This is a genomic window from Streptomyces mutomycini (assembly GCF_001700505.1).
GTDB classification, from domain to species: domain Bacteria; phylum Actinomycetota; class Actinomycetes; order Streptomycetales; family Streptomycetaceae; genus Streptomyces; species Streptomyces mutomycini.
In genome coordinates this window covers 1-57,671 of the sequence record NZ_MAPV01000013.1, presented here as the reverse complement: position 1 = coordinate 57,671, position 57,671 = coordinate 1, and the positions used below count along the sequence as shown (strand labels likewise).

Annotated in this window: 47 protein-coding genes and 1 pseudogene (1 of these 48 running past the window's edge); 16 read left to right on the top strand and 32 right to left on the bottom strand. The window is 71.5% G+C overall.

All coding sequences use genetic code 11. The features are described from left to right. The 10 genes from BFF76_RS01780 to BFF76_RS01735 all read right to left on the bottom strand — a co-directional run. Positions 1–4,507, bottom strand: the beginning of a protein-coding gene (locus BFF76_RS01780) for a non-ribosomal peptide synthetase (protein WP_065846849.1). Its footprint begins 9,980 nt before the window's first position; only the first 4,507 of its 14,487 coding nucleotides appear in the window; it begins with the start codon at positions 4,505–4,507; its stop codon lies beyond the left edge, outside the window. A gap of 393 nt (positions 4,508–4,900) precedes the next feature. After that, positions 4,901–5,119, bottom strand: coding sequence for an MbtH family protein (locus tag BFF76_RS01775; protein WP_031098030.1), 219 nt, complete (start codon positions 5,117–5,119; stop codon positions 4,901–4,903). Between the two features lie 703 nt (positions 5,120–5,822). Next, positions 5,823–8,618 carry a DUF5682 family protein gene (locus tag BFF76_RS01770; RefSeq protein ID WP_065846845.1) on the bottom strand — a complete coding sequence of 932 codons (2,796 nt, stop codon included), beginning with the start codon at positions 8,616–8,618 and terminating at the stop codon, positions 5,823–5,825. After that, entirely contained in the window at positions 8,615–9,727 is a 1,113-nt protein-coding gene (locus BFF76_RS01765; RefSeq protein ID WP_033302095.1) for an ATP-binding protein, read from the bottom strand. The genes BFF76_RS01770 and BFF76_RS01765 overlap by 4 nt, the downstream gene beginning before the upstream one ends. A gap of 55 nt (positions 9,728–9,782) precedes the next feature. Next, complete coding sequence (locus BFF76_RS01760) at positions 9,783–11,207, bottom strand: vWA domain-containing protein (RefSeq protein WP_031098032.1); 1,425 nt, start codon at positions 11,205–11,207, stop codon at positions 9,783–9,785. Beyond that, on the bottom strand, positions 11,204–12,595 hold the full coding sequence (locus tag BFF76_RS01755) for a hypothetical protein (RefSeq protein WP_065846843.1): 1,392 nt from the start codon (positions 12,593–12,595) through the stop codon (positions 11,204–11,206). The genes BFF76_RS01760 and BFF76_RS01755 overlap by 4 nt, the downstream gene beginning before the upstream one ends. Continuing rightward, entirely contained in the window at positions 12,595–13,113 is a 519-nt protein-coding gene (locus BFF76_RS01750) for a hypothetical protein (RefSeq protein ID WP_079122287.1), read from the bottom strand. The genes BFF76_RS01755 and BFF76_RS01750 overlap by 1 nt, the downstream gene beginning before the upstream one ends. Positions 13,114–13,261: 148 nt before the next feature. Continuing rightward, positions 13,262–13,918, bottom strand: a complete 657-nt coding sequence (locus BFF76_RS01745) for an alpha-ketoglutarate-dependent dioxygenase AlkB family protein (RefSeq protein WP_031098040.1) — start codon at positions 13,916–13,918, stop codon at positions 13,262–13,264. Between the two features lie 94 nt (positions 13,919–14,012). Beyond that, on the bottom strand, positions 14,013–14,525 hold the full coding sequence (locus BFF76_RS01740; protein ID WP_107418382.1) for a methylated-DNA--[protein]-cysteine S-methyltransferase: 513 nt from the start codon (positions 14,523–14,525) through the stop codon (positions 14,013–14,015). 23 nt (positions 14,526–14,548) lie between these two features. Beyond that, on the bottom strand, positions 14,549–16,075 hold the full coding sequence (locus BFF76_RS01735; protein WP_065846836.1) for a DNA-3-methyladenine glycosylase 2 family protein: 1,527 nt from the start codon (positions 16,073–16,075) through the stop codon (positions 14,549–14,551). 161 nt (positions 16,076–16,236) lie between these two features. Between BFF76_RS01735 and BFF76_RS01730 the strand changes: the two genes are divergently transcribed. After that, on the top strand, positions 16,237–16,683 hold the full coding sequence (locus BFF76_RS01730) for a Fur family transcriptional regulator (RefSeq protein WP_031098047.1): 447 nt from the start codon (positions 16,237–16,239) through the stop codon (positions 16,681–16,683). A gap of 25 nt (positions 16,684–16,708) precedes the next feature. Next, complete coding sequence (locus tag BFF76_RS01725) at positions 16,709–18,181, top strand: catalase (RefSeq protein ID WP_031098049.1); 1,473 nt, start codon at positions 16,709–16,711, stop codon at positions 18,179–18,181. 77 nt (positions 18,182–18,258) lie between these two features. Here the strand turns inward: BFF76_RS01725 and BFF76_RS01720 are convergent, their stop codons facing one another. Beyond that, the gene (locus tag BFF76_RS01720; RefSeq protein ID WP_031098051.1) at positions 18,259–18,636 is read right to left on the bottom strand and encodes an ankyrin repeat domain-containing protein; all 378 of its coding nucleotides are present in this window, start codon (positions 18,634–18,636) and stop codon (positions 18,259–18,261) included. A 23-nt stretch (positions 18,637–18,659) separates the two neighbouring features. Between BFF76_RS01720 and BFF76_RS32045 the strand changes: the two are divergent. Beyond that, a pseudogene (locus tag BFF76_RS32045) lies at positions 18,660–19,007 on the top strand (integrase core domain-containing protein); the annotation flags it as partial. A 42-nt stretch (positions 19,008–19,049) separates the two neighbouring features. On the opposite strand, the gene BFF76_RS01715 reads toward BFF76_RS32045, so the two are convergent. The 4 genes from BFF76_RS01715 to BFF76_RS01695 all read right to left on the bottom strand — a co-directional run bounded on the left by BFF76_RS01715 (position 19,050) and on the right by BFF76_RS01695 (position 22,536). Next, positions 19,050–19,487: a MarR family winged helix-turn-helix transcriptional regulator gene (locus tag BFF76_RS01715; RefSeq protein WP_031098053.1), complete on the bottom strand. Its 438-nt coding sequence runs from the start codon at positions 19,485–19,487 to the stop codon at positions 19,050–19,052. A gap of 472 nt (positions 19,488–19,959) precedes the next feature. Next, a complete protein-coding gene (locus BFF76_RS01705) occupies positions 19,960–20,664 on the bottom strand; it encodes a DsbA family protein (protein ID WP_053931151.1) in 705 nt (234 codons plus the stop codon). A 106-nt stretch (positions 20,665–20,770) separates the two neighbouring features. Then, a complete protein-coding gene (locus tag BFF76_RS01700) occupies positions 20,771–21,544 on the bottom strand; it encodes an ABC transporter permease (protein ID WP_065846832.1) in 774 nt (257 codons plus the stop codon). A 2-nt stretch (positions 21,545–21,546) separates the two neighbouring features. Then, positions 21,547–22,536, bottom strand: a complete 990-nt coding sequence (locus tag BFF76_RS01695) for an ATP-binding cassette domain-containing protein (RefSeq protein WP_065846830.1) — start codon at positions 22,534–22,536, stop codon at positions 21,547–21,549. Between the two features lie 780 nt (positions 22,537–23,316). Between BFF76_RS01695 and BFF76_RS01690 the strand changes: the two genes are divergently transcribed. Beyond that, complete coding sequence (locus tag BFF76_RS01690; protein WP_051834732.1) at positions 23,317–24,867, top strand: exopolysaccharide biosynthesis polyprenyl glycosylphosphotransferase; 1,551 nt, start codon at positions 23,317–23,319, stop codon at positions 24,865–24,867. Positions 24,868–24,939: 72 nt separating this feature from the next. Here BFF76_RS01690 and BFF76_RS01685 read toward each other — a convergent pair whose 3' ends face one another. Next, positions 24,940–25,923, bottom strand: a complete 984-nt coding sequence (locus tag BFF76_RS01685) for a GDP-L-fucose synthase family protein (protein ID WP_065846828.1) — start codon at positions 25,921–25,923, stop codon at positions 24,940–24,942. A gap of 114 nt (positions 25,924–26,037) precedes the next feature. Here BFF76_RS01685 and gmd point away from each other — a divergent pair, with 114 nt between their 5' ends. Genes gmd through BFF76_RS01660 form a run of 5 tightly spaced genes read left to right on the top strand, consistent with a single transcriptional unit; the run spans position 26,038 to position 31,559 of the window. After that, a complete protein-coding gene (gene gmd / locus BFF76_RS01680) occupies positions 26,038–27,051 on the top strand; it encodes a GDP-mannose 4,6-dehydratase (protein ID WP_031098066.1) in 1,014 nt (337 codons plus the stop codon). 35 nt (positions 27,052–27,086) lie between these two features. Further along, the gene (locus BFF76_RS32615; RefSeq protein WP_065846826.1) at positions 27,087–27,785 is read left to right on the top strand and encodes a DNRLRE domain-containing protein; all 699 of its coding nucleotides are present in this window, start codon (positions 27,087–27,089) and stop codon (positions 27,783–27,785) included. Continuing rightward, positions 27,782–30,037, top strand: coding sequence for a LamG domain-containing protein (locus BFF76_RS01670; RefSeq protein WP_065846824.1), 2,256 nt, complete (start codon positions 27,782–27,784; stop codon positions 30,035–30,037). Before BFF76_RS32615 ends, BFF76_RS01670 begins: the two co-directional genes overlap by 4 nt. Next, entirely contained in the window at positions 30,034–30,735 is a 702-nt protein-coding gene (locus BFF76_RS01665; protein ID WP_053931147.1) for a hypothetical protein, read from the top strand. Before BFF76_RS01670 ends, BFF76_RS01665 begins: the two co-directional genes overlap by 4 nt. Beyond that, a complete protein-coding gene (locus BFF76_RS01660) occupies positions 30,732–31,559 on the top strand; it encodes a glycosyltransferase family 2 protein (protein ID WP_053931146.1) in 828 nt (275 codons plus the stop codon). Before BFF76_RS01665 ends, BFF76_RS01660 begins: the two co-directional genes overlap by 4 nt. A gap of 12 nt (positions 31,560–31,571) precedes the next feature. On the opposite strand, the gene BFF76_RS01655 is transcribed toward BFF76_RS01660, so the two are convergent. Further along, entirely contained in the window at positions 31,572–32,735 is a 1,164-nt protein-coding gene (locus BFF76_RS01655; RefSeq protein WP_031098076.1) for a glycosyltransferase, read from the bottom strand. Positions 32,736–32,843: 108 nt separating this feature from the next. Here BFF76_RS01655 and BFF76_RS01650 point away from each other — a divergent pair, with 108 nt between their 5' ends. Then, positions 32,844–34,385 carry a hypothetical protein gene (locus BFF76_RS01650; protein WP_031098077.1) on the top strand — a complete coding sequence of 514 codons (1,542 nt, stop codon included), beginning with the start codon at positions 32,844–32,846 and terminating at the stop codon, positions 34,383–34,385. Here BFF76_RS01650 and BFF76_RS01645 read toward each other — a convergent pair. From BFF76_RS01645 to BFF76_RS01635, 3 genes are read right to left on the bottom strand one after another with little or no spacing between them, the layout of a single operon-like run. Next, entirely contained in the window at positions 34,354–35,598 is a 1,245-nt protein-coding gene (locus tag BFF76_RS01645; RefSeq protein ID WP_065846822.1) for an MATE family efflux transporter, read from the bottom strand. The two genes, BFF76_RS01650 and BFF76_RS01645, sit on opposite strands and share 32 nt — an antisense overlap. Continuing rightward, positions 35,595–37,283: a hypothetical protein gene (locus BFF76_RS01640; protein WP_031098080.1), complete on the bottom strand. Its 1,689-nt coding sequence runs from the start codon at positions 37,281–37,283 to the stop codon at positions 35,595–35,597. Before BFF76_RS01640 ends, BFF76_RS01645 begins: the two co-directional genes overlap by 4 nt. Continuing rightward, the gene (locus BFF76_RS01635; protein WP_065846820.1) at positions 37,280–38,524 is read right to left on the bottom strand and encodes a glycosyltransferase; all 1,245 of its coding nucleotides are present in this window, start codon (positions 38,522–38,524) and stop codon (positions 37,280–37,282) included. Before BFF76_RS01635 ends, BFF76_RS01640 begins: the two co-directional genes overlap by 4 nt. A 163-nt stretch (positions 38,525–38,687) precedes the next feature. On the opposite strand from BFF76_RS01635, the gene BFF76_RS01630 reads away from it, so the two are divergent. Further along, positions 38,688–39,137, top strand: a complete 450-nt coding sequence (locus tag BFF76_RS01630) for an FAD synthase family protein (protein WP_031098087.1) — start codon at positions 38,688–38,690, stop codon at positions 39,135–39,137. Here the strand turns inward: BFF76_RS01630 and BFF76_RS01625 are convergent. Continuing rightward, on the bottom strand, positions 39,106–39,837 hold the full coding sequence (locus tag BFF76_RS01625) for a CDP-alcohol phosphatidyltransferase family protein (RefSeq protein WP_065846819.1): 732 nt from the start codon (positions 39,835–39,837) through the stop codon (positions 39,106–39,108). The two genes, BFF76_RS01630 and BFF76_RS01625, sit on opposite strands and share 32 nt — an antisense overlap. A gap of 58 nt (positions 39,838–39,895) precedes the next feature. On the opposite strand from BFF76_RS01625, the gene BFF76_RS01620 reads away from it, so the two are divergent. Beyond that, the gene (locus BFF76_RS01620; RefSeq protein WP_338058029.1) at positions 39,896–40,630 is read left to right on the top strand and encodes a tyrosine-protein phosphatase; all 735 of its coding nucleotides are present in this window, start codon (positions 39,896–39,898) and stop codon (positions 40,628–40,630) included. Positions 40,631–40,636: 6 nt separating this feature from the next. On the opposite strand, the gene mnhG is transcribed toward BFF76_RS01620, so the two are convergent. From mnhG to BFF76_RS01575, 8 genes are all read right to left on the bottom strand, one after another. Beyond that, positions 40,637–41,038: a monovalent cation/H(+) antiporter subunit G gene (mnhG, locus tag BFF76_RS01615; protein ID WP_031098093.1), complete on the bottom strand. Its 402-nt coding sequence runs from the start codon at positions 41,036–41,038 to the stop codon at positions 40,637–40,639. Beyond that, positions 41,035–41,358: an MrpF/PhaF family protein gene (locus BFF76_RS01610; RefSeq protein ID WP_031098094.1), complete on the bottom strand. Its 324-nt coding sequence runs from the start codon at positions 41,356–41,358 to the stop codon at positions 41,035–41,037. Before BFF76_RS01610 ends, mnhG begins: the two co-directional genes overlap by 4 nt. Continuing rightward, positions 41,355–41,987, bottom strand: a complete 633-nt coding sequence (locus BFF76_RS01605) for a Na+/H+ antiporter subunit E (RefSeq protein WP_031098096.1) — start codon at positions 41,985–41,987, stop codon at positions 41,355–41,357. Before BFF76_RS01605 ends, BFF76_RS01610 begins: the two co-directional genes overlap by 4 nt. Further along, on the bottom strand, positions 41,984–43,633 hold the full coding sequence (locus BFF76_RS01600; RefSeq protein WP_053931142.1) for a Na+/H+ antiporter subunit D: 1,650 nt from the start codon (positions 43,631–43,633) through the stop codon (positions 41,984–41,986). The genes BFF76_RS01605 and BFF76_RS01600 overlap by 4 nt, the downstream gene beginning before the upstream one ends. Continuing rightward, complete coding sequence (locus tag BFF76_RS01595) at positions 43,630–44,223, bottom strand: Na(+)/H(+) antiporter subunit C (RefSeq protein WP_031098100.1); 594 nt, start codon at positions 44,221–44,223, stop codon at positions 43,630–43,632. The genes BFF76_RS01600 and BFF76_RS01595 overlap by 4 nt, the downstream gene beginning before the upstream one ends. Beyond that, positions 44,220–47,123 (bottom strand): Na+/H+ antiporter subunit A, encoded by a 2,904-nt coding sequence (locus BFF76_RS01590; RefSeq protein WP_065846817.1) that lies wholly within the window; start codon positions 47,121–47,123, stop codon positions 44,220–44,222. Before BFF76_RS01590 ends, BFF76_RS01595 begins: the two co-directional genes overlap by 4 nt. Before the next feature lie 603 nt (positions 47,124–47,726). Then, positions 47,727–48,128 (bottom strand): RidA family protein, encoded by a 402-nt coding sequence (locus tag BFF76_RS01580; protein ID WP_065846815.1) that lies wholly within the window; start codon positions 48,126–48,128, stop codon positions 47,727–47,729. After that, a complete protein-coding gene (locus tag BFF76_RS01575) occupies positions 48,125–49,258 on the bottom strand; it encodes an acyl-CoA dehydrogenase family protein (protein WP_065846813.1) in 1,134 nt (377 codons plus the stop codon). Before BFF76_RS01575 ends, BFF76_RS01580 begins: the two co-directional genes overlap by 4 nt. A gap of 91 nt (positions 49,259–49,349) precedes the next feature. Here BFF76_RS01575 and BFF76_RS01570 point away from each other — a divergent pair, with 91 nt between their 5' ends. From BFF76_RS01570 to BFF76_RS01560, 3 genes are all read left to right on the top strand, one after another. Then, a complete protein-coding gene (locus BFF76_RS01570; RefSeq protein ID WP_065846810.1) occupies positions 49,350–50,969 on the top strand; it encodes an AMP-binding protein in 1,620 nt (539 codons plus the stop codon). 4 nt (positions 50,970–50,973) lie between these two features. After that, a complete protein-coding gene (locus tag BFF76_RS01565; RefSeq protein ID WP_031098108.1) occupies positions 50,974–51,795 on the top strand; it encodes a PaaX family transcriptional regulator in 822 nt (273 codons plus the stop codon). Positions 51,796–51,897: 102 nt separating this feature from the next. Next, positions 51,898–52,356, top strand: coding sequence for a hypothetical protein (locus BFF76_RS01560; RefSeq protein WP_051834736.1), 459 nt, complete (start codon positions 51,898–51,900; stop codon positions 52,354–52,356). On the opposite strand, the gene BFF76_RS01555 is transcribed toward BFF76_RS01560, so the two are convergent. Then, the gene (locus BFF76_RS01555; protein ID WP_065846808.1) at positions 52,343–54,628 is read right to left on the bottom strand and encodes a bifunctional salicylyl-CoA 5-hydroxylase/oxidoreductase; all 2,286 of its coding nucleotides are present in this window, start codon (positions 54,626–54,628) and stop codon (positions 52,343–52,345) included. The two genes, BFF76_RS01560 and BFF76_RS01555, sit on opposite strands and share 14 nt — an antisense overlap. Before the next feature lie 4 nt (positions 54,629–54,632). Then, positions 54,633–55,460 carry an enoyl-CoA hydratase family protein gene (locus tag BFF76_RS01550; RefSeq protein ID WP_031098116.1) on the bottom strand — a complete coding sequence of 276 codons (828 nt, stop codon included), beginning with the start codon at positions 55,458–55,460 and terminating at the stop codon, positions 54,633–54,635. 288 nt (positions 55,461–55,748) lie between these two features. Between BFF76_RS01550 and BFF76_RS01545 the strand changes: the two genes are divergently transcribed. Then, complete coding sequence (locus tag BFF76_RS01545) at positions 55,749–56,198, top strand: ATP-binding protein (RefSeq protein ID WP_031098118.1); 450 nt, start codon at positions 55,749–55,751, stop codon at positions 56,196–56,198. Here BFF76_RS01545 and BFF76_RS01540 read toward each other — a convergent pair. Then, on the bottom strand, positions 56,155–57,624 hold the full coding sequence (locus tag BFF76_RS01540; RefSeq protein WP_065846806.1) for an amino acid permease: 1,470 nt from the start codon (positions 57,622–57,624) through the stop codon (positions 56,155–56,157). The genes BFF76_RS01545 and BFF76_RS01540 overlap by 44 nt on opposite strands. Between the last annotated feature and the right edge of the window lie 47 nt (positions 57,625–57,671).

Genomic DNA, 57,671 nt, shown 5'->3' with positions numbered 1-57,671 from the left:
CGGCTCTCTCGGTGGTCTCGGTTCTCTCGGTGGTCTCCGTCAGCGAGAACGTCAGGTCGAACTTGCTGACCCCGGTGTGCCGGGACCGGTCGTGTGCGATGACGCCGGGGAGATCGAGCCCCGCCCGCTCCTGGTTCTGGAGGACCAGCATGGTCTGGAAGAGCGGGTGGTGGTCGCCGGAACGCTCGGGGTTGACCGCCTCCACGATCCGTTCGAAGGGGACGTCGCCGTGGCTGAATGCGGCGATGTCGAACTCCGCCACCCTCCGCAGCAGTTCGCGGAAGGTCGGGTCGCCGGAGACGTCCGTGCGCAGGACGACGGTGTTGACGAAGAACCCGACCAGGTCGTCGAGTGCCTCGTCGGTGCGTCCGGCCACCGCGGCGCCCATCGTGATGTCGGTGCCGGCGCCGTGGGCGTGCAGCGTCACGGCGAGGGCCGCCTGGAGCACCATGAAGGGGGTGCAGCCGGTGGCGCGGGCGAGCCGGGTGAGCCCGGCGTGCGCGGGCGCGGGCAGCTCGAAGGGGACCGCGTCGCCCCGGTGGCCGGCCACGGCCGGGCGGGGACGGTCGAGCGGCAGGTCGAGCAGGTCGGGGGCGCCGCGCAGCGCCTCCTGCCAGAAGGCGAGCTGGCGTGCGGCCAGGCTGTCCGGGTCGTCGGCGTCGCCGAGCAGTTGGCGCTGCCAGAGGGTGTAGTCGGCGTACTGCACGCTCAGTGCGGGCCAGTCGGGCGTGTCCGTTCCGGAGACACGTGCGCGGTAGGCGGCGCCGAGGTCACGGCTGAGCGGAGCGAGCGACCAGCCGTCGGCGACGACATGGTGGAGGACGAGCACCAGGACGTGGCGGTCGGGGCCCAGGCGGAGCAGATGGGCGCGGACACCGAGATCGCCCGCGAGGTCGAAGGGCGCCGCGGACAGGCGGTGCACGGTTGCCTCGGCCCAGACCTCGGCACTCTCCCCGGCAGGCGGGAGCTCCACGGCGAGGGGGACGAGCGCAGCGGCGGCGGATGCGTCGAGTACGTCCTGGCGGGCCACTCCGTCGTGCTCGGCGAAGACCGTGCGCAGGCTCTCGTGCCGGACGACGACGTCCGCCAGGGCGCCGCGCAGGGCGTCCGGGTCCAGGATGCCTTCGAGTTCGAGGACGAGCGGGATCGTGTAGGTGTCGCCGGGCCCCTCGGCGCGGTTGAGGAACCAGAGGCGCTGCTGCGCGTAGGAGAGCGGTACCGTTCCGGGCCGCCGCTGCGGGACGAGGGCCGGCCGGGTCGTCGCGGTGGTGTCGAGGGTGGCGGCGAGAGCGGCCACCGTGGGGTGGTCGAAGAGGGTACGCATACCCACTTCCGCGCCCAGCGCGGCCCGCGCTCTTCCCGTGAGGCGGGTGGCGAGCAGGGAGTGGCCGCCCAGGGAGAAGAAGTTGTCGTCGATGCCGACGGCCGCGACTCCCAGGACATCGGCGAACAGACCGGCCAGGACTTCCTCGTAGGCCGTGCGCGGTGCCCGGCCCGTGGCGGTGACGGCGCGAGGGGCGGGCAGGGCACGGCGGTCGACCTTGCCGTTGGGGTTCAGTGGCAGTGCGTCGAGCAGGACGAACACGGAGGGCACCATGTAGGCGGGCAGGGCGCGCCCCACGCGCCGGGCCAGGGCGGCGTCGCCCGGCCGGGCGCCGGGTGTCCCCACGACATAGGCGACCAGTCGCCGGTCGCCGGGTATGTCCTCACGGACCAGGACGCAGGCGGCCCGCACGTCCGGGTCGGTGAGCAGGGTGTTCTCGATCTCTGCGGGCTCGATGCGGAAACCGCGGAGTTTGACCTGCCCGTCCGCGCGTCCGACGTACTCGAGGTCACCGCGCGCGGTCCAGCGCACGAGGTCACCGGTGCGGTACATGCGGGCGCCGCGCGTGTCGTACGGATCGGCGACGAACCGGGTGGCGGTCAGCGCCGGCCGGCCCTGGTAACCGCGGGCGACACCGTGCCCGCTCAGGTACAGCTCGCCCACGACGCCGGGCGGCACCATTGCGAGTTCGGCGTCGAGCACGTGGAGACGCATCCCGTCGAGGGCCCGGCCGATGGGCGGCACGCCGGGCCTGCCGGCGGTGACCTGGTGGCGGGTGGCGAAGGTCGTGGTCTCCGTCGGACCGTACACGTGCAGGACGCGCGTGTCGCACGCGGCCTCGGCCACCCGCTGCATCAGGTCCGGGGTCGCGGACTCGCCGCCCGCGGCGACCAGGCGTAAGCCGGCGAACGCCGCGGGGTCGGCCTCGGCCACCACGTTGAACAGAGCCGTCGTCAGGAACAGCGCGGTCACCCCGTGCCGGTCCACCACGTCCCTGAGGGCAGGCGCCTCCAGCACGCCACCGGGCGCGACGACCACACGGCCGCCGTTCAGGAGCGGCACCCAGATCTCGAACGTGGAGGCGTCGAACACGTAGGCCGAGTGGAGCAGCACCGCCTCGCACGCCCCGTCGGACCAGGCGGTGTCAGCGGTCAGTGCGAGGACGTCGGCGTGGGTGACGCCCACGCCCTTGGGCAGACCGGTGGAGCCGGAGGTGAACATCACGTAGGCGAGCCGGTCGGCGCGGGTCACATCAGCCGGCCGTCCGCGCTGCTGCGGAGCGCCCCGTACGACGACGCCGAGACCGTCCAGGACGAGCACCGGCAGTGAAGCGGCCGCTGCCTCCACCCAGGCCTGACCGGCGCCGGCCTCGTCCACCACCAGAGCGCGGAAGCGTGCCACTTCGGCGACGCGGTCCAGCCGCTCCACCGGCCAGGCCGCGTCCATGGGTACGTACGCGGCACCCGCTTCGACCGTGCCGAGCGTGGCGGACACCACGGCCGCCGAGCGGCCCATGAGGACACCGACGCCGTCCTCCGCGCCGATCCCCCAGCCGGCCAGGGCACCGGCGAGGTCGCCCGCCGTCCGCGCCAGCTCCCGGTAGGAGAGTGTGACAGCGCCCTCCACCACCGCCGGGGCGTCGGGGGTCAGCCGGGCCCGCGCGGCGAATGCCTCCGGCAGGCCCGGACCGGTGGTGCGCACCGGCAGGACGGCGCCACGCCCCTGGGCGAGCAGCGCCTGCGCGGCGGTGTCGTCGAGGAAGGGCAGGTCACGGAGGGGGGTATCGGCGTCCGCGCCTGCAAGAGCCGTCAGGAAGGGGACGAGGGTCTGCTGGAGCAGCCGTACGTCCTCGGGGTGGTAGAGCTCCGGGTTGGCGTCGAATCCGATCAACGGCCCCTTCTCCTCGGCCCGTTCGGATACGAAGAGGGAGACGTCGTCGACCGGGCCGATGGACAGCACGCGGGAGGAGGCGGGGCTGCCCGCGAAGTCCAGGTCGTAGTCGTAGCCCATGATGTTGACGACGACGTCGGTCAGATGTGCCGCGTCCTCGGTCATGTTCAGCTCGCGGGCGAGTTGTTCGCGGGAGAACCGGCGGTGGCGCAGTGCGCCGCCCATCTCGGCGGTGACGGCACGCACGAGGGCGCCCACCGTCATGTCGGCGGTGACGCCGATGCGCAGCGGCAGGATGTTGGCGGTCATACCGACGATGTGCCGCAGCCCGCCGTGACGGCCGTTGGAGGCGAGGCCCACCGTGACGTCCTGGGCGCCGGTGACCCGGCCGACATAGGCGGCGACCGCGCTCACGAGGACGGCGGTCCATCTGCTGCGGTTCTCGGCGGCGAGCCGGCGCAGGTCGTCGAGGACGGCGACGGGCAGGGTCTCCCCGGTGTGCATCCGGACGTCCGCTCCGGCGGTCACCGCCGGTGTCGCCGCGTCGGTGCGCCGGCGCACGAGCGCGGCGCCGGCGCGCGTGTACGTGTCCTCCCCGGCTTCGGCGGTGGCCCCCGCACCGCCGCCCGCCCGGTCGGCGAACCTGCCCGTCCAGTAGGCGCGGTCGGCCTCGAAGCGGTCCGAGCCGCGGTAGGCCGCCTCGTCGGCCATGAGGTCGCGCAGGGGTGCGGCGGGCAGCACGGCCTCGGCGAGGTCCTCGCCGCGGGCCGCCCGCCCGTAGAGGTCGGCCACGAGACGGCCGAACACCGAGCCGCCGAGTCCGTCGACGGCGATGTGGTGGAAGCGGACGTACCAGTAGTGCAGCCGCGGGCCGAGACGCAGCAGGGCGAAGTGGTGGCGCGGGGCGTCGAGCCGGTCGACGGTGGACATGTCGTCGGCCATGTAGCGCTCGGCTGCGGCTGCGGGATCGTCCGCGCCGGACAGATCGGCCAGGCTGAGCCGGCCGGTGCCCTCCGCGGGGCGGTGAGCGACGTACTGGCACACCGTCTCGCCCCGGGTGACGAACTCGAGGTTGAGGCTGTCACACAGCGCCACGGCCCGGTGCAGGGCTGCGGCGAACAATTCCTCGTCGAGGTCACCACGGATCTCGAAGCATTCCCCGATGTTGTATTTGGGACTGTCCGGGTCGACGAGTTGCCCGTACCAGACGCCCTGCTGGGCCGTACTCAGTTCGAGGAACTCCTCCTCGGCTGCGGGCGCCGGAAGGGTCGGAAGAGAACGGTTTTCCTGCATGCCGGTCCACACCTTTGGGGAGAGATTTGGGGACGGTGAAGAAGGGCCGGGTGAATCCGGCCACGCCAGTGCACCGATCGTCGACGCCGGGACGAGACGTAAGCCGAGCGGGGAACTTCACGGCACCCGTGGGATCCGGTTCGATCGGGCACCGTAAAGGGACATGTCGTCTCGACAGGAGGCCGCAATGTCCTCGCGCATCAAGGGCGGCCAGGAGTCGGCCCGTCGACGCTTCATGAATGCCACATGAAGAAAATGGGCAGGGGTGATCAAATGGCGAAAGTTATCCGTCACACCTGATCGAATCTGCTCAGATTGGAGCGAAGTCGATCAGGCGGGAGCGCCGACCCGGCACTCGACCTGGGAAGGCGCCTTCGATGCCCCGCCGCCCGCCTATCCGGCGTCAGCCCTCATCGCACGCACCAGGCCGGCGGGCCGCATATCGGTCCAGGCGCCCTCGATCGCGTCGAGACACTCCTGACGCGACCCTTCGGGGCCGGCGGTGCGCCAGCCACCCGGAACGTCGATGTGCGAGGGCCACAAGGAATACTGGCCCTCGTCGTTCACCAACGCCACGAACCGTCCCGACTCGTCATCGAAAGGATTGGTCACGGCTGTCCCCCCACTTGTTCTCACTCCATTTACGACACTGTCATCAGCCATGTCCGGGGTGCACCGCTTCGGTCCTTTCCGCGGCACACCTTCCGAGCCCCGGCCCCTCAATGCGGTTCCGGTCACGCGGAACGGAGATACGTTACGCCTCCATACCGCCGACATACCTGTGTCCGATCCGGGGTCAACCCGACGTAACCCGTTCACGCCAATCACATTAGAGGACCCACGGCTGCGAACGGCACGTGTTCGCCCGATTACCGACAAGTATTCAGACGGGCGCCAGGAAGCGCACCGGCCCGCGGAATATGCCGACCCGCACTGTTCGAAGAAATTCAGCCACCCCATGTCCTTATGGTGCTGGTAGAACTTGATATGAACCGGCCATTTTCGGATAGTCGCCGGTGTGCGCCCGCGCACTCCCCCGCATCGGTGAAAATCGCGCCAAGCTCCCATGCGCCGGGTACGCGCCCCCGTCCCCCGGCCATCTGAGACCCCGGCGGTCGGTGGCACGGTGGGCGAGGCGCGCAGTTCGGCCGCGACCCCGCACAGGCGGCGTGAGAACGCGGGCCGTTGCCAGCAGGCGCCCCCGACCCGCGCGAAGGCCCGTCGCCGTCATCTCCCGATGACGGCGACGGGCCTTCGCTTTCAACGCGTCTGCTTCCTCAGCCAAGGAAGTACCGGCATCCCTGCCTCCGGTCCGTCATGCTCCCGTCAGCAGCGCATCCAGTGCCACCGCTGTCTCCGGGTACCGGCCGACCAGTACCGCCCCCGAAGGTTCCGCCGCCTCCGCCTCCCAGGCGCCCTCCCAGCCCAGCAGTTCCGCAAGGCTGTCGCACGTCTCCGGGTGGGCGGTGAGCAGGACCGCGCGGCCTGCCGTGGCGCCCCCGGGAGCCGGCTCGGCAGGCGCTTGCGGGACGGCCTGCCACGGTGGGACCCAGGTGTCCAGCGTCGCGAGCCGGCCCGGAAAGACCCGGCCGGCCTCACGGATGAGCAACGGGGCCAGATCGGCGCCCTCGGACCGCAGGGTGGTGATCAGCTTCGGCAGCCAGGGCAGCAGCACCGGATCCGGGAGCCGTGCGAAGGCATTCGAGACCGCCTCCACGACGAAGTCGGCCAGCTGTGGCACCGGCTCCAGCGCGTGCAGGAATCCGCTGAGATAGCGCGGGTATGCGGGCACCACCAGCGGGTCGGCCAGCAGACCGTCGCACCGCTGCCGCAGCTCGGCCCGGGACAGCTGTCCGAGCTGCACCTGGGCCGCCCACAGCAGTGCCACCCTGGAGGGCTCCCGCGGATGCGACTGTGCGAAGGCCAGATCCAGCTGGGTCCGGTCGCAGCCGAGCGACAGGGCCAGGCTCTCCATGCTGAAGAGGAATCCCAGCATCGCGGCGACCTGCCGCACGGTCGCGTCCTCGTCGGTGAACGCCGTCGGCAGGAGCGTGCAGTAGTGCGCGTAACCCGTCTTGGCGAACGACTCGATCCACGACGGCAGCACCGGTCGGCTGATCCGGTAGTACGCCAGGAGCCGGCGCACCCTCCGCAGGACCTCCGGCGCCCCGTCGACGCTGCGCTCGGTGGCCAGCACCTCCAGGGCTCGGGTGCCGAGCTCGTCGGCGAGGCGGCCGCTGCGCAGATGCAGCACGGCGTCCTCGACGGCTCCGAGTACCTGCGCCGTGGTGGCGTTCGGGGCGTAGGCGGCGCGGCGCAGGCGCTGCTCCAGGACCTGCTCGATGCTGACGCCCTCGTAACCGAGCTCGATGAGCGCCCTCTGGTGTGTGCCCAGCGCAAGGTCCCAGGACTCCTGCGCCGACTGCTTGCCGAGCTCCCGCTCACCCATGATCGGCCTCGCGGCACCGTGCGGCATCAGGTGGCGCAGCATCCACAGCACATCGGAGCACTGCCGCAGTTCAGGCTGGGTGGTCATGTCCAGCAGAGCCCGCCGGACGCCGCGCTGCTGGAGCTTGAGGCCGAGTGGGGCGAGGCGGTCGTGCACGTCCCGGGCGAGGGGCGGCAGCGCGTCGTAGCCGACCTGGCCGATCCGGTCGCCGCCCATCAGGATCTCCACGAGGCGGCGCACATCGCGCCTGCCCGGCACGGTCTCCTTCTCGATGCAGGTGACCGCCGCGTCCTGGAAGTCGTACGGGGTGGGCCTGGCCCGGTCCCGCATGCCGGCCAGCAGGATCGACGTCTCGAACACGGCGATGGCGTCGGCGGTGGAGGCGAGATAGCCGTTGCGGCGGGCGGAGCGCACGATCTCCACCGACCAGCCGAGGAGTTCGGCCTCGTCCAGCCGGTCGAGGGCCGGCGGGCTCTGCAGGAAGCCGGAGAGCTTGTCGGAGGGTGCTTCCGGTGCCACGGGGACGGCCGCCGCTGCGGCCCTCCCCGGTTTCGCCGCCTTCTTCGCGCCCGCCTGACCCGCGAGCCGGAAGGGCTGCACCCTGGTGCGCCTGAGGTTCTTCGCCCACTGGGTGGCGGCGATGGAGACGGACCCGGCGGCGAGGCCGAACTGTGCCTCGATCGCCGCGTGGCTGGACGGGATCAGGCCGTGCTGCCAGGTGCTCTCGCTCGGCGGAGTGATCTCGAAGGTGTCGCTGCCGTGGACACCGAACTCCTCGACGCGGCTGGACGCGTGGAAGGCACCGCAGACGTAGAGGCAGTCCCCGGGATCGGTGCCGGTCGCGGCGAGGTGCTCGCGCATCCGCGTCCACATGTAGCGCTCGCGGTCCTCGTCCACCCGGACCCGGCCGGTGTCCCCGGGGGCCAGACGGCGGAAGAGGCTGCCGATCAGGAGCATGACCTGGCGGTAGGTGTCGTGGTCGCTGTCGCCGAGCGGCAGCTCGACGTACTGGTGCCACCACTCCGACCAGTGCCGCACGCGACCGTGGTGCAGGAGGTGCTCCTCGAGTTCGGCGAAGCGGGGCCTCAGGTCACCGATCTCCACCCCGACGGCGTCGCCGTGCAGCGCCGCCTCCTCCTCCGCGGGCCGGTCGTCCGGACCGGTGGGCTCCTTGTCGCCCGCCTGCCACTGGAACACGTGGTCCGAGGAACGGTCGACGAGGACCAGCTCGACACCCGGGGTGTCCAGTGCGTAGGCGATGGCCTGGTATTCGGCCGACGCCTCGGTGATCGGGGCGACGACCGACAGGGGTGCCCATTCCGCGGGGAAGCCCTTGACGTCGCTCGCGAACGCCTGGACGGCCACCGGCAGACGGCAGTTGCGGAGCTCGGGCAGGAGGGGCGCCATGTCCTCGCACAGCTCCAGGTACACCACCTTCGGCTGCTTCTCGCGCAGCCGCCGTGCCATGGCGACCGCTGACGCGGGTGAGTGGTGGCAGACGGGGAAGATCTCCAGCGGCTCGCGCACCGCGCGGTCGACGTCGTCGACGATGCCGAGGAGGATGCCCTGCAATGCGTCCGGGCCGTCGGCGAACTCCGTCGCCGCGTCCTGCAGTTGGCCTCGCAGCGCCTCGAAGGGCGTGCCCTCGTCCGGGGCGCTCATGACAGGGTGGCGATCGCGTCGCGGCCGCCCTCCAGGAACTCCGGCCAGGAGCCGCCCTCTTCCTTGCTGCGGGGCTCGACGACGCCGTGCAGGTACTTGTTGAGGATGGCCAGGTCCTCGGGCTCGCGCCGTGCCAGCGATCCGACGAGGGAGGAGGCCAGCGTGCGGGCGGTCAGAGCGCGTTCGCCGAAGAAGTTGCTGTGCAGGATCGCGTCCTCCAGCACACCGATCTGCTCGGCGCTCGACAGGGCGGACTCCAGCTTCTCGTCGTCGCTGCCGGCGGCCGCGGCGGAGGCCCGCAGGTCGGCGAAACTCTGCAGCAGTACGTCGAGCAGGGTCGGCGGCACGTCCAGCTCGATCTGGTGGCGGCGCAGCAGTTCCTCGGTGCGGAAGCGGACGATCTCCGCCTCGCTCTTCTTGTTCGTCACCACCGGGATGCGGACGAAGTTGAAGCGGCGCTTCAGCGCGGACGACAGGTCGTTGACTCCCCGGTCGCGGCTGTTGGCCGTGGCGATGACGGAGAAGCCCGGCTTGGCGAAGACGATGTTGTCGCTGTCCATCTCCGGGACCGAGATGTACTTCTCCGACAGGATCGAGATCAGTGCGTCCTGGACGTCGCTGGTGGAACGGGTGAGTTCCTCGAAACGGCCGATCGCCCCGGTCTCCATCGCGGTCATGATCGGTGAGGGGATCATCGACTCCCGCGACTGGCCCTTGGAGATCACCATGGACACGTTCCAGGAGTACTTGATGTGGTCCTCGGTGGTGCCGGCCGTGCCCTGCACCACGAGGGTGGAGTTACGGGATATGGCGGCGGACAGCAGCTCCGCCAGCCAGCTCTTGCCCGTGCCCGGGTCACCGATGAGCAGCAGGCCCCGGTCGGAGGCCAGCGTGACGATGGAGCGCTCGACGAAGCTGCGGTCGCCGTACCACTTCTGGGAGATCTCCCGGTCGAGGCCGTCGGAGCGCTCGGATCCCAGGATGAACAGGCGGACCATCTTCGGCGACAGCCGCCAGGAGAAGGGCTTGGGGCCGTCGTCGACCGACTCGAGCCAGTCGAGCTCCTCGGCGTACTTGATCTCGGCGGGGGCGCGCAACAGGTCGGACATGTGTGTGGAGCCTTTCTGAGAATTTTGGGTTCGACTGCACCGGAGCCGAGGGGCTTCAGGTGAGGAAGGTCTTGAGCTCGTGGACGAGCTTGCGGATGTGTCCGGAGAGCACCGGAGTCCCCTGGTCCTTGAAACGCTCCCGGAACCACGGGTTGACACTGGCGCGGCCGGAGCTGGTCACGGAGCCGACGGGGATGAACTTGGCGCCGGAGCGGTGGATGGCGGCCATGCTCTCGAACAGGGGCTCGGTCTGCCATTCGTAGAAGTCCGAGATCCACACCACGACCGTGTTGCGCGGCTCGGCGATCTTCGGCTGGGCCAGTGCCATGGCGACCGTGCCGTCGGTGCCGCCCCCGAGGTTGGTGCGCAGCAGGGTCTCGAACGGGTCGTGCACCCACGGGGTGAGGTCGAGTGCCTGGGTGTCGTACGCGATGAGGTGGACGTCCACCTTGGGCAGGCCCGCGAAGATCGAGGCGAGGATGGTGCAGTTGACCATCGAGTCCACCATCGAGCCCGACTGGTCGACGACCACGATCAGCCGCTGCGGCGTCGTCTTGCGGGCGGTGTGGCGGTAGAAGAGGCGGTCCACGTAGAGCCGTTCCTCTTCGGGGCTCCAGTTGGTGAGGTTCTTCCAGATGGTGCGGTCGAGGTCCAGGTTGCGGAACACCCGCTTCGGCGGGACCGAGCGGTCCAGGGCACCGACTGTCGACTTCTCCACCTGCGTACGCAGCACCTCGGCGACCTCGTCGACGAAGCGGCGGATCAGCGCCTTGGCGTTGGCCAGGGCCACACCGGACAGGTTGTCCTTGTCGCGCAGCAGCTGTTCGATCAGCGACATGCTCGGCGTCAGCTGCCCGGCCAGCTGTGGATCGGCGAGCACTTCGCGCAGCCGCATGCGCTTGACGAGCCCGGCCTCGATGGAGCCGAGCTCCGGGCCGATCTCCGGGATGAGCCGGCTCAGGTCGGGCGTACGGCCGCCGCCTCCCGTACCTGTCGGGCTGACGCCCGTTCCTCCGGCGCGTCCGCCGCGCAGCTCCCCTGGCCTGCAGCCGAGCGAGCGCTCCAGCCAGCCGGCGTCGGACTGCCACCGGGACAGCTGTCCCGCGGTGACGGTGCCGGGCGGGGAGTGGAAGACGTTCAGCAGGACCTTCGACACGAGCGCGGCGCGCCGCACCTCGGCGGCCCGGTCGCGGGTGTCGCCGTCCGCTGCTTCACCATCGGTCTCGTCCTCCGGCACCATCAGACCGTCGAACTCGGCGGCCAGTTCGGGATGGCGCTGCACCACGGAGTCGACCGACGCCTGCGGATCGAGCAGCTTGGCCGGCAGGCCGATGTCCTCGACCACGGCGAGGCTCGCTGATTCCAGGGCCGCCTGCTCCTCGTGGTCGAAGAGCCGGGCGAGGAGGCGCCAGTACATGACCTGGCGGCGGTTGTCGTGCGAGGTCTCCGCGGTCACCTCGGAACTCTGTTGTCCGGTCATTTCCGCAGCAGCCTTCCCGCGCGCTCGCTCAGCACCTTCGCGGCGTCGGTGGCGGCCTTCTCCGCCCTGGCTCCGGCCTTGTCCGTCGTCCCTCCGGCCCACGCCCCGGCGTGCACCGCGGTCACCTTCTTCCGCACCGTGGTCTCGACGGCGAGGGGCTGCACGCCGAACGAACCGGCGTCCCAGCGGATCAGCCCGATGCACGCGCCGGACTTGGCGACGGCCTCGGGTGTGAGGGGACCGGCGGCCGGTATGCGGTCGGTGTCGACGACCAGGTCGAGCCCGGCGACGGTGAAGGTCAGCCGGCCCTCGTCATCCGTCCGGGTGGTGTAGCCCTCCAGGAAGACGGGTACGGCGATGCGTGCCGGATGCCGGTCAAGAGGCGCTGTCACCGGGGCGGTCGCGGTGGGCAGGGCCACGCGTGCGGTGGCGAACGCCTCCGCCGGCTCCCCGGGACGTGCGTGCTCGTCGCTCCAGACGAGGTCGCCCTCCGCGGTGACCGGCATACCGGTGAGATCCATCGAGCAGCCCTCACCGGCGGCGGCGAGGAGCGACATGTGCGGGCGCATCAGCTGCCAGATCCCGGCCCCGACGACCGTGTCGGGCTTGGGAACCGACACACTGGCGCGCACGAGCCGGGGCGCCGAGCCGTCAGCGGGCTCGAACACCGCGTGCACCTGAGCCTGTGCGGCGGTCGCGTGCTCGGTCACGTCGATGCCGAGGGGCAGCAGACGTCCGTCGGCGGTACCGGTGACCGGCGCGACTGCAGCGCCGGGAACCGTCAGCAGCATCCCGCGCGACCAGAGGTCTCCCCAGCGACGCAGGGGAAAACGCTCGAGCGACGCACCGGGGCAGGAAGCGGCGAGTTCGGCGGCGAAGCCGTCGAGAAGCGTGGCCAGACGGCGCAGGGACGGGTCGGGAAGCATCGCGGAGACGACCTCCGCCGCCCCGGACACCACCTCGTGGTCGAGCCCCTGCCATCCGCAGCGCGCCAGGTCGGACAGCCAGGCGCGGGCGGCCGTCAGCAGATTGGCCGTCGGCTGCCCGGCGGCCACCGGGACCACGTCCGCACCGCGCTGACGTCCGGCCGCCTCGTCGACACGGGTCAGCAGGGCGTCGTGGACCGAGCCGTGCAGTGCGGTCCGTGCGGCGGCCAGGGCCACGAAGTGGTCCTCACCCGCCGCTCCGGCCGCCGCCTTCGCGGCCGCCTCGGCGACTCCGGCTGCCAGTGGCGTCCCCAGCACGGCGTCGGCGAGCCGTGTCGGGCCGGCGGTCCCGGCGGGCTGGGGACGGAGCAGGCCCGCGACGAGGGCCTGGTCGAAGGCGTCGACGGCCTCCAGGGCTTCGTCCAGTCCTTCTACGGGTCCGGCGAGCAGGTCGGCGCGCATCACGCCACCGCCCGGGTCGGCGGGAAGAACTGCATCTCGGGCAACGGCGCCGTGACCGGAGCGTGTTCGAGATAGGCCAGGTGACGCAGGAACCGGCTGAAGACGGACGCGGCGGCCTTCGTCGTGTCAGCCTGCGGACGGGTGCTCCTCATGGCCGAGGCCAGCCCGGCACCGTCCGTGTCCCCCTCCGGGGCGTCGGCCTTCAGATACCGGACGACGCGCGGGGCGCCGTACTGCAGGACCGCTTCGTTGATCAGAGCACCTATGTGGTTGCAGAACGATCCGTGCGCCCCGCCGCAGGGCCGGTTGTTGTTGGTGCTGCAGGCGAACGCGAAGGTGCCCGTGGCGACGGACGACACATAGACCCGCCCGATGTCCGAGCCACTGGACACCACACCCTGCAGACGCCCGTCGGCCAGCTCGACGAACGGAACCTTGGCGAGCTTGCGCGGCCGCGCGGGTGGTACCACCCGTGCCGTGCTCGACCTCTCCCAATGCGACAACGCGCCATCTCCCATGCACAACTGAGGTGTCGTCCCCGCCGGATCGGCGGAACACGAATGAACCTACTGGCGGGCACTGACAACGCCGTCGTCGCGGGGGTGGAGGAGAGGGCCCGGCCCCGGCCACGCGAACCCGGCCCCGGTCACGCGGGCCCGGCCCCGGTCACGCGAGCCCGGTGACCCGCATCGTGATGTTCAGCCGCCCCGAGCGCAGCCCGGTGGCCGGGTCGCCGGTGCCTTCGTGGACCCTGGGCACCCCGTGGTACGCGAACCGTGAGGGGCCGCCGAGGACGAAGAGGTCGCCCGAGGAGAGTTCGATGTCGGTGTACGGCTTGGTGCGGGTCTCGGTGTTGCCCACCCGGAAGACACAGGTGTCGCCGACGGACAGGGAAACAACCGGGGCGGACGACCGCTCGTCCTTGTCCTGGTGCATGCCCATCCTGGCCTGCCCGTCGTAGAAGTTGATGAGCGCGGTGTCCGGCGTGTAGTCCCGCGCGGCCTCCTCGTCGCCGTACGCCTCCAGCAGGGCGCGGCGTCCCAGCCGGACCAGCCAGTCCGGGAAATCGGCGACCCGCCGGCCGTTCACGTCGTCCGCCGTGCGGGTGTATTCGTACGGTCGCCAGTGCCAGCCGACGCAGACGGTCTGAACGGACATGACGCCGCCGCGCGGCAGGCGGGTGTGCCGGATCGGGACGGGCCCGGTGGCCCAGGCGCGACAGGCCGTCACCAGCTCCCGCTGCTGCGCGGTGCCGAGCCAGCCGGGCACGTGCCATGCTCCCGGGGCGACCTCCATGGCGGGACGCGGGATCAGGGCGTTCATGGGGAGGTGTCGCCGGTGGAGGTTTTCATGGGGGGACTCTCCTGCCAACGGGGTTGCTTTCCGGACATCTTGGCGGTCGATCGGCCCGGGGCCGTCACGCCTCCTGGCGGCGGTTCTCCAGGTCCAGCAGCTGCCGCTTGCGGTCGAGGCCGCCCGAATACCCGGTCAGGGCTCCGCTCGCGCCGATCACGCGGTGGCATGGGCGCACGACCAGCAGCGGGTTGGCGCCGATCGCGGTGCCCACCGAGCGCACCGCGGCGCGCGGCGCGCCGATCCGCGCAGCGATCTCGCCGTAGCTGAGCGTGGTGCCGTACGGAATGGCCTCCAGGGCGGTCCACACCCGCCGCTGGAAGTCGGTGCCGCGCCCGGCGGCGTACTCGATGCCGAAGCCGGTCCGGCTGCCGTCGAAGTACGCTCGCAGTTCGGCGGCGATCGCGGTGAACGACTCCGCGCTCTCGGTCCAGTCGTCCTGGACCGTAGCGCCGCCCTTCTGGCCGGGCACGGAGAGTGAGGCCAGGGCGGTGCCGCCCGGTGCGGTGGCCGACTTCTCGCCGGCCAGCAGCAGTTCGCCCAGCGGGCTGTCCACCGTGGTGTAAAGCGTCTTCATCAGTGTCATCGTATGGGTCCTTGTCATCGTATGGGTCCTTCCGATGTCGTCGTCCTGATCCGTCCCGCCGAAGCGGTGCGGCGCCGGTCGGCCGCCACGTTCCAGAAGTGGTGCATGGCGTACGTGCGCCAGGGGCGCCATGCCTCGGCGTCCACCGCCTCGGCACCCACGTGCCGCATCCCGGCGCCGACCGCCGCATCGCCGGTCAGCAGCACGTCGGGGTCGCCGAGCGCCCGCATCCGGACGTATCCGGCCGTCCGGGGCCCGACACCCCGCAGGCCGAGCAACTCCTTCTCGGCCCTGTCCCGGTCAGCGCCCGGGTCCAGGCGGATCCGGCCCTCGGCGAGGGCCGCGGCGAGGCCACGCAGGGCGGCCCGCCGCGAGTCCGGCATCCCGAGCGCCTCCAGACCCGCCTCGGCCAGGACGGCGGATTCGGGGAACGTCCGGGTGAGGCCGCCGCTGGGCGCCCGGAGCGGCGCGCCGTACGCCGTCACCAGCGCACTGCCGAGCCGGCGCCCGGCCGCCGGGGAGCCCTGCTCCCCGAGGACCGCCCGGACGGTCAGTTCGTGAACGTCGGCGGCGCCCGGTGCACGCAGCCCCGGCGTACGGGTGACGAGCCGGGCCAGTGCGGGATGCGTGCCGAGGCGCTCGGCGACGGCGTGGGGGTCGGCGTCGAGGTCGAAGAGACGGCGCATCCGCTGGGTGGCGGTCGTCAGATCGCTCAGATCGTCCAGGTGCAGTCTGCATTCCAGCCATCCCTCGCCGGTCCTCTCGCGGACCTCGGCGATGCCTGTGCCGTGGGGCAGGCTCAGGGTCCGCCGGTAGGTGCGGTCGCCCCGCTCGCCGACGATCTCCTCGATGCCGGTGAGAGCACGGGCCGCGAGGTGGTCGAAGACCTCGACGGCGGCGTACGGACCCCGGTGGGCGAGCCGCAGCGGCACTCCCCCGGCACCGTCCGCGATGCCGGCGGAGCCGAAACGGGAGGCCCGGCCGGGGCGGGCGGCGCGCAGCTCGCCCGGGGTGAGCGCGTAGATCTCCCGCACCGTGTCGTTGAACTGCCGCACGCTGGCGAAGCCCGCGGCGAACGCGATCTCCGCGGCCCGGAGCGAGGTGGTCTGCAGCAGGACGCGCGCGGTGTGGGCCCGCTGGGCGCGGGCGAGCGCGATGGGCCCCGCTCCGACCTCGGCGTTCAGCTGGCGCTGCACCTGGCGGGCGCTGTATCCGAGGCGTGCGGCCAGCCCTGCGACGCCTTCGCGGTCGACGACCCCGTCGCCGATGAGCCGCATCGCCCGGCCCACGAGATCCGCGCGCACGTTCCAGCCGGCGGAGCCGGGGACCGCGTCGGGGCGGCAGCGCCGGCAGGCGCGGAACCCGCCGTTCTGGGCGGCGGCCGCGGTGGGGAAGAACGTCACGTTCCGGCGGCGGGGCGTGGTGGCGGGACAGCTCGGGCGGCAGTAGATGCCGGTCGTGGACACGGCGAAGAAGAACTCTCCGTCGAACCGGGCATCGCGGCTGGTCACCGCCTCGTATCTGCTGTCGTCGCTGGTCATGCCTCCAGGGTGCGGCATCGCAAGGAGCCGCGCTGGCGGGAATCGGACATCGCGTGGGCGGTCCCGGGCCACGAGCACCCGGGGTGCGCCGGATGGCGATGCCCCGGGACTTCGCTCCCCCATTGATTGGAATCATTCCAGAAAGGTGGTTCACTGCGTAGGTGATCGAAACCGAGGCCAGGACCCTCCTGCGCGGAGCGTCATTGCGAGTGACCCGCCCCAGGGTCGCCGTGCTCTCGGCGGTCCACGAGGCCCCGCACTCCGATGTCAGTACCCTCCTCACCCTGGTACGCACACGCATCGGAGCGGTCTCGACCCAAGCCGTCTACGACGTACTCAAGACGCTTGTCGACGCCGGCCTGGCGCGGCGGATCGACCTGCCGAATTCCCCGGCACGGTACGAGGGGCAGTCCTGGGACAACCATCAGCACGTGGTCTGCCGCTCCTGCGGCACGATCGCCGACGTCGATGCCCCGCAGGGCTCTCCGCGCCTCGAGGCGCCCCATGATCACGGGTTCACCGTCGACCACGTAGAGGTGACGTACTGGGGCCTGTGCCCCGGATGTCGGACCGAGCGCGGTCAGCTGGATCCGGAGTCGGTGCACTGAAGTTTTCACACGGAGGAGCAGGAAAATTTCTGACAACACGAAGCCGCTGACCACTGCCGCCGGCGCGCCGGTCGCGAACAACGAGAACGCCGTCACGGCCGGCCCGCGCGGCCCGATGCTTCTCCAGGACGTCTGGTTCCTGGAGAAGCTGGCGCACTTCAGCCGCGAGGTCATCCCTGAGCGCCGTATGCACGCCAAGGGATCCGGCGCCTTCGGCACCTTCAAGGTGACGCAGGACATCACCCGCTACTCCAGGGCCGCGCTCTTCTCCGAGGTCGGCAAGGAGACCGAGCTCTTCGCCCGGTTCTCGACCGTCGCCGGTGAGCGCGGCGCGGCGGACGCGGAGCGCGACATCCGCGGTTTCGCCCTCCGCTTCTACACCGAGGAGGGCAACTGGGACGTCGTCGGCAACAACACGCCGGTGTTCTTCCACCGCGACCCCCACCACTTCCCCGACCTGAACCGCGCCGTGAAGCGCGACCCGCGCACCAACCTGCGCTCGGCGGAGAACAACTGGGACTTCTGGACCAACCTTCCCGAGGCCCTGCACCAGATCACCATCGTGATGTCGGACCGCGGCATCCCCGACGGCTACCGCCACATGCACGGCTTCGGCTCGCACACCTACTCGTTCATCAACGAGAGCAACGAGCGTTTCTGGGTGAAGTTCCACTTCCGTACGCAGCAGGGCATCAAGAACCTGACCGACGCGGAGGCCGCCGCGGTCGTCGCCGACGACCGCGAGTCCTCGCAGGCGGACCTGTTCGACGCCATCGAGCGCGGCGACCACCCGAAGTGGACCTTCTACATCCAGGTCATGCCGGAGGCGGACGCGGCGACGTACCGCTACCACCCGTTCGACCTCACCAAGGTCTGGTCCAAGAAGGACTACCCGCTCATCGAGGTCGGCGAGTTCGAACTCAACCGCAACCCGGAGAACTACTTCGCCGACGTGGAGCAGGCCGCCTTCACCCCGGCCAACCTCGTTCCCGGCGTGGGCGCCTCGCCCGACCGCATGCTGCAGGGCCGGCTCTTCTCGTACGGTGACGCCGCCCGCTACCGCGTGGGTGTCAACCACCACCAGATCCCGGTGAACCAGCCCCGCGGCGCGAAGAACGTGAACACCTACCACCGTGACGGCCAGCTGCGCGTGGACGGCAACCAGGGCGCCGTGCCCGGCTACACCCCGAACAGCTACGGCCGCTGGGCGGAGCAGCCGCAGTTCGCCGAGCCGGGCCTGGCGCTCGACGGTGCCGCGGCCGACCGGTTCGACTACCGCGAGGACGACGACAACTACTTCGAGCAGCCGGGGAACCTGTTCCGGGGGATGACGCCGGAGGAGCAGGACGCCCTGTTCGGCAACACCGCCCGGGCCATCGACGGTGCCTCCCAGGCCACCATCGAGCGCCACATCGGCCACTGCACGCAGGCCGACCCGGCCTACGGCGAGGGTGTCCGCAAGGCCATCGAGGCCCTGCAGGCCGCCAAGCAGGCCTGATCGACGGTCACATGTGAGGGGCCCCGGGCGACGCGAAGCCGCCCGGGGCCCTTGTGGTGCGGTGAGGCCCGGCCCGGCTATTCGAGCAGTGCCGTCCTCCCGAACATCTCGGCCGTGGCCCGCGCACTCGGCGTCCCCGCTTCGAGGTCCGCGCCCGCCTCGATCAGCATCGCGACGATCGCGTCCTCCCCCTTGAACAGTGCACCCGCGACAGGCGACTGGTCCCGGCCGTTGCGCCGGTCGACATCGGCGCCGCGTCCGACGAGCGCCCGCACCGTCTCCGTGTGCCCGTGGTACGCGGCGAGCATGAGGGCCGTGTTGCCCTCCTGGTCCTGGACGTCGACCGGCAGCCCGTGGTCGAAGAACTCCAGCAGCTCCTGCGCACGGCCCTGCCTGGCCAGATCCATCACGATCGCGACGAGCCGGCCGGTCTGTTCCTCGGAAAGCGGTTCCATACCCTCATGCTAGGCGGACCGAGCAGCGCGCCCAGAGCATCTTCACCGGCCACGGCATCACCGTCGAACGGGTCCTGGCCGACGACGGCACCTACTACAAGCCCAAACTCTTCACCCAAGCCCCAACCGCAGACGGCATCGCCCACAAGTGCACCCGCCCCTACCGACCGAAGACCAACGGCAAGGCCGAACGCTTCAACCGCACCCTGCTGGAGGAGCGGGCCTACCTGCGGCCCTGCACCACCAACGCCGAACACACCGCATTCCTGGCAGACTTGCTCCACACCTGCAACCACGACCGCTGCCGCACCGCACTCGGAGGCCAGCCCCCGATCAGCCGAGTCAACAACGCTTCGGGTCAATACACCTAGGTGCCGGCCCTCGACGGGGCCTCGACTCCCGTTGGTACGCGGTCAACGGACGGGCAGCCATGCCTCGTCGTCGGTGATGTGGGCCACGACGCGCTGGAGGAGACCGCGCAGGGCCTCCGCCTCCTCAGGAGCGAGGTCGCCGAGGAGTTCCGCCTCGACCCGCCCCAGGGGCCCGGCGATCCGGGTCAGCAAATACTGCGCGGTGTCGGTGATCTCCAGCCGGCGCGAGCGGTCGTCTGCGCCCGGACGGCGGCGCACGTGCCCGGCTTCGACGAGGTCGTTGATCAGCTGGTGCACCGACTGCCGGGCTATGCCCAACTGCCGTGCCAGTTCCGCCATCGTAAGCTCGGGTTCCAGGGAGAGCATCGTCAGCAGTCCGTACTGGCGCACTGTCAGGTCGTACGCAGCCAGCCGCTCGTCAACCCTGTGGGTCGCGACGGTGCTCGCCACTGCCAGGAGATATGGGATGTGTGTCCTCAAGGCGGTGTCACCTCGACCGTCGGAGACCGTGGTCCTGTCCGCTCCGACGGTATGTCATGCGTCTCGGGGAAGCCCGGTCCAGAGGTCGTTGACCAGTTGTTCCAGGACAGGGACGACTTCCGCGGGAGACGGCGTCCGGAGCATCTCGCCGCGGACCCGGGCCGCCGCCGCGCGAACGACGGGTCGTCCAGCACCTGCCGCATCATTGTCCGCAGCCGGCAGGGCGTCAGCCGCTCGGGCGGGCACGTCAGGGCCGCCCCCGCCAACCGGGTCCGCTCCGCGCGCGGCGAGGACGCGGACCTGCTCGGCCTTGGCAGGGACTCCGGGCCGGAGAAGGAGTACGCCTTCCCCGCGTGCCCGTCCTGGAGGAGCGCCGCCACCGCCATGTCGGCGATGTCCGCCTCGGCGGCCTCGGCAACTACTGCCCCCGGGAGGCCGGAAGCCTCCGCGAGCCCCGCCCGCGCGGGCCCGGTCACGCCGGATCGACGTCCGGTCCGGTCATGTCCGGGTCCGGGTCGGCGGGCCGTCCCTTGAGCGCGTGGAACCCGGGGGTCCCGGCTACGAGGAGCGTCCCGTCCCACAGCCGCCCGGCGTCCTCGCCCCTCGGCACTCGGGAAATGACGGGCCCGTAGAAGGCCAGCGGCGGACGGGAGGGCCCCGAGGGCTCCCCGACGGCCACCACTGGTGTGCCGGGCCGGGGGCCGAGCAGCTCCAGGGCCTCCGCGTGCGAGGCCCGCAGCTCCTCGTCGTAGGCGGTTGATCCGCCGGCCGCCAACAGCTCCGGCGGCAAGCCCGCGTGGGCCAGGGCGAGGGCCGGGTCGTTGATCCACTTCCTCGCGGTCCTGCCGTGCTCCCCAGGGGGATCGAGGTCGGACCAGAGGGAGGCGTGGAAGCGGCCCAGGGCCTCCTGTCCGTGGTGGTGGCGGACGGCGGTGCCGATCCGCACCGGGATCCTCAGGTACCCGTCGGGGTCGCTCTCGGGGTCGTCCTCCCGGCCATCATTGAGGAGGGTCAGGCTCATCAGTTGCCAGCGCAGATCCAGGGGCCGGACCCGGGCGGCCTCCCGCAGCCAGCGGGCGGTCAGCCAGGTGTACGGGCAGGCGGGATCGAACCAGACGTCCACGGTGCGGGACCGGGACCGGGGGCGGGGGCCGCCAGGTAGGGCTTCTGCTGTCACGGCTCGGTGCTCCTTCGCGTACAGATGCCTTCTGATGCGTCCAGGTGTGTCTTGATGTGTTCGGATGCTGACGGTGGTGGGCGGACTCGGACTGCGTCCGGCGGGCTCACACGGAGGCGTTGCGCATACCGCGGATGCCCGCAAATACCCCGAGCACCGCGATGGCCGTCGCCGCGAGGAGCCCGTACAGCACGCTCGTTTCGGCGAACCTGCCGTCGAACAGCGCGCGTTCGGCCTCGACGACGTAGGTGGCCGGGTTGATCCGGCTCAGCACGTAGAGCCAGGTGGGCGCCGAGGCCTGGGTGATCGGCAGCAGGACGCCGGAGAGCAGCAGTAGTGGGAAGAAGATCATCTGCTGCACACCGTAGAACAGGGTCTGCTGCTTGCGGGAGTGGAGCGCCAGGGCGAAGGAGAGGGCGCCGATCCCCACCCCGAAGACGGTGAGCAGGGCCAGACCCGCGAGCGCGCCGAGCGGGTGGAGCCGGAAGCCGGTCGGCAGCAGCAGGACCAGGATCAGCAGGGCCTGCGTCAGCAGGATCACGACCTCCTTCAGCGTCCGCCCGACGAGCATGGCCACCCGGTTGAGCGGGGTCACGAGCATCCGTTCGAAGGCCCCCGAAAACATCTCGTTGAGCAGCGAGGCCCCGGCCCCTGCGGTGGCGGAGAGGGCAAGCAGGACGAGCATGCCCGGCACGAACCACTGCCAGGAGGAGCTTGTTCCCGTGCCCCCGCCCGCCGGGCCCGCGGCGGAGAGCAGCGGGGCGAAGAGAGCGAGGAAGAGGAAGGGGAGGAGCATCGTGAAAAGGAGTCCGGCCGGCTGGCGCAGCTCGGGCCCCAGCTCGCGGGCGAACGCGGTGCGGGTGTCGTTGAGTACCTTCATGGTCAGGCTCCGTCGTGCGTGGTGATCGGGGCGGCGGCGTCGGCTCTCTCTCGCAGGGTGCGCCCGGTGAGGCTGAGGAATACGTCGTCGAGGGTGGGGCGGGTGAGCCGGGCGGTCAGCGCCCGTACCCCGGCTGCCTCCAGGTTCCGCAGCAGCACCGGGAGTTGTGTGTCCCCGTGGGGGGTGCGGATCCGCACCTCCGTGCCGTCGGCGGTGACCTCGTGGACGATGGGCAGGGCGCGGGCCAGCTCGACGGCCCGTTCGGCGTCGGCGCGGTCGGCGGTCCCCAGGGTGATGCGGTCGCCCGCCAGGCCGGCCTTGAGTTTCTCGGGGGAGTCGTCGGCGATCACCCGGCCGTGGTCGACCACCATCACCCGGCGGGCCCACAGGTCGGCCTCCTCCAGGTAGTGGGTGGTGAAGACGATCGTGGTGCCGAGTTCCTTGTGCAGCCGCAGCACGTGGGTCCAGATGTCGGCGCGGCTGTGCGGGTCGAGTCCGGTCGTCGGCTCGTCGAGGAAGAGCAGGGCCGGCTCGTGGACCAGGGCCATCGCGATGTCCAGGCGGCGGCGCTGGCCCCCCGAGAGGGTGCCGACAGTCCGCCTGGTCAAGCCATCCAGTTCGAACGCGGTGAGCAGGCGCTCGGCCCGGGTGCGGGACTTCGCGCGGCTCAGGCCGTATGCGCGGCCCTGGGTGATCAGTTCTTCGCTGACCCGGAAGTTGCTGCCGGCGCTGTTGCCCTGGCCGAGGTAGCCGATGCGGTGGCGGACTCCGGACGGGTCGGTCATCACGTCGTGGCCGGCGACGACGGCGGTGCCGGAGGTCGGCGGCAGCAGGGTGGTCAGCATGCGCAGGCTGGTGGTCTTCCCGGCGCCGTTCGGGCCGAGGAAGGCGACGACGGAACCGGCTTCGATGTCGAGGTCCAGGCCGCGCACAGCCTCGACGGTCTCTCCTCTGGCGCGGAAGCTGCGGGTGAGCCCGCGGGTGTGGATCATGGGTTCTCCCGACGGAGTTCAGGGTCGGATCAGGGGGCATGGCCCGCGCCCGGTCGGCTTGGCACCGGGGCAGGCTGAGGGAAAGCCAGATGCTCTGCGCTCTTGACTTCTTCGAGCTTAGAAGCGTTAATGACGTCTTTGTCAGCCTCCCTGACGGTCTCGGACCAGTCCTCGATCCGTCACCTGGACAGTCCCCCCGCCCCTCGAACCGCCCCTTCCGACAGGCACGTTGCCGCCCGTACCAGCTTGACTCCAACGTCCCGCCAGCGAGCACACCCAGGCTGGGTGCCGACAAGGCGATCAGCGATGGGCCGGACGGGAAGGTCGGTGTCCCCATTGCTGCGACTCACACGCAGACAACTCCTGGAACTCTCGATGCTCTCCGGGGGCGCCGCGCTGCTCGGCGGGCCCGCCGAGCCAGCCGTACCCCGGGCGACGGCCCCCGCCCCCGGGACCCGTCGCACTGGGGCCCGGCGACCCCGGTACACCGAACCCGCCGCAGTTCGAGCCCGTGCTGGAGAAAGTCCGCGTGCCTCGCATTGGGCCGGCCGGCTGATCTGGTTTCGATACACGGCACAGGTCGGCCACCCCTGCGGCCCCTGTGCGAGCGCCCGGGCGGTGCGACGCGGATCACGCCGTCCGCCGTGTCTGAACTTCACGAGAACTCCAGCGAAATGGCACGTGTGTGGATATCGTGCACGAGCGAGGGCGCATCCGTCAGTCCATGGGATCGGCGGATGCGCCCCGTTTGTGGGGGATGCGACTGTGGCTGGGGGGTTCATGGGGCATGTCGAAATACCTGAATCGGATATATCCGGGCCTGTCGGGCTCGCGGGGGCACCACGACCGCGTACCGCCGGGTCCCGGAACCGCACGGTGGCTCCGGAGCGTGTGTGGAGAGCACCGAAGACCGTTGAGCGCGACCACACCGAGCGGCCGCGGGCGAGGAAGAAGCCCGATCCGCGGGTGCCGTTCCTCGTACTGACGGATCTGCTGGGCCTGGGAGTTCCCGCCTGGCTCGTGCTGCGGGCCGGCGGTCAGCCGGGGCCGTGGGCCGCCGCGGCGGCCGCGGCGCTGGTGTGGGCCGGTGTGCGCGCGGCGCGCGGACGGTACGCGCGTCCGTTACCGGGGGAGGCCACAGGGGCGGCCCACGCCTCCTGCGGCGACTGGCTGGTACTCGTCGGGCTGCTTGCCGTACTGCTGGCAGTGACGGGCGGGGGCATCGACCCGGCGACCGCCGTCGCGGCTCTGGTCCCCGGCCTGGCCCTGGCGGTCCTCGCCGGGGCAGCCTGCCGGCTGCTGCGGACCGCGGGGCGGCGGGGGGCTCGCCGGGTCCTGGTGGTCGGCGAGGCAGCGGGCCTGGACCGGGCGGTGAAGCTGCTCAACTCCCGCAAGGACCACCCCTACTCGGCGGTGGCCGTGGTCCCGGTGGGTCCGGTGGTACCGGACTGCGGGACGCCGGTGCCGGGGCGGCTGGCGCCCGAACCCGCCGACGACGATGTGACCACGGTGCTCGGCAGCGCCTTCGCCCACGACGCGGATCTGGTGCTCGTCGCGCCCGGCCCGCAGCTCGGCCAGGACCGGCTGCGCCGGCTGGCGTGGGGCCTGCACGACGGCGGGCTGGCCCTCTGCGTGCTCTCGGACCTGTCGGGGGTCGCGGCGCCCCGGGTGCGGCCGGTCTCCGCGGCCGGGCTGACGCTGCTGCACGTCGCACCACCGCTGCGGCGCGGCCCGCAGGCCGTGCTCAAGACCGTCGTGGACCGGGCCTGCGCCGCCCTCGGGCTGCTGGCGCTCGCGCCCCTGCTCTTCGGGGTGGCCCTCGCGGTACGGCTCTCGTCACCCGGCCCGGTGTTCCACCGCCAGACCCGCCACGGGCTCCACAACAGGCCGTTCGTCATGTGGAAGTTCCGCACGATGGTGGCGGACGCGGAGTCCCGCAAGGAGCAGCTCTCGGCGGCGAACGAGAGCGAGGGCCCGTTGTTCAAGATGCGCCGCGATCCCCGGGTGACCCGCGTGGGACACGCCCTGCGCCGGACGTCCGTGGACGAGCTCCCCCAGCTCCTCAACGTGCTGCGGGGTGACATGTCCCTGGTAGGACCACGTCCACCGCTCCCGGAGGAGGTCTCGCGCTACGACGAGAGGGAGCTGCGGCGGCTGGCGGTACGTCCGGGCCTCACCGGCCTGTGGCAGGTCAGCGGACGTTCGGACCTGTCCTGGCAGGAGACGGTGTCGCTTGACCTCTGGTACGTCGACAACTGGTCGGTGACCGGCGACATGGGACTGCTGGCCCGGACGGTGCGCGCGGTCACCGACGGCCGCGGGGCGTACTGAGACGTGGTGGGGGGACACGAGGAGGGCCGCGTGCACGGGTTCAGGACGTACCGCGGCCGCCCGGCCGGGCGGTCAGCCGCGGGTGGCCTGGCTGCCCAGCCACCAAGCGTAGGTGCGGGCTACGCCGTCCCGCAGACCGATCCGGGGCTTGAAGCCGAAGGAGGAGAGCCGGGACACGTCGAGGAGCTTGCGCGGAGTGCCGTCGGGCTTCGAGGTGTCCCAGACGATGCGGCCCTGGTACTCCGTCACATCACGGACAGTTTCGGCGAGTTCGCGGATGGTGAGGTCCTCGCCGCATCCGACGTTGACGGGCTCGTCCCCGTCGTAGGACTGCAGCAGCAGCACACACGCGGCGGCGAGGTCGTCGACATGGAGGAACTCACGGCGGGGGCTGCCGGACCCCCACAGGGTGACCTCGTCCGCGCCGTCCCGCTTCGCCTCGTGGAAGCGGCGGATCAGGGCGGGCAGTACGTGCGAGGTCTCCAGGTCGAAGTTGTCCCCGGGGCCGTAGAGGTTGGTGGGCATGGCACTGATGTACGCGGCACCGTACTGCCGGCGGTAGGACTGGATCTGCACGATTCCGGCGATCTTGGCCAGCGCGTAGGCCTCGTTGGTCGGCTCCAGGGGGCCCGTCAGCAGCGCGTCCTCACGGATCGGCTGCGCGGCGTGCTTGGGGTAGATGCACGACGAGCCGAGGAAGAGCAGCCGCTGGATCCCGGCGGCGTGCGCACCGGCGATCACGGCGAGCTGGATGCGGAGGTTGTCCTCCAGGAACTCCACCGGACGTGTGCTGTTGGCCATAATCCCGCCCACCTTGGCGGCTGCCAGCACGACGGCGTCCGGGCGGGCTTCACGCAGGAACGCCTCGGTCGGTGCGGCTTCGCGCAGATCGAGTTCGTCACGGCCGCGGGTGATCACCTCGTAGCCGTCGGCGGTGAGGCGGCGCACCAGGGCCGAACCGACCAGACCGCGGTGGCCCGCGACGAATATGCGGGCTCCCGGGCGCAGCAGGGGGCGGGCGGATTCCCGGGCCGGGCCGGGGGTGTCAGTCGTCATGGCTCGGATTCTGCCAGCCGCCCGGTACCCGGGTGAGTCTTTGCCCTATTCCACTCAGATCCTGAAATTTCGGTGACACAAACCGCCCCAAGGGCGACCACAGAAGGGGGAGTCATGGCGAAGACCGCACTCATCACCGGCGTGACCGGCCAGGACGGTTCGTACCTGTCGGAGCTGCTGCTCGAGAAGGGGTACACGGTCCACGGGCTGATCCGGCGTTCGTCGAGCTTCAACACGGAGCGCATCGACCACATCTACCAGGGGCCCGAAGAGGCGAACCGCTCCTTCGTGCTCCATCACGCCGATCTCTCCGACGGTGTGGCGCTGGTGAACCTGCTGCGCGACATACAGCCCGACGAGGTGTACAACCTGGGCGCCCAGTCCCACGTCCGGGTGTCCTTCGACGCGCCCCTGTACACGGGTGACGTCACCGGCCTGGGCACCGTCCGGCTGCTGGAGGCGGTCCGTGCCAGCGGGATCGACACCCGCGTCTACCAGGCCTCGTCGTCCGAGATGTTCGGCGCGAGCCCGCCCCCGCAGAACGAGAAGACCCCCTTCCACCCGCGCAGCCCGTACAGCGTGGCCAAGGTCTACTCGTACTGGGCAACGGTCAACTACCGTGAGGCTTACGGGATGTTCGCCACCAACGGCATCCTTTTCAACCATGAGTCCCCGCGCCGGGGAGAGACCTTCGTGACCCGCAAGATCACCCGCGGGGTGGCCAGGATCAAGGCGGGCCTCCAGGACCGGCTGCACCTGGGCAACCTGGACGCCGTACGCGACTGGGGATACGCCCCCGAGTACGTGGAGGCGATGTGGCGGATGCTCCAGTGCGACACCCCCGACGACTACGTGGTGGCCACCGGCGAGGGGGTCAGTGTCCGGCAGTTCCTCGAGTACGCCTTCGAGCACGCGGGACTGGACTGGGCGGAGCACGTCCGCTACGACCCGAAGTACGAGCGCCCCAGTGAGGTGGACGCGCTGATCGGGGACGCGTCCAAGGCGGAGGAACTACTCGGCTGGAAGCCGGAGGTGAAGTCGCGGGAGCTGGCCCGGATCATGGTGGACGCGGACATCAGACTGCTGAGTGACCAGCTCACGGGGTCCGCGGTCCGGGTGGACCGTTGAGCGGGCCAGGACGTCTCAGACGCACCCGGGCCGGCGTGTCCGCGTCGGTCCTCGCCGTGGCCGCGGGGGCGCTCGGCGCGGCCTCGGTCACCGCTCCCCCGGCGGCCGCGCTCACCCCTCCGGTCGGCTTCACCGCCGACGCCCTGTCCACGTGCCAGACCAACGGCATCGTCCGGGCGCTCGCCGAGGCGGACGGGGTGGTCTACGCGGGCGGCACCTTGACGGGCATCCGGCCGGCCGGCTCGCCCGCCGGGAGCAACACGACCTCCGCGGTGAACTTCGCCGCGTTCGACGCGGCCACCGGTGCGCCCGCCGGGCTCGCCTCGCGGGGCACCACGGCCCATCTGGGCTCTCTGCGCTTCACGCTGCCGCCGGCTCCGGCCGGCCAGGTGCTCAGGAGCGCGCGGCTCACCTTCCGTACCTCGTCGGATTCCACGGCGGGGTCGGCCGACAGCCACAGCATCGTGCCGGTCACCGGTACGTGGACCGAATCGGCGGTCACCCACAACACCCGGCCGGCGCTCTCCACGTCAGTGCTGGGGACCATCACCGGCGCGGCCTCGGTCTCCACCGGATACTCGGCGGAGCTGAACGCGTCCGCACTCGACGGGGCCCTCGGCTCCATCTTCTCACTCGCCCTGACCAGCAGCGGGACGGACAGTCTCCGCATCTGGCCGAGCGAGGCAACCGCGGCCTGCCGGCCGCAGCTCGTCCTCACCTTCGGAGATGAATGATGAACGGAAGCACTGGGCGGAGACATGGGGGGAGCGGCCGCGTGCGGGCCGCGTCCGCCGCGCTCTGCCTGTTCGCCGGAGCCCTGACCGCGACAGCGGCAGGGGCCTCCCCGGCGGCGGCGCTGACACCTCCGGTGTCGATCACCGCGGACGACCTCACCACCTGGCAGACCAACGGCATCGTCTGGTCCATGGCCGCGACGGCCGGGGTCGTCTACGCCGGCGGCACCTTCTCCACCGTCCGGCCGCCGGACGCGGCGGCGGGCACCTCCGAACAGCCCGCGGTGAACTTCGCGGCGTTCGATGCGGCGACGGGCGCACCGACGGGGTGCAGCCTGTCGTTCACCCTCTCATCGGGGACCGCCACCGTACGGGCGCTGGCTCTCTCGCCCGACGGCGAAACCCTGTACGCCGGCGGGCAGTTCGGCGCGGTGAACGGGGTGGGTGTCAGCAACATCACGGCCGTCGACACCGCCACCTGCACGCCCCGCCAGGACTTCAAGATCTCCGTCTCGGCGACGGTACGTGCCCTGGACGTCACCGCGGACACCGTCTACCTGGCCGGTGACTTCAACAGTGTGGGCGGCCAGACGCGAAACAAGTTCGCCGCGGTCACCACGGGCGCCGACCTGTTGCCGTGGACAGCCAACGCGGACGAGGTGGCGCGGGCCGTCCAGGTGACTCCCGACGGGCAGCACGTGGCACTCGGCGGTGACTTCTTCACCGTCAACGGCACCACCTCGCACGCCCTGGCCGTGGTGGACGCCACCACGGGCGCGCTGACGAAGAGCTACCCCGGCTTCATCCCCAACACCTCGACGGTGCAGGACCTCACGACGGACGCGACCGGGCTGTACACCGCCAACGAGGGTACGGGCGGCGGGGTGTTCGACGGCCGGATCGCCATCGACCTCGACGACTACCAGCAGCGCTGGCGGGACACCTGCCTGGGCGCCACCCAGGCCGTCCTGGTCCACTCGGGCGTGCTGTACAGCGGCAGCCACGCCCACGACTGCGCCAGCATGGGCGGGTTCCCCGACCAGCCGCGCAAGCACCTGCTGGCCCAGTCCGTCGACGACCCGACGCTCCTGCCCTGGTTCCCCGACACGAACGACGGCATCGGTGAGCCGGTGGGGCCGCGGGTGATGGCGCAGACCGACAAGGGCGGCCACCACTACCTCTGGGTCGGCGGGGAGTTCACCACCGTCAACGGCGCCGGCCAGCAGGGTCTTACCCGGTTCGCCGACGGCCCGGACACCGGGGCGCCGTGGGTGCCCAACGTCAGTCTCTCGACCGTCGCGCCGGGGCGGATCGACGTCAACTGGCAGACAAGCTTCGACACCGACGACGGTGAGCTGACCTACCGGATCTACAAGGACGGCGCGAGCACACCCGTGCACACCGTGACGGGTTACTCGCTCTTCTGGGACCGCCCGCAGCTGAAGTGGACCGACACCGACGTGGCGGTGGGCGAGACGCACTCGTACCGCATCACCGCGAGCGACGGCACCAACACCAGCGCCAAGTCCCCCGCGCAGTCGGCGACCGTGGCCGCCTCGACGCAGGCCTATCCGGCGCGGGTGCTGTCCGACGGCGCCTCGCTCTACTGGCGCTACGACGAGGGCACCTCCACCTTCGCGGCGGACACCACCGGTGGGATGAACAACGGCTTCCTGCGCAACTCGCCCGCCTACCGGCAGACTCCTGCCGCGATCGCGGGCGACTCGACGGCCATCGGTTTCGACGGCGCCACCGAGTACGCGTACAGCAACAAGCTGCACCCGCAGCCCACCCGCTTCTCCGTGGAGACCTGGATCAGGACCACCACCACCCGGGGCGGCAGGATCATCGGGTTCGGCAATCTGACCATGCAGAACAGCACCCGCTTCGACAAGCACGTGTACATGGCCAACGACGGGCGGCTGGTCTTCGGTGTCAGCAGCGGCGGACGGCGCACGGTGACCACGACCGGTGCCTACAACGACGGCGCCTGGCACCATGTCGTAGCCACCCAGGGCACCGGCGGCATGAGGCTGTACGTCGACGGGCAGCTGCGCGCGTCGAATCTCCTCTTCACGGGCAGCGAGAGCTACCCCGGCTACTGGAGGGTGGGCGGGGACAACCTGAGCAACTGGGCCAATCGCCCGACCAGCAACTTCTTCGCCGGTCAGATCGACGAGACCGCCGTGTATCCGACCGCCCTGAGCGCTTCCCAGGTCAGCGCGCACTACGCCCTGAGGACGGGTGAATGAGACATCCGTTCCTGACCGGTGCCGCCGTCGCCCTCGCGACGGCGGTGCTGGCCGCCTGCGGCTCCGCCGACGGGCCGGGCGACGGGGGCAAGAAGGCCGAGGCAGGCGGCAAGCCGTCCGTCGCGGCCTCCCCCGCGCCCTCCGTAACCGGTCCCGCGGCCGGCACTACGGCCCCGAGCCCTCAGAAGTCCGGCAGCACACCGAAGGCACCCGCCGGGGACATCACCCCGGCCACGGGGTCCTTCACCAAGAAGCAGAAGGAGTACCTGACCGACCGCGTACCCAAGGGGATGGACCCGGCCGCAGTGCTCCAGACGGGCCAGGAGACCTGTGACAGGCTCCGCTACCTGGTCAAAGCCGACCGGGACATCGCCGTCGGCGCGATCGTCTCCGGCGAGGTCCCGGACGCGAAACCGGCCGTGGCCCACCTCTGCCCCCAGCACCAGGGCCTCGTCGACGAGGCGGCGCTCGGTTACGCCGACGGCACGCACGAGGGCGCGAAGGTCAGGCCGGGACGGTACACGGCCGCCTCCCCCACCAAGGCGTGCGGCTGGCAGCTGACCGGGGCCGGCGGCAAGGAGCTCGACTCGGGCTCCTCCGCCACCGGCAAGGCAGTGGAGATCACCGTCCCGGAATCCGCCCGCACCTTCACCTCCACAGGCTGCTACGCCTGGCTGCCTCAAGGAGACAACGGATGACCAAGCTGCCCATCGCCGTCGCGATCCCCACGAAGAACGAGGGACTGAACATCGCCGAGGCGGTGAAGTCGGTCCTGGGCCACTTCGAGGCGGTCGTCGTGGTGGACTCCCACAGCACCGACGACACGGCGAAGATCGCCGGGGAGTGCGGGGCCGAAGTGGTCACGTACACCTGGGACGGAGGACATCCGCGCAAGAAGCAGTGGTGCCTGGAGAACGTCCGCACGGACCTGGACTGGATCCTGCTGCTCGACGGTGACGAGCGGCTCAGCCCAGGGCTGCTGGCGGAGCTGCGGAGGATCTTCGCCGACCGGGACAGCCCGAAGCCGGCGGCGTACGACATACCGCTGGGCTACTGGTTCTCCGGGAAGCGGCTGCGGCACGGCTACACCATCCGCAAGCGGTCCCTGACCGACCGGACCAGGTGCTACTACCCGGAGGTCGGCGATCTCGCGGCCCCCGGCATCGGTGAGGTCGAGGGGCACTACCAGCCGGTCGCGGCGACGGCCGAGGCGCTGAGCAACCCCATCGAGCACCAGGACCTCGACCCCGTCACCGCCTGGTTCGAGCGGCACAACCGGTACTCGGACTGGGAGGCGTGGCTGGAACACCACCCCGACGTCAAGGAGCAGGTGCGGAAGGTGAAGTCCCGTCAGGGGCAGCTCTTCCACAAGGCGCCGTTCAAGCCGCTGGTGTCCTTCGCCTACATGTACGTCTACCGGCGGGGCTTCCTGGACGGCCGCGCCGGATTCGACTTCGCACTGGCGATGAGCTTCTACCGCTGGCAGATCGCTCTCAAGTCCCGCGAGAAACCCGTACGTTGACGGGCCGATCCCTCACCCTCGCCTCCGGCGGACCACGTCCTCGTAGGTCCGCCGGAGGGTGGCGGTGACGGCCTCGATGGTGAACTGGTCGTTGACCAGCTGCCAGGCGGCCTTGCCCGCCTGCTCGGCGGCCTCCGGCTCCAGCAGCTCCAGGATCGCGTCGGCGACCTTACGGGCGTTGGCCGCGTCCTCGCCGACCCGGCTGTCGATGACCCGGCCCGCACCGGCCCCCGACACATCGGGGCCCTGCCCGCAGGTGCGGGTGATGACGACCGGAGTGCCGACCGACATCGCCTCCAGGACCGAGACCGGGAACGGCTCCTCGATCGCCGGCAGTACGTACACATCGGCCTCGCGCCCGGCGGCGAGGACCTCGTCGTGCTCCAGCGGGCCCACATGGTCGAGGGAGTCCGTGACGCCCAGCTTCCGGGCGAGGGCGAGGGTGCCGGCCAGCGCGCCGGTGTCCGGGCCGGCCAGCACGAAGCGGGCGTCCGGGTGGCGGGCGAGGACGTGCGGCATCGCGGCGACGAAGTCCTCGGGCCGCTTGCGCTCCTGGATGCGGGCGAGGTACAGCACGGTCGGGGGGCGGCCGGGGTCGCGGGCGGGCTTGCGCTCCTGCGGGCGAACACCGTTGACCAGCCGTACGGTACGGGTGAGCGGTACGGGGGCGGCGACGGCGTTCACGTCGACCCGCTCCATCTCGGTGAGGTGCAGGACGGCGTCGGCCTCGCGCAGCACCTTGCGGACCCCGAGGACGTCGGTGAGCTGGGCGACCTTCTTCTCGGTGGGGTCGATCATGCCGTGGGTCTGGACGACAAGGGGTGTGCGGGTCGCGAGCGCGAGGAGCGCCGCCGGCAGGGTCACCAGGTCCCGCATCAGATGGACGTGCACGAGGTCGGCGCCGCGCATCATGCGGCGTGCGGTGCGCAGCAGCGCGGCGGAGGTGATGCCACTGACCTCGAACATCGGGAGCAGGTGCCGCGCCTGGAAGAGGTGGACGGGAACTCCCTCCACGTGGCTCGGCAGTACACCGCCGGGGAAGCCGTCGCCGAGGGCCATGACGCGTGCGTCGTCGCCGTTCGCCCGCTGGACCTTGGAGAGGTTGAACGCCACCCGGGTCGGCCCGCCGAAGGCATGGTCCGGGGTGTGGAGCGTGACAACGTGCAGGACTTTCACCAGAGTTCCCCTCGACTGCGGCCAATAATTCACAGGGTAGTCATCGCGCCCCCTCAAGTGGGCTGATTCGTTAGAGTGTTCAGCGGTTCACTGATCCCGGGGGGGCGCATGACGTCGGTGCACACATCGGCGCAGGAGGGGGCCGCCCGCGCGGTCGCGCGTCCGGAGTGGGCACGGGCCCAAGGTGGCGTCCCGGAGCCGCCCGAGCGGCCGATCGTCTGGTCGATGCTGTCGCGGGCCCTGTCCGTGCCGCTCATCCTCGGCCTGGTGTGCTTCCTGCCCGCGGTGATCGCCGCCCAGCCCGGCAGCGGGGTCCGGGACACCGCGTACTGGCTCCAGTTGGTGCTGACCTGCTATGCGGGGGCCCGGCTGGCGACGATGATCCTCTCCACCCGGCGGCGGCTGCTCCAGGGCGTCTTCTGGATGTTCGTGTACATCGCGATGGGCGTGGCGCCGTTCGCCCAGGTGGTGATCGGGCAGACGCCGACGCCGATGGTGGGACCGCGCCAGGACCTGATCACGGCCATCGCGATGGTCCTGGTGGGGTGTGCCGCCTTCGACCTGGGGGCGCTGCTGGCCTCTCGGCGCCCGCTGCGGCGCCGTACGCCCTCCGCGCGGAGCCCGGGCGGAGGACCGGCCGTGGCCCATCCGCTGCGGCTGCGACTGCTGGTGCTGCTGGCGTTCGCGGCGAGCGCGTTCTACGTGATGAAGCTGGGCGGGCCCTCGGTCTTCTTCTCCAGCCGGCAGGAGATCAACGAGACCGTCGCGGCGAGCGGGGTGGTCTCGGAAGGGTCCAATGTCGGCTCGGCGTTCATCAAAGGCTTCGGCCAGGTCCCGGCACTGCTGGCGCTGCTCTTCTACACCCGCCGTCTGGCAACCTCCTACCGGGCCCGGCGCACCCCGTCGACGGCGCTCGTGTGGGTGGCACTGGTGGCGCTGAACCTTGTGGTGAACAATCCGGTCTCCAACGCCCGTTACTGGTTCCTGACGGTGCTGATGGCCTTCGTGTTCACCGCGTTCCCGAGCAGTGCGGCGATCTACCGCATGGTGCTGGCGACGGGGGTGGTGGGGGCACTGGTGGTGTTCCCGTACGCCGACAAGTTCCGGTACGACGACGAAGCACAGCGGCCCGCACAGTCGGCCTCGGTCTTCGAGCCGCTGGTGACCAAGGACTACGACCAGATGGTGATGTTCGCCAACACCATCTCGTGGGTCGACACCCGGGGCCACACCTACGGCCGCCAACTGACGGGCTCCGCACTGTTCTTCGTGCCGCGCGCGGTGTGGAGCGGGAAGCCGGAGGACACCGGGGTCCGGGTCGGGCAGTGGATGGGGCTGCGGATGACCAACCTCTCGGCCCCGCTGTGGACCGAGTTCTGGGTCGACTTCGGCGCCTCCGGGGTGATCGGCGGGCTCGCACTGATCGGTTACTCGGTGGCGCGCACCGACCGCCGGTACGCGCTGGCCGTCACCCGGGCGGGACCCGGCCCCGGGAGCGTGCTGGCCATCGCCGCGCCGCTGATCGCCGGATACACCTTCATCCTGCTGCGCGGCCCGCTCCTGCAGGCGGCGGGGAAGCTGGCCATCGCCGCGCTGTGTCTGCTGCTGATCAGCACGTTCAAGGAGCAGAGGGCAGCGCGTCGGCGGTGACGGTCTCGTCGGGCGCCGGCTTGCGGCGGCGCAGCCGGGCCACCCTGGTCCAGGTGGCGGCGGCCTTGCAGACCGATCCGAGGCACAGGCCCCAGGCGGCTCCGGGGACCCCGCCGAGGGCGTAGCCCCCTGCCATGAACGCCACGGCGGTGAGCGAGAAGACCACCTGGATGCTCAGCGTCGTGCGTGGGTCGAGCACGCGCAGGGCGAGCAGCCCGCACGTGCCCACGGCCATCGCCGCGTACTGGCTGCCGGTCGCCGGGAGCAGGGCGGCGGCCGCCGGCCAGGTTTCACCGAGGAGTTCGCGTCCCGCCGCCTCGGGCAGCAGGGCCAGTGCGGTGGCCCAGAGCGCGGCGGTGGCGGCGAGTACGGCGGCGAGTCCCGCGGTGGCCCGTGTCCGGCGCCGCTCGTCGCCGATGCGGCTCAGCAGCGGCGGGCCGAAGGACGTGGCGGAGGTGAACAGCACGTTGAGCGGGCCGAACAGAGTGGTCGCCCCGCGCAGGGCACCGACCAGGAGCGGGTTGCCGACGGCCCCGAGGCCGAGGACGGAGAGCTGGCTGGTCGCGTTGCCGACACCGAACTCGACGACGAACCGCTGCCCCAGGTGGCCGCGCCGCAGCAACGGGCGCAGCAGCAGCGGGGTCCCGGCCGTCGAGCGGTGCAGCAGCACGGCTGACAGCAGGAGGGCCGGCAGGGCGGACAGCCCCCAGACCGCGATCAGCCGGGCGGGGGCGGCCCCGTGCTCCTGCACGGACAGCGCGGCGAGGACGCAGACCAGCCTCAACAGGTCGGCGCCCAGCGCGAGATGGGGCCGCTGGAGGGTGGAGAAGGCGTAGCGCAGGGCGTCCTGTCCCATGACGACGGGCAGGACGAGGCCGAGCATCACGAGGGCGCGGGCGGTGCCACCCGGGACGAACAGGCAGACGGCGGCGAGCAGAGCGCCGAGAGCGGCCGAGGCCCCGACGGTGAACACGACGGCCGAGCGGCAGGCCCCCCTGGTGTCCTCGCCCGCGCCGCGCCGGAGGACCAGCGGCTGCCCGGTGTACGCGCCGAAGACGCCCAGCAGCACCGTGAAGACGAGGTAGACCGCGGAGAAGCGGGCGAAGTCGGCCAGGGTGGAGAGCCGGGCCGCGGCCACGAGCACCAGGATGTTGGTGAGCGCGGCCACGCCCTGGTCCGCGACCGAGCAGAGGATCGCGGTCCGGGCTCTCACCGGTGCGCCCCCGGGAGGGTGAAGGAGCGCAGCCCCATGGTCTCGTCCGGATTCCGGGTGATCTCCGGCGCGTCCGCTTCGAGGGCCGGAGCGCCCGGCCCACGGCCGCCCCGGCGCCGGCCGGGCTCGGTCCGGCGTTCGGTGCGGCCCAGCCGGCCCCGGCCGGAGTGGAGCAGGGCGCCGAGCACCGAGCCGCCGGAGGCTCCGATGATCTCCCGGATGCGTTCCAGGTCGCTGCGGTGCACCTCGCGCGGGTCACAGACGATCACGACGCCCTCGACCCGGTCGACGAGGGCGACCGCGTCGGCGTACGACAGCACCGGCGGGGCGAGGACGATGACCACGGCGCCGGGGCGGTCGGCCTCGGCGACGATCCTGCCGACGGACGCGGAGGTCAGGGCGCGCGGCACGTTGTCCGCCATGGTCCCCGCCACCAGCGCGAACGCCCCGGACCCCGGCACGTCGACGTTGGAGCGGCCGCCCGCCGGCCAGCTGCGGTCCTTCTCGTCGGCGGCCCAGCTCGGCGGCCGGACCTCATGGGCGGCCGGCCCCAGGTCACGGGCCAGCGAGGGGGTGCGCAGGTCGGCCTCCACGAGCAGGACGTCGCGGCCCATCTCGGCGAAGGCGGCGGCCAGGTTGACCGCCGCGGCGGCCGCAGCGGCGTTGTCCCCCCGCGGGGCGGTGACCAGGAGCCGGCGCCTCTCCGCGAACGACGGGTCGTAGGCGAGCCGGAAGGCGACCGCTCGGTACTCCTCGGCGAGCCGGGAACCGCTGCGCCCGATGGCGAGCAGGGCGCCGGCGGCGGCGCGTTCCCTGGGCAGGGTGCCGAGCAGCGGTGCCCCGAGGGAGCGGACGAGTTCGCGGGGGGAGCGCACGGCGGGGTCGAAGACGAGACGCACCCAGGAAAGCAGCAGTCCGAGGGCGAGGCCGACGACCGCGCCGAGCCCCAGGAGCAGCGGGAGACCGGCGCCCGCGGGCTCGGTTGGGGCGACGGGCTTCTTGTTGAGGTAGCCGGGGGTGGTGTCGAGTGCCTTGAGTTCGGAGATCTTCCGGCTCAGTTCGGAGATGGAGACGATGATGTTGGCGCGTGCGCTGCTGACGTCGTCCTCGGCACCGACTCCGGTCCGTTCCTCCAGCAGGTCGCGCTTCTCCTCCAGCGGTTCGAGCTGGGCGCGGTAGCCGTTCGCCATGTTGTCGATGCTTTCCTGGGTGCGCGCCTTGCGGTGGGCGAGGTAGCCGTTGGCCAGGGCTTCCGCGCGGACCCGGGCCTGCTCGGGGGATGCGCCGGTGTAGGAGAAGCGGAGGGTCAGGGTGTTGGGCGGGTTGGTGACCTGGAGGCCGGTGAGCAGCTTGCGGGCGGTGACGTCGTCGCCCTTCTTGAGCAGGGTCCCGGCGGCCAGGTCGCCCACGGTGTCACTGACCGCGGTCTGCCGTTCTGAGCCGATGTTGATGCCCTTGTCGGCGGACGCTCCGGTGGAGAAGGGATCCGCGGTGGCGGACCGCACCTGCACCTCGCCGGTGGCCGTGTAGGTGTCGTCGCCGCTCAGGGCGAGGAGACCACCGCCGAGAAGGCCCGCGACGATGCCGCCGGCGAGCAGCGCCCGGTAGCGCAGGAGCTGGCGGAACTGGTCGCGCAGCAACGCCGGTTCGTCCTGGTCGTCCAGGGGACGGATCTGGTGCGTCATGGGTGTGCTCCCCCTCGTGTGTCCCCGGTTCGCGTGGCGCCGGTTCCTGCGTCCCCGAGTGCCTCGGTGAGCAGGGCGTCGAAGCGGGCGAGGCCCGCCTCCCTGCTCAGGTGCTGTGCGACGTAGTGCGGCCCGTGCGCGCCCAGTGCCTCCGCCGCCGCGGGCTCGGCGGCCAGCCGGCGTACGGCGGCGAGGAGCGCGGCCGGGTCCTCGGGGCGCACGAGGACGCCCGCGCCCGAGCGGCGCACCTCGTCGGCGGTGCCGCCCTCACCGGCCACCGAGGCGACGACGGGGCGTCCGGAGACGAAGTAGGAGGTGAGCTTGGACGGCACGCTCATGTCGAGTACGGATGCCCGCTGGGTCACCGCGAGCACATCGGCGGCGGCGAGCACATCGGTGAAGTCGTCGGCGCCCGCCGGCGGGAGGAATTCGAGGTTGGGCAGGCCCGCGGCCCGCTCGCGCAGTCCGTCGCGCTGGTTGCCGTCGCCCATCAGGACGACCCGGATGTCCGGGGCCAGACGTGCGAGGCCGACCAGGACGTCGAGCCCCTGCTTGAGGCCCATGTTCCCGGAGTGCAGCAGTACGGGGGTGTCCTCGGCCCAGCCCAGCCTGGCGCGGGTGGCTGCGCGGTCGGCCGAAGGGGGCTGCACATGAGTCCAGTTGGGAACCACCCGGATGCGTCCTGGGTCCACTCCGAGGGCGGTGACGCCGTCCACGAAGCTCTCGTGGATGACGCCGACGAGGGCGGCTCCGCGCAGTGCGTGACGCTCGGCCTTCGCGGCGACGGCCGCCGCCCTGCCTCCCCCGCGGATGCCGCTCTGCGCGGCGGCGGCGCCCATCAGGTCCTGGACGACGGGTATGTGGGGGACGCGGTGACGGCGCGCCAGCCGGGCGGCGATCACGCCGCCCGCGAGGCTCGGCATCTGGGAGATCACCGCGTCCGGGCGGCCGGGCGGCGGAGCGAGGATCCCGTGGACGAGGACGGATGCCTCGAACGCGGCCCGGCGCAGGGCCGTCTGACGGGGCGGCACATAGTGTCTGCGCCGGTGCACGCGCACCCCCTCACGGTTCTCCTCCTTGCGCCACAGCCCCCGGTACCGCTCGTCCACGCTCCAGGCGGGGTAGTGCGGCATACCCGTCAGGACCTCGGTCCTGGCCCCGGACGCCGCCCAGTGCTCGGCGAGCTGCGTGGCGTACGGGCCTATGCCCGTCAGCTCGGGAGCGTAGTTGGTGGAGACCACGAGAAGGTGGCGGTTTTCGAACGGTCTCTGATGCTCAGCAGCGGACAACGGATGATCGCCTTCCCCCCGGAACAGCCTCTTCTCCGAGCTTATCCGTTCACGGGATGCACAAGTGTTCTTCACAGTAAGGTCGTTGCACCAGTTCCACCGTGGGGGGAGAGAAATGGTGCAGCACAGAGTCGGTTACGCGCCGGGGGTGTACGACCTGTTCCACGTAGGACACCTGAACATCCTGCGGCACGCCCGCAGTCAGTGCGACTACCTGGTGGCCGGAGTCGTCTCCGACGAGATGGCCGCGCTGGCCAAGGGCCACACACCGGTGATCCCGCTGCCCGAACGGCTGGAGATCGTGCGCAGCGTGCGTTACGTGGACGCGGCGTTCGTGGAGACCGTTCCGGACAAGGTCGAGACCTGGCAGCAGGTCCGCTTCGACGTCATCTTCAAGGGCGACGACTGGCGTGGCACGGAGAAGGGCCATCGCCTGGAGCGGGACTTCGCCGCGGTCGGGGTGGAGGTCGTCTACTTCCCGTACACCGTGCACACGTCCAGCACCCAGCTGCGCCGGGCGCTGGACGTGCTCGTCAGCCGGGACGGAGCGCTTTCAGCTCCCTGAACCACTTGACGAGGAACGCCACGAGGAACAGGGCGTGCACGGCCGCGAGCGCGGCGTACCCGGCCCTGAAGGCCCCCGGTGCGCCGAGCAGCAGGAAGACCAGGCAGAAGACCCCGTAGTCCGCGGGCAGCAGCGCCACGGCCCGCACCCGGGACACCGGGGCTGCGGGGCCCGTGGCGGCCGGTGCGGTGCGGGCCGCCGCCTTGCCGAGCTGCTCCCGGAGCAGTCCCGCGCAGAAGGCGAGCACGGCGACGAAGAGGAAGCCGAGCGGCAGCAGGAGCCAGCCCTCGCCGGGCAGGCCGCCGAAGCGGTGGAACGAGATCAGCACGGCGGCGTGGACGAGGATCATCTTCGCGCAGTCCACGACATGGTCGAGCCACTCACCGTCCGGCCCGCCACGACCGGTCAGCCGCGCGAGCTGCCCGTCGGCCGAGTCGAAGGCGAAGCCGACTGCCAGTCCCGCGTGGACGAGCACCCCGAGCCACCAGGACGGCTCCACGAGCGCCACGGCCGAGATCGCGGCGAAGGTGAACACGGCACTGGTCATGGTTACCTGATTGGGCGTCAGCCCCACGCGGTACGCGCACGCCGCGAGCAGGCGGCCGGCCGGCCGGTTCACGTAGCGCGAGTAGAGCGAGACACCCTTGGACGACTTCTGTGCGCCGCGCAGTTCGCGCAGCACCGTACCCGTATCCGACATACGCCCCCCAGCGCCCGGTTGATCCCCGCCGCATCATCGCAGAATTACTGTGACCGGCGTGGACATACAGAGACGCATCTCGTTCGACCGGCTGCACAACTTCCGCGATCTGGGCGGCCGCAGGTCCGTGGACGGCCGCACGGTCCGCCCCGGCCTGCTGTACCGCTCGGACTCGCTCGCCAAGCTCGAAGGGAGCGACTGGGAACGCTTCCTCGCCCTCGGTGTCCGTACCGTGATCGATCTTCGCTACCCGTGGGAGATAGCGGCCAGGGGCCGGGTCCCGGTCAGCGACCGGTTCGCCTACCTCAATCTGAGCATCGAGCACCGCCCCTACGACCAGGCCGTGATCGACCCGGGACTCGACCCGTGGCGCTATCTCGCCGACCGTTACGCCGAGGTCGCCGAGGACGGGGCGCTGGAGCTGCGGCAGACGCTGAAGACGATCGCGGAGGCAGAGGGCCCCCTGGTCTTCCACTGCGCGTCCGGGAAGGACCGCACAGGTCTGGTGGCCGCGCTGGTGCTGTCCCTGCTCGGCGTCGACGAGAACGGCGTGGCCGAGGACTTCGCCCTCACCGAGGCCGCCACCGAGCTGCTGGTCGCCGACTGGACTGCGGCCCACGACGGCCGCACGCCGTCCTGGCCGGGCTACGGGCGGGCACCCAAGGAGGTCATCCGCCTGTTCCTCGCCGGTCTGACGGCCGAGTACGGCTCGGTGCACGGGTACGTCACCGGCCGGCTCGGGGTCACCGACGCCACGGTCGGCGCGCTGCGCGACCGGCTGCTCGACGGCTGAGGGCCCTCAGTCCCGCTCGGGCCCGGTGTCCGGCTCCCGGGCCGGACCCGGTTCGCGCCGCGGCTCGCTGAGCTGGGCGTCCAGGTCGTCGAAGAGCAGTTCCCCCCGCTCGACCTGCCCCGTCCGGTACGCCGACCGCGCCACCAGGTGGGCCGCGACCGGGCTTGTCATCAGCTGGAAGAAACCGATGAGGACGAGCGTTGCCAGGTCCATCCCGCTGCGCAGCCGCAGCGCGACCCCGGCCAGCACCAGCAGCAGCCCGAGGGTCTGCGGCTTGGTCGCCGCGTGACTGCGCGACAGGACGTCGGGCAGCTTCACCATGCCGACCACCCCGAGGAGGCAGATCGCGGCACCGAGGAACACCAGCACGGCCCCGGCCGTGTCCGTGATCTGCAGCCAGACGTTCACTTGCTCTCCTCCTTGCCGGCGGGCTTCCGGCGTGGCAACGGCTTGTCGCGTACGGCGATGAAGCGGGCGATGCCCACCGATCCGGTGAAGCCGAGGAACGCCAGCACCAGCATGATCGGGAAGTAGAACGGGTCCCGCGCGAACGCGGACTTCGCGCCGAGGCCGGCGATGACCACGGCCGCGAACACATCGAGGGCGATGGCCCGGTCCAGCATGGAGGGCCCGCGGCTGATCCGGAACAGCAGCAGCGCGCCAGCGACGACGACGAACACCACGGCCGCGGTCATCAGCACCCGGTCGACGGTCTCGGGACCGCTCATGATTCCTCCTCTCCGACGTCGGACCCGGCGACCTGCGGTGGCGGCCCGGAGACCCGTCCGATCTCCTCCGGCGTACCGAAGGCCCGGACCGTCAGCTCCTCCAGCCTCCAGACGGAGCGCCGGGCCCGCTCCAGCTCCGCCGGCCGGTCGGCGTCCAGGACGTGCAGGAAGAGCGTGGCCGTGGCCCTGCGCACCTCGACGACGGACCCGCCCGGCAGGTTGGACACGGTGACGGCCGTCGCGGCGAGCATCAGGTCGCTGCGGCAGCGCAGGGGTACGCCGATGACGGCGGGCCGGTGCGGACGGTCGGCGAAGATCTGCCGGGTGACCTTCACCCCCGAGGTGTACATGTCGTAGAGCAGATAGGCGGCGAGCCGCACCATGCCCCACGGATGCAGCCGCAGCCCCAGATCGACCTGCGGCAGCGGGAACGCGAGGCAGACCGCGACCGCGACGACCGCACCGGTGACGACGTTGGCCCAGGTCAGGGTGGACCACAGCAGGACCCAGATCAGGGTGAGCCAGGCGATCAGCGGGAGGTCGAGCACGCGGCGCCTGCGGCCGGCGAACTCTACGCTGAAAGGCGGCAGGTCGGGGTTCCGGTACGACAGGGTGATCAGGCGCCTCACCGGCCGAGCACCTCCTCCACATAGGGCCGGCGCGCGATGAGTTCGGCTGCCGAGCGGTCGGTGAAGGCCGTCAGCGGACCGGCCAGGACGGTGAAGGCGAGGCCGAGCAGGACGGCGCCCGCGGTGGCGGCGGTCATGGCGCGGGGCGGGCGGATCGTGGTGGTGACGGCCCGCCCCTGGAGGGTGGCGGCCACGGCCTGGCCGGCCGGCGCCGGTCCCACCCCCTCGTCGCCCGTGCCGGGGATGCGGTCGGGCCCGAGGTCGGGATCGTCGTCGTCGCTGTCGTCGGCGGCCTCCAGGACGGTGCCGTAGGCGGCCTGGCCCGGTGGTTCGGCCCGCCAGAAGGCCAGATTCCAGATCTTGGCCATCACGTACAGGGTGAGCAGGCTCGTCACGGTCGCGCCGGCGACGAGGACCCATGCCCAGACACCGCCGTCCGCGACGCCGGCCCGCATGAGTCCGAGCTTCCCGATGAAGCCGGACAGGGGTGGGATCCCGGCGAAGTTCATCGCGGGGACGAAGAAGAGGACCGCGAGCAGCGGGGCCGCCCTGGCCAGTCCGCCGAGCCGGGTGAGTTCGTTGGTCCCGCCCCGGCGTTCGATGAGTCCCGCGACGAGGAAGAGGGTGGTCTGGACGGTGATGTGGTGGGCCACGTAGAAGATCGCGCCGCCGTACGCTTCACGGGTGGCTAGGCCGATACCGAAGACCATGTAGCCGATGTGGCTGATGAGGGTGAAGGAGAACAGGCGCTTCAGGTCGGTCTGGGCGACCGCCCCGAGGATGCCCACGGTCATCGAGGCGAGGGCGACGGCCATCAGCAGGTCACCGAGCCGGTTCCCGGGGAAGAGCAGGGTCTCCACCCGCAGCATGCAGTAGATGCCGACCTTCGTCAGCAGGCCCGCGAACACGGCGGTGACGGGCGCGGGCGCGGTCGGGTAGGAGTCGGGGAGCCAGGCGGCGAGGGGGAAGACGGCTGCCTTGATGGCGAAGACGGTGAGCAGCATGGCCTGCACCAGGGTCTGCACACCGAGGGGGAGATCGGGCAGCCGGACGGCCAGCTGGGCGAAGTTGACCGTGCCGGCGGCGGCGTAGGTCATCGCGATCGCCGTGAGGAACAGCATCGAGGAGAACAGCGAGATGATCACGTACGTGGAGCCCGCGCGGATCCGGGGGCCGGTTCCGCCCAGCGTGAGCAGGACGAAACTGGCGACCAGCATGATCTCGAAGCCGACGTAGAGGTTGACGAGGTCACCCGCGACGAAGGTGAGGGAGACCCCGGCGACCAGGATGAGGTAGGCGGGGTGGAAGACGGCGACGGGGGTCTCCTTGTCCCGGTCCGCCATGCCCTGGCCGAGCGAGTAGACCAGGACGGCGAGGGTGACCGCCGAGGAGACGGTCAGCATCAGCCCGGACAGCCGGTCGGCGACCAGGGTGATGCCGAGCGGAGGGGCGTAGTCGCCGAGGTCGACGGAGAGCGGTCCCTGCCGGTCGGCGGCGATCATCAGGGCCACCGAGAGGCAGAGGACGGCGCTGAGCACGGCGACGCTGATGAAGCGCTGGAAGCGGGCCAGCCTGGTACCGAAGGCGAGGCTCAGCCCGGTGGCGCAGAGCGGCAGCAGGACAGGCAGCGGAACGAGCGCGTTCATCCGGTGGCTCCTCGGTCGGCGTCCTTGTCGTTCACGTAGTCCTCCGGGTCGGCTCCGAGCACGTCGTGCCACAGGTCACCGCCTGCGTCCCGGCCCCGGGCCTGCAGGGCCCGGTCGGCACGCAGGCGGGCCCGCAGCCGGCGGTGCTCCGCGCGGTATCGGGCGCGCTCGCCGCGCGTACGGCCGGACTCCGCCCGGTACTCCTCGCGGAGTTCGGCACGCTGCCCCAGCACCTCCGCGCGCAGGAAGATCCGCCGGTCCTCCAGGTCGTCGTGGACCTCGTCCGTGCCGGTCAGCTGGTAGCTGCGATAGGCCATGGCGAGCAGGAAGGCGGTGGTGGCGAGCGTGATGACGATGGCGGTGAGGGCGATGGCCTGGGGCAGGGGGTCGGTGATCCGGCGCAGCGGTACGCCGTAGAGCAGGGGTGCCGCGCCGGCCGGCCCGGTGGCCGAGAGCACCAGCAGGTTGATGCCGTTGCCCGTGATCACGGCGCCGAGCAGGATGCGGGTGAGCGGCCGGGTGAGCATGAGGATGCCGCCGACGGCACACAGGACGACGGCCGTGGCGAGGAGCGAGAAGCTCATGGTCATCGGTTCGGGTCCCCCGTCCCGGCGTCCGACGCGGGTGTCAGTGCGCCCGCCGCCCGCTCGATCTGCCGGTCGACCTTGGCACCCAGGGCCCGCACGATGTCCAGGACCACACCGAGTACCAGCAGGTAGACACCGAAGTCGAAGAGGACCGATGTGCTCAGGTGGTAGTCACCGAACAGGGGCAGGTGCCCGTAGTGGGTCCAGGCGTGCAGCACCGTCCCCTCCGTGAGTCCGCCAAGGGCGACCGCGGTGGACAGGAACAGTCCGAGCCCGGTGAAGAGGCCCGGCTGCAGCGGCGCGGCCTCGGCGAGTTCGAACCTGCCGCCCGCCAGGTAGCGGGTGATGAGGCCGAGTCCCGCCACGAGTCCGGCCACGAAGCCGCCGCCCGGCATGTTCTCCGCGCAGAACAGCAGGTACAGGGAGAGCACCAGGATGGGGTGGAAGACCAGTCGGCCCACCACCTCGAAGACGACGGACCGGTGTTCGGGGGCGAGGGTGGATCCGGCGGCCAGCCAGTCGCGTTCGGGCGCCGTGTCGTCACCCTGCGGAAGTCCGGCCAGCCGTCCGCCCGACAGCGTCCAGGCGGTCTCCCCCCGCAGCTCCTCCCTGTTCATGGAGGTCTCGCTCCTGCGGTGCAGATAGATGAGGCTGGTCACCCCGATCGCCGCCGCCGCGAGCACGGCCGACTCCCCCATCGTGTCCCAGGCCCGCAGATCGACCAGGATGGTGGCCACCACGTCCTTGAGGCCGTGGTGCGCGACCTCCTCGACCATCGGGGTGCCCGCGGGCTCGGCCACGCGTGCGGCGCCCGCCACCCAGACGGCCACGCCGACCGTCGCCGCGGCGACGAGCGCCACCGGGATCCGCAGCGCCCGCCGCCATGTGCCGATGGACTCCTCGAAACGCACCGGCATCCTGCGCAGGACCAGCACGAACACGATCATCGACACCGTCTCGACGCAGAACTGAGTGAGCGCCAGGTCGGGCGCGCCCTGCACGACGAAGAGCAGCGCGGCACCGTAACCCGTCAGTCCTGCGAGGACGACGGCCTTCATCCGGCGGCTGACGGTCAGACAGGAGAGCGCGGCCGCACAGGTCAGCAGGGCCACCGCCCCCTGGAGCGGGGTGTCCCACGCCCGGGGGGCGACCGCTCCTTCCCAGGGGCGGTCCGTGAAGAGGACCGCCAGCTGGCCGGCCAGCATCACCATCAGGGTGATGGCCAGGTAGCCGGGCAGGGAACCGCGCTGGACGAATCCGGTGACCTGGAGGGCTACACGTTCCAGGCCGAGCAGCAGGTGCCCGAACACACTGTCGGCGGTCGGCCAGGCGGCGCGGCGGGAGAAGCGGGCGACCGCCGACCGCCACGCGAAGAGCACCGCACCCCCGGCCCACGTCAGGGCGGACAGCAGCAGGACGAGGCCGAAGCCGTGCCACAGCGCGAGGTGGTAGGGGTGTGCGGGAGCCGGATAGACGTCGGCGTAGGCGGCGAAGAGACGGTCCGTCCATCCGACGCCGGGACCGAGCACGAGTCCGGCGACGGCGAGCACGGCGGGCGGGGCCAGAAGGGCGGCGCCGACGCGGTGGACTGGGGTGTCGGCGACACCGGGCTTGCGGGCGAACGCCCCCCATACGAAGCGGAGGGTGTAGGCCACGGTCAGCACCGAGCCGGCGACGATGACGGCCAGTACCCAGCGGTCGGCGGTGTCGCCGTGCAGCAACGCGTCGAGGGCCGCCTCTTTCGCGGCGAACCCGAGGAACGGCGGCAGGGCCGCCATGGACCCCGCGGCGAGCACCGCGAACGTGCAGACGTACGGCATGCTGCGGGCGAGGCCGGAGAGCTTGCGCAGATCGCGGGTCCCGGCCGCGTGGTCCACGATGCCGGTGACGAGGAACAGCGCGGCCTTGAACAGGGCGTGCGCCAGGATCATCGCCACGGCGGCGAGCGCGGCGTTCCGGTTGCCCGCCCCGGCGAGGACGGTGAGGAAGCCGAGCTGGCTGACGGTGCCGTAGGCGAGCACGAGCTTCAGGTCGTTCAGCCGCAGGGCCCGCCAGCCCCCGAGGAGCATGGTCGCTCCCCCCAGCACCAGGACGACCGGCCGCCAGACCGGGACGTCGGCGAAGGCGGGAGCGAGCCGCGCCACCAGGTAGACACCGGCCTTGACCATGGCCGCGGCGTGCAGGTAGGCGCTGACGGGGGTGGGCGCGGCCATGGCGTTCGGCAGCCAGAGGCTGAAGGGCCAGATCGCCGACTTGGACAGGGCCCCGCACAGCACGAGGACGACGGCCACGGACACGGCGAGGGTCTGATGCGGCGGATCGGCGACGATCGCGGAGATCCGGTAGGTGCCCGCCGCCTCACCGAGGATCAGGAAGCCGACCAGCATGGCGAGGCCGCCGAGTGTGGTGACCGTGAGCGCCTGGAGCGCGGAGCGCCGGTTCTTCTTGAGTTCGCTGCCGTGCCCGATCAGCAGGTAGGAGAAGACGGTGGTCAGTTCCCAGAACACGTAGAGGGTGATCAGGTCGTCCGCGAGGACGAGGGCGAGCATGGCACCGGCGAAGGCCAGCAGGTTCCCGGCGAAGGGAGCCAGCTTGGGCGAGTCGTCGGTGAAGTAGGAGGCGCAGTACAGCAGGACGAGCATGCCCACGCCGGCCGCGAGCAGCACCATCAGCTCGGCGAGGGCGTCCAGGCGCAGGGCGACCGACACGTCGTAGGTGCTGATCCACTCCCACGACCAGGTGACCGCCCGGCCGGACTCGGTGCCGCTCCACTCGGTGACCGCCCACACCGTGGCGGCCGCAGGAGGCAGCGCGAGGACGACGAAGGCGAATCTGCCGAGCCGTCGCACCAGCGGCACCGCGCATGCCGCGAGTACGAAATGGCAGAGGACGAGTACGATCACGACGGGTGTTCCGGAACAAAGGGCACCGAATAGTGATATATCGCCTTGCCCGGTTCACCCGTCCGGCGCGCCGCGCGGCCCGCGGCCCGCCTGCTCCGGTCCGCGGCGGTCGTGGTCGGCACTCGTCCCGCTGTGGTCACAGAACGGCGCCTGCCCTGTTCGCCCGCGGTCACACGGCATGGCATGGGGACTTTCCGGCAGGTGCGCCCCGTGCCCCCTTCCCCTCCGCAGCACCCGGTCGGCGGTCAGGGGCAGATGCAGCGGCCGGTCAGGAAGCTCGTCGGGCATTCCACGGACGCCTTCGCCGACGCGCGGGTGGCCGCGCAGCTCGTCGCACACCGTGAAACCCTCACCGTCGGGCGACGTGTCCACGATGTGCGCGGCCGGCCCACCGGTCATGCCGTCGCCTCCCCGCGTGCGGCAGAACGCGTACGTACTCCTTCAGCCTCGCTCCGGAGCGTGCACGCCGCTACCCGGGCAGACGGGCATCTCCGACACTTCGGCAGGCAGAGGCGCGCACCGCGTACGCACACGGAGGGGCGGTGCGGCCGGCCGCACCGCCCCTCCGTGTGCCGTGTCGGTCCAGCTCCTCCGTGTCCCGTGTCAGTCCAGGACGGCGATGCCGTCCAGCTCGACCTTGGCCTGCTCGTCCCAGAGCCTGACCGTCCCGATGACGGCCATGGCCGGGTACTCACGTCCCGCCAGCCTCCGCCAGATCGTGCCCAGTTCGGAGGCGTGAGCACGGTAGTCGGCCATATCGGTGGCGTACACGGTGACCCTGGCCAGGGCCGTCGGGGCGCCGCCCGCCGCACGCAGAGCGGTGAGCAGATTCACCAGGGCCGTCTCGAACTGCTCCGGCAGCGTGTCGCCGACGACCTTGCCGTCGCCGTCCAGCGCGGTCTGGCCGGCCAGGAAGACCAGCCGGCCGCCGACGGCCGTGACGGCGTGCGAGAAGCCGGTGGGCGGGGCGAGTTCGGCGGGGTTGATCCGGGTGATCGGATTCATGCGTGCGTCTCCTGTGTCGCGTACAGCTCCTTGGCGATGATGGTGCGCTGTACCTCGGTGGCGCCCTCGTAGATCCGGGGCGCGCGGACCTCCCGGTAGAGGTGCTCCAGCAGATGGCCCCGTTGCAGGGCGCGGGCGCCGTGCAACTGGACGGCGGCGTCGACGACGTACTGCGCGGTCTCGGTGGCGTACAGCTTGGCCATGGCGGCGCGCCGGGGCACGCCCGGCTCACCCGCGTCGTGGGCGGCGGCGGCCGAGTACACCAGGAGCCGGGCGGCCTCGGTGCGGGTGGCCATCTCGGCCACCTGGTGCGAGACGGCCTGCAGGTCCTTGAGCGGTGCCCCGAAGGCGGTGCGGTGCGCGGTGTGTTCCAGGGTGGCTTCGAGCGCGGCGCGTGCCATGCCGACGGCGAACGCCCCGACGCTGGGGCGGAAGAGGTTCAGGGTGTCCATGGCGACCCGGAACCCCCGGCCGGGTTCGCCGAGCACGTCCTCGGCGGTCACCGGCACCTCGTCGAAGTCCAGCGCTCCGACGGGGTGCGGGGAGAGCATGTCCAGGGCCGTTCCGGTGAGCCCCGGGCGGTCGGCGGGGACGAGGAACGCGGTGACGCCACGGGCTCCTGCGTCTTCACCCGTCCGGGCGAAGACGGTGTAGAAGTCGGCTTCGGGGGCGTTGGAGATCCAGCACTTCCCGCCGGTGAGCCGCCAGCCGTTCCCGCCCGGCGCGGGCCGTGCCGCGAGGGCGAGCGCCGCCGCGTCGGATCCGGCGCCCGGTTCACTGAGCGCGAAGGCGGCGACCGCGCGCCCCGCACGCACCTCGGGGAGCCAGCGCGCGCGCTGGGCCTCGGTGCCGGCCCGGCGCACCGGACCGGCGCCGAGCCCCTGGAGGGCGAGTGCGGTCTCCGCCTCGGTGCAGCCACGCGCCAGCGATTCGCGCAGCAGGCAGAGATCGAGCGCGCCCGAGCCGAAGAGCCGGTCCAGGAGCCCCAGCCCGCCGAGGGCGGCGACGAGCGGGCGGTTGACGTGGCCGGGCTCGCCCTTCTCCGCGAGGGGGCGGAGCTCGTCGCGGGCGAGGACGTACAGCTCGTCGCACCAGGCGGTTCGAGCGGGATCGAGGGAGAATGCCGTCATACCGGCGCCTCTCTTGTCACGACTTATCGCGGACCGTTGACTACCGTCACTCAAACGATACGCTCCAAGGGCGACAAGGGGGCGATGCTGTATGAAGCCGTCAGGTACCGCGAGCGCGCACACCGACACCTTCGCGCGCGACCATCTCCCGCCCGCCGAGGACCGGCCCGAGCTGGTCTTCGACCTCCCCGAACTGGCCTACCCGGACCGGCTGAACTGCGGATACGAGCTGCTCGACCGCACCGCCGACCGCTTCGGCCCCGACCGTCCGGCCTTCCGGAACGCCGACGGCGGTGTCTGGAGCTACGGCGAGCTACGGGACCGGGTGGACCGGATCGCCCTGGTGCTGGCACACGATCTCGGCGTCGTCCCCGGCAACCGCGTATTGCTGCGCGGCCCCACCACGCCCTGGCTGGCGGCCTGCTGGCTGGCCGTGATGAAGGCAGGCGCGATCGCCGTGACGGTCCTGGACCGGCAACGGGCGTCGGAACTGGCCACCGTCTGCTCCATCGCCCGCGTGCGCCACGCCCTGTGCGACATCAGGTCGGCCGACGACCTGGCCGGGGCCGGGGTGCCCGGACTGCGCATCACGACGTACGGGGGCGGCTCCGCCGAGGACCTGACACAGCTCGCGGCCGCCCGGCCGGGGCCCTGCCCGGCGGTGGACACGGCCGCCGACGACATCGCCCTCATCGCGTTCACCTCGGGCACCACCGGCCGGCCCAAGGGCTGCATGCACGCCCACCGTGACGTGCTGGCCGTGGCCGACACCTTCGCCAGGCACGTCCTGAGGCCGGGCCCGGACGACGTGTTCACGGGCAGCCCGCCGCTCGGCTTCACCTTCGGGCTCGGCGGGCTCGTCATCTTCCCCCTGCGGGCGGGTGCCTCGGCCCTGCTGCTCGAACAGGCCGGTCCCAAGCAGCTGTTGCCCGCACTCGCCGCCCACCGGGTCTCCGTCCTGTTCACCGCGCCGACCGCGTACCGCGTGATGCTCGACGCCCTCGACGGTCATGACCTGTCCGCGCTGCGCCGCTGCGTCTCGGCCGGGGAGAACCTCCCCGCCGCGACCTGGCGGTCCTGGTACGAGCGGACGGGGCTGCGCATCATCAACGGCATCGGGGCCACCGAGCTGCTGCACATCTTCATCTCCGCCGCCGACGAGGCCATCCGGCCCGGCACCACCGGCGTTCCCGTGCCCGGCTGGCAGGCCCGTGTGGTGGACGCGGAGGGCGAGGAACTCCCCGACGGCGAACCCGGCCTGCTGGCCGTGCGCGGCCCCGTCGGCTGCCGGTATCTCGCCGACGAACGACAGCGGGTGTACGTACGCCACGGCTGGAACATCACCGGCGACACCTATGTCCGTGAACCCGACGGCTACTTCCGCTACGTCGCCCGCGCCGACGACATGATCATCTCCGCGGGGTACAACATCGCGGGCCCGGAGGTCGAGGAGGCGCTCCTGCGCCACCCCGACGTGGCCGAGGCGGCCGTGGTGGGCCGGGCGGACGAGCTGCGCGGGCAGATCGTCGCCGCGTACGTCGTCCCGCGCGAGGGCGCACTGCTGTCGGCCGACGACCTGCGTACGCACATGAAGGCCGAACTGGCGCCGCACAAGTGCCCGCGCGCCTTCGAGTTCCTGCCCGCGCTCCCGAGGACCGCGACGGGAAAGCTCCAGCGCTTTCTGCTGCGGGGCACCGCCGCCTTAGAGTGACCACGTGGCCGAGCACACCCCGCGTTCCCTGATCGTCAGCCTCTACGGCGCCTACGGCCGTCAGCCCGGCAACGCCCCGCTGGCGGTGTCCGAGCTGATCCGGCTGCTGCACGCGGTGGGCGTCGACGCCCCCTCCGTACGCTCGTCGGTCTCCCGCCTCAAGCGGCGCGGGCTGCTCGTCCCCGCCCGTACGGCGGACGGGGCGGCCGGGTACGCGCTGTCGCCCGACGCCCGTCAGCTGCTGGACGACGGCGACCGGCGGATCTACCGGCGTCCGGCTCCCCGGACCGGCGACGGCTGGGTGCTCGCCGTCTTCTCCGTGCCGGAGGCCGAGCGCCACAAGCGGCATCTGCTGCGCTCACGCCTCGGCCGGCTCGGCTTCGGCACGGCGGCGCCCGGCGTGTGGATCGCCCCCGCCGGGCTGTACGAGGAGACCCGGCACACCCTGGAGCGCCTCCAACTAGCCCCTTACGTCGATCTGTTCCGCGGTACACACCTCGGTTTCGCCGCGACGGAGGAGGCCGTGGCACGCTGGTGGGACCTGGACGCGATCGCCGGGCTCCACCTGGATTTCCTGGAGCAGCAGGAGCCGGTGCTGCGGACCTGGGAGTCACGGGCGGGCGGGGGCACGACGGATCCGGAGGAGGCGTACCGGGACTACCTCCGCGCGCTCGACTCCTGGCGGCAGCTGCCCTACGCGGACCCGGGACTGCCCGGGGAACTGCTGCCGAAGGACTGGCCGGGCGGGCGCTCGGCGGAGGTGTTCGGCCTGCTGCACGGCCGGCTGCGCGACGTGGGGGCCGGCTTCGTGGGGGCCGGCGCCTGAGCCGCCCGCCGAAACCGGGATGCCCCGAGGCCGTGCGACCCGGCAGGATGAAGCATGACCTGGAACGCACCTCGACCGCCTGCTGATCACCGCGGAGCCCAAGTGGACTCCGGGGAAAGGGAGATACCGGTCGAGCAGGCGTGGCTGATCGCCGCGAACGTCGTGCGGTGGCGGCGCTACGGAGAGGGTGGCCAGGAGTTGCGGCCCGGCACCAAGTCCTACCGGGGCGGCTCCAAGGTGTACGTGATCCAGAGCTATGCGGGAACGGGTCATGAGCAGTTGACGACGATCGGACGCGGGCGCCATACGGGCACGTACATCACGATCGACATGTCGACGCGCAATCTGCACACCTTCCGGGCCGTGCCGGTCCACAGCCCGACCGTGCTGCGGCTGTGCGAGGAGGCGGACGTGGGCGGCTGCTGGACGAACCGCGAGGACGCCGAGGAGCTCGCGGCCCGCCTCGGCCCGCTGGCCGCCGAATACCGCACCACGAACTGGGCCACGCCTCATCCCACCCCGTGCCGCTGCCAGGAGTGCCTGACGCTCAGTCGAGGGTGAGCCGGGGCTTGGGGCCGTCGGTGCGGCCCGTCGGCGGAGTGCGGCTGCCCGCGCGGTACGGGAGCGGCCAGGAGACGCCGGGCCCCGTGTAGCCCTGTTCGGCCGCCGCGTGCAGCGTCCAGTGCGGGTCGTAGAGGTGCGGGCGGGCCAGGGCGCAGAGGTCGGCCCGGCCGGCGAGCAGCAGCGAGTTGACGTCGTCCCAGGAGGAGATGGCACCGACGGCGATGACGGGCACGTCCAGTGCGTTGCGGATCCGGTCGGCGAACGGGGCCTGGTAGGAGCGGCCGTACTCGGGGTGTTCGTCGGCGACGACCTGGCCGGTGGAGACGTCGATGGCGTCCGCGCCGTGGGCGGCGAAGGCGCGGGCGATCGCCACGGCGTCCTCGTCGCTCGTGCCGCCCCGGGCCCAGTCCGTCGCGGAGATCCGTACGGTCATGGGCCGGTCCTGTGTCCACACGGCACGGACCGCGTCGAAGACCTCCAGGGGGAAGCGGAGCCGGTTCTCCAGGGACCCGCCGTAGGCGTCGGTGCGCACGTTGGTGAGCGGGGAGAGGAAGCCGGAGAGGAGATAGCCGTGGGCACAGTGCAGTTCGAGGAGGTCGAATCCACAGCGGGCGGCCCGTCGGGCGGCCTCGGTGAACCGGTCCCGGACCATGTCCATCCCTGTCCGGTCCAGCGCCTGGGGGATCTGGTTGACACCGTGCGCGTACGGGAGGGGCGAGGCGGCGCTGACCGGCCAGTTGCCCTCGTCCAGCGGCTGGTCGATGCCCTCCCACATGAGCCGGGTCGAGCCCTTGCGGCCGGAGTGGCCGAGCTGGACGCCGATCGCGGCGCCGGGGGCGGACTCGTGGACGAAGCGCGTGATCCTGGTCCACGCACCGGCCTGTTCGTCGGTCCACAGCCCGGTGCAGCCGGGGGTGATGCGGCCCTCGGGGCTGACGCAGACCATCTCGGTCATGACGAGACCGGCGCCGCCGAGCGCGCGGGCGCCGAGGTGGACGAGATGGAAGTCGCCGGGCATCCCGTCGACGGCGGAGTACACGTCCATGGGTGAGACGACGACACGGTTGCGGAGTTCGAGGCCGCGCAGCCGCAGCGGGGTGAACATCGGCGGGGTGCCGGGCGGGCAGCCGAACTCCTCCTCTACCGCCCCCGTGAAGCCGGCGTCGCGCAGCCGCAGGTTGTCGTGGGTGACGCGGCGGCTGCGGGTGAGGAGGTTGAAGGCGAACCGCCGGGGCGGCTGGCCGACGTAGCCCGGGAGTTCCTCGAACCAGCGCAGGCTGGCCGCGGCGGCGCGCTGGGTGGACAGGACGACGGGGCGGCGCTCGGCCTCGTAGGCTGCGAGGGCGGTGGGCAGGTCGGGCTGTTCCTCGACGCAGGCCGCCAGGGCGAGGGCGTCCTCGACGGCGAGCTTCGTGCCGGAGCCGATGGAGAAGTGGGCGGTGTGCGCGGCGTCGCCGATGAGGACCGTACGGCCGTGCGACCAGTGCGCGTTGCTCACGGTGGCGAAGGTGAGCCAGGAGGACTTGTTGGACCGCAGCGGCCGGCCTCCGAGGGCCTCGGCGAAGACCTTGGCGCAGCGCTCGGCGGACTCCGTGGTGTCGCAGGTGTCGAGCCCGGCCGCCCGCCAGACCTCCTCGCGCATCTCGACGATGACGGTGGAGGCGCCTCCTTCGAAGGGGTAGGCGTGCAGCTGCATCACGCCGTACTCGGTCTCGGCGATCTCGAAGCGGAAGGCGTCGAACGCGAAGTCGGCGGCGAGCCAGATGTAGCGGTTGCGGTGGTCGGTGACCGTGGGCCGGAAGTGACGGGCGTGGGCCTCACGGGTGGCGCTGTGCACACCGTCGGCGGCGATGACCAGGTCGTGGCAGGCGGCGAGCTCCGCGGCGGGCGGCGCCCCGGTCCGGAAGCGGAGCCCTACGCCGAGGGATGCGCAGCGCTCGTGCAGGATCCGGAGCAGCGTGCGGCGGCCCAGTGCGGCGAAGCCGTGGCCGCCGGAGGTCTGGACAGCGCCCCGGTGCACGACGTCGATGGTGTCCCAGCGGACGAACGCGTCGCTCAGCGCCCGGTACACGACGGGGTCGGCGTGCTCGATGCCGCCCAGAGTCTCGTCGGAGAGGACGACGCCGAATCCGAAGGTGTCGTCGGGGGCGTTGCGCTCCCACACGGTGATCTCACGGCCGGGGCGCAGCCGCTTGAGGAGGGCGGCGGCGTAGAGCCCGCCGGGTCCTCCGCCGATGACCGCGATCCGCCCCGTGTCCGAGGAGGACATCGTGCTACCTGCCCCGCCACTTCGGCGGGCGCTTCTCCGTGAAGGCCGCGTGGAACTCGGCGTAGTCCTCGCCGTGCATCAGGAGGGCCTGGGTGGCGGCGTCCATCTCCACGGACGCGGCGAGAGGCATGTCGAGCTCGGCGGTGAGCAGCGCCTTCGTCTGGGCGAGGGCGAGGGCGGGTCCGTCGGCGAGCCGTCTGGCCAGAGCGGCCGAGCGGATGCCGGTCTCCCCTTCGCCGGTCAGTTCGCTGATCAGCCCGATGCGCTCGGCCTCGGGGGCACGGACTGGTTCGCCGAGCATGAGGATGCGGGTGGCGTGGCCGAGGCCGACGACACGGGGCAGGAGATAGGCGGCGCCCATGTCACCGCCGGACAGGCCGACGGCGGTGAAGAGGAAGGCGAAGCGTGCGGAGGGGGCGGCGACCCGGAAGTCGGCGGCCAGGGCGAGGACCGCCCCGGCGCCCGCCGCCACCCCGTGGACGGCGGCGATCACGGGGAAGGGGCACTCCCGGAGGGCCCGCACGACCTGTCCGGTCATCCGGTTGAAGTCCAGGAGCTGAGCGGTGTCCATCGCGAGCGTGGCACCGATGATCTCGTCGACGTCACCGCCGGAGCAGAACCCGCGCCCTTCGCCGGCGAGCACGAGGGCCCGCACGGAGCGTTCACGGGACAGCTCGGCGAGGAGGTCGCGCAGGTCGGCGTAGGCGCCGAAGGTGAGTGCGTTGAGCTTTTCGGGACGGGCGAGTGTGACGGTCGCCACGCCGTCGTCCGTGGTCAGGCGCAGATGCTCCCAGCGCTCCGTGCGCGGGGCGGAGCCGGTGAACGGGCTCATGGAAGGGTCCCCTCCAGCCGTCGGGCTGCTGCTGATGCACTCCGAAGCTATCACCGATCTGTGACTTCCGTCATGAATGCGCGACAGGACGGGGAGTCGAGTGTGGCGAAGGTCCCCTTTGTGCCGGTCGGCCGACTCTATGTCTGGGGCGTCGCTCTTCGTATGGTTGAGCGCAGGAAGTCCTGGTACGGGCCCCGCATCCTCCGGCGACGGAGAGCGCGGTTCCGGGCAGCCGCCCGGAACGAAGGCCCCCGCAGGATGTCTCGCTCCCGAACGGAAACCCCCGCCTTGCTGTCCGACGTCCCCGCGCCCCCGCCCTCCTCCTGGCGAGTCGCCCTGCCGCACTCGACCGCCGCGGTGCCGATCGCCCGCGCTCTCATCCGTACGGCGCTGGCGGACCTCGACGCGCCCGCGGACAGCGACACCGCCGAGCTGCTGACCGCCGAACTGGTCGCCAACGCCGTGGAGCACACCGACGGCTCGGGGCCCATCGAGCTGGTGGTCGAGCTTCTGGCGTCCGGCTGCCAGGTGGAGGTCCACGATCACGACCCGGGAGCACCCGGTGATCTGTCCAGCCTGCTGCCCGGCAGCGCTCCGGACCCGTGGCAGGAACACGGCCGGGGGCTGATCCTGATCCGCACCCTCAGCTCCGCCTGTGGCCACCGCCCCACCGCGCACGGCAAGGCGGTCTGGTTCACCCTTCCGTCGAGCCGGACGCCGCCCGGTCCCGCGGCCTGACGAGCCGGGAGCGGCTGCGGCCGTATCCCGCGTACACCAGGGCACCCGCACCCAGGAAGACCAGGAACTGCACCCAGGTCGTCCAGCCGGTCCCGTACATCAGGTACAGGCAGAAACCGACGCCCAGGATCGGGCTGACGGGGTACAGCGGCACCCGGAAGGAGCGCTTCAGCTCCGGGTTGCGGCGGCGCAGTGCGATCACCGCGATGTTGACCACGGCCATGATGGCGAGCGTGCCGATGGTCGTCAGGTTCACGACGACGTCGAGGGACGAGAACGCGGCCGGGACGGCGAAGACGACGGCCACGATCCAGGTGTTGGCGACCGGCGTGCGGGTCTTCGGCGACACCCGCTCGAAGACCCGGGGAATCAGCCCGTCGCGGGACATGGACATCAGGATCCGGGTCTGCCCGTACATCACCGCGAGGACGACGGACGCGATGGCGACGACCGCGCCGAAGGCGATGATCCCGCCCCCGACGCTCGATTCGGTGACCTTGTCGACGACCAGCGAGAGCGCGGCGGGCTTGTCCCCCACGGCGTCCGCGCCCAGCGCCCCGATGGCTCCGAGAGCGACCGCGCAGTAGAGCAGGGTGACCACGCCGATGCAGATCATGATCGCGATCGGGATGTTCCGGCGGGGGTTCTTGACCTCCTCGCCCGCGGTGGTGATGGCGTCGAAGCCGATGTACGAGAAGAACGCCACCGACGCTCCCGCGGTAACCCCGGCCATGCCGTGGGGGGCGAACGGCGAGAGGTGCCCGTCCTCGAACGCGGTGAAGGCGATCGCGCAGAACACGACGAGGATGCCGATCTTCAGCACCGCCATCGCCGTGGTGGCTCTCGCACTCTCCCTGACGCCGCGCACCAGCAGGGTGGCCGCCATCATGACCACGACGACCGCCGGCAGATTGATCACGCCGCCGTCGCCGGGTCCCGAGGAGAGTGCCGCCGGAAGGCTCCAGCCGACGAGGCTGTCCAGCAGTTCGTTGACGTACTGGCTCCAGCCGACCGCGACGGCGGAGACCGAGACGCCGTACTCGAGAAGCAGGCACCAGCCGACGAGGAACGCGACCCGCTCCCCCAGCGTGGCGTAGGCGAAGGAGTAGGAACTGCCTGAGACCGGGATGGCACCGCCGAGCTCGGCGAAGGAGAAGGCGGTGAAGATGCAGGTGACGGCGGCCAGGACGAACGAGACCACCACGGCGGGACCGGCCTCGGCGACACTGTCGGACAGCCCGACGAAGATACCGGTGCCGACGATCGCCCCGACCCCGAAGCACACGAGCTGGAAGAGCCCCATGGTGCGCCGGAGGTTGTGCCCTTCCAGGTCGGCTCCGGACTCGGCCAGCAGCAGGTCGGGGCTCTTGATGCGCGCCCCGGTCCTGCGCGAGGGGCTTGGCGGGGTGACGGAGGTGGGACTCATGGGGGGACGGGTTCTCTTCTCTTGGCGGTGCGGGTGCGGGTCCGGCG

Excerpts from the sequence above, each read along its gene's own strand:
- BFF76_RS01770 (WP_065846845.1), bottom strand. The coding sequence starts at position 8,618 with ATGAGCGCCCCGGACGAGGGCACGCCCTTCGAGGCGCTGCGAGGCCAA.
- BFF76_RS01765 (WP_033302095.1), bottom strand. The coding sequence starts at position 9,727 with ATGTCCGACCTGTTGCGCGCCCCCGCCGAGATCAAGTACGCCGAGGAG.
- BFF76_RS01760 (WP_031098032.1), bottom strand. The coding sequence starts at position 11,207 with ATGACCGGACAACAGAGTTCCGAGGTGACCGCGGAGACCTCGCACGAC.
- BFF76_RS01755 (WP_065846843.1), bottom strand. The coding sequence starts at position 12,595 with ATGCGCGCCGACCTGCTCGCCGGACCCGTAGAAGGACTGGACGAAGCC.
- BFF76_RS01750 (WP_079122287.1), bottom strand. The coding sequence starts at position 13,113 with ATGGGAGATGGCGCGTTGTCGCATTGGGAGAGGTCGAGCACGGCACGG.
- BFF76_RS01745 (WP_031098040.1), bottom strand. The coding sequence starts at position 13,918 with ATGAACGCCCTGATCCCGCGTCCCGCCATGGAGGTCGCCCCGGGAGCA.
- BFF76_RS01740 (WP_107418382.1), bottom strand. The coding sequence starts at position 14,525 with ATGAAGACGCTTTACACCACGGTGGACAGCCCGCTGGGCGAACTGCTG.
- BFF76_RS01735 (WP_065846836.1), bottom strand. The coding sequence starts at position 16,075 with ATGACCAGCGACGACAGCAGATACGAGGCGGTGACCAGCCGCGATGCC.
- BFF76_RS01720 (WP_031098051.1), bottom strand. The coding sequence starts at position 18,636 with ATGGAACCGCTTTCCGAGGAACAGACCGGCCGGCTCGTCGCGATCGTG.
- BFF76_RS01700 (WP_065846832.1), bottom strand. The coding sequence starts at position 21,544 with ATGAAGGTACTCAACGACACCCGCACCGCGTTCGCCCGCGAGCTGGGG.
- BFF76_RS01695 (WP_065846830.1), bottom strand. The coding sequence starts at position 22,536 with ATGATCCACACCCGCGGGCTCACCCGCAGCTTCCGCGCCAGAGGAGAG.
- BFF76_RS01690 (WP_051834732.1), top strand. The coding sequence starts at position 23,317 with ATGGGGCATGTCGAAATACCTGAATCGGATATATCCGGGCCTGTCGGG.
- BFF76_RS01685 (WP_065846828.1), bottom strand. The coding sequence starts at position 25,923 with ATGACGACTGACACCCCCGGCCCGGCCCGGGAATCCGCCCGCCCCCTG.
- gmd (WP_031098066.1), top strand. The coding sequence starts at position 26,038 with ATGGCGAAGACCGCACTCATCACCGGCGTGACCGGCCAGGACGGTTCG.
- BFF76_RS01670 (WP_065846824.1), top strand. The coding sequence starts at position 27,782 with ATGATGAACGGAAGCACTGGGCGGAGACATGGGGGGAGCGGCCGCGTG.
- BFF76_RS01665 (WP_053931147.1), top strand. The coding sequence starts at position 30,034 with ATGAGACATCCGTTCCTGACCGGTGCCGCCGTCGCCCTCGCGACGGCG.
- BFF76_RS01660 (WP_053931146.1), top strand. The coding sequence starts at position 30,732 with ATGACCAAGCTGCCCATCGCCGTCGCGATCCCCACGAAGAACGAGGGA.
- BFF76_RS01650 (WP_031098077.1), top strand. The coding sequence starts at position 32,844 with ATGACGTCGGTGCACACATCGGCGCAGGAGGGGGCCGCCCGCGCGGTC.
- BFF76_RS01640 (WP_031098080.1), bottom strand. The coding sequence starts at position 37,283 with ATGACGCACCAGATCCGTCCCCTGGACGACCAGGACGAACCGGCGTTG.
- BFF76_RS01630 (WP_031098087.1), top strand. The coding sequence starts at position 38,688 with ATGGTGCAGCACAGAGTCGGTTACGCGCCGGGGGTGTACGACCTGTTC.
- BFF76_RS01625 (WP_065846819.1), bottom strand. The coding sequence starts at position 39,837 with ATGTCGGATACGGGTACGGTGCTGCGCGAACTGCGCGGCGCACAGAAG.
- BFF76_RS01610 (WP_031098094.1), bottom strand. The coding sequence starts at position 41,358 with ATGAGCGGTCCCGAGACCGTCGACCGGGTGCTGATGACCGCGGCCGTG.
- BFF76_RS01600 (WP_053931142.1), bottom strand. The coding sequence starts at position 43,633 with ATGAACGCGCTCGTTCCGCTGCCTGTCCTGCTGCCGCTCTGCGCCACC.
- BFF76_RS01595 (WP_031098100.1), bottom strand. The coding sequence starts at position 44,223 with ATGACCATGAGCTTCTCGCTCCTCGCCACGGCCGTCGTCCTGTGTGCC.
- BFF76_RS01580 (WP_065846815.1), bottom strand. The coding sequence starts at position 48,128 with ATGAATCCGATCACCCGGATCAACCCCGCCGAACTCGCCCCGCCCACC.
- BFF76_RS01575 (WP_065846813.1), bottom strand. The coding sequence starts at position 49,258 with ATGACGGCATTCTCCCTCGATCCCGCTCGAACCGCCTGGTGCGACGAG.
- BFF76_RS01570 (WP_065846810.1), top strand. The coding sequence starts at position 49,350 with ATGAAGCCGTCAGGTACCGCGAGCGCGCACACCGACACCTTCGCGCGC.
- BFF76_RS01555 (WP_065846808.1), bottom strand. The coding sequence starts at position 54,628 with ATGTCCTCCTCGGACACGGGGCGGATCGCGGTCATCGGCGGAGGACCC.
- BFF76_RS01550 (WP_031098116.1), bottom strand. The coding sequence starts at position 55,460 with ATGAGCCCGTTCACCGGCTCCGCCCCGCGCACGGAGCGCTGGGAGCAT.
- BFF76_RS01540 (WP_065846806.1), bottom strand. The coding sequence starts at position 57,624 with ATGAGTCCCACCTCCGTCACCCCGCCAAGCCCCTCGCGCAGGACCGGG.